Consider the following 57,671-nt stretch of genomic DNA (forward strand, 5'->3'; position numbering starts at 1 on the left):
GTGGCTTGCCCGCGATGGCGGTGGGTCAGGCAACTTTAATGCTGGATGTGCCGACGCCGTCGCGAGCAAGCCCGCTCCACAGGGGTTCTCACCGGTTTAGCGAGGGTTACTCGGTGATCTTCTCGAAGTTGCGATAGAACATGTCCCCTTCCCTGCTATCGGTCATTGAGTGCAATTGATAGCTGCGATTGAGCCTTGCGCCACCGTCACGAGTCAGTGGCGCCCACACCAGGTTGGCGCGACGCATGGTGGACATGCTCATCATTTCGTCGAACGGAATGGACAGGTAGATGCCTTTGTCGAAGCTACCTTCACCGTACTCGGCACTGCCGGCAGTGGTGATCGTCGCCCAGGCCCCAAAGCGTACGCCGTTGAAAAACTCACGCGAGATGTCCAGCGTGCCGCCCCAGTCTCCGGCCAGGTAACGGCCGACGCTGACGGCCGCCAGCGTGTCGTAAGGCAGGTCGGTGTAGCCCGTGATGTGCCCGGTCACTACCGAGTAGTCACGCAGCGCGAAACCCTGATCAAAATCGCGCTGACGCACGTAGTTGAGATCCGCTCCCACCGACCAACGCTCACCCGTCGGACGGAACAGTACTTCCCCGCCAACCCCGGCAAACATCGACTCCAGATACCCGCCGTAAACCATGCCGTACAGGTCTTTATCCAACTGTTCGGCATGGCTGACCTGGAACAACGGCATGGTCACTTCGGAGGTGGTCAGGTATTGACGTAAATCCGTGCGCACACGCGGCAAGCCGCTCGGCGCGTCGTAGGAGAACTTGTCAAAGTTGTTCGCCAGGTTGGCACTGAGCAGGCCGCTCCACCAAGTGTTGCGGTTGAAGCGGTATTCGGCGTCCGCATCGGCACTGAACTGATAGAGCAAACCATCGGGGCCGCCAACGTTCTGTTTGAAGCCCAATCCAACACCATAACTGAAGTGCTGCGGTGCTTCGGTGTAGAGAGTCTTCTCGTTGCGCGGCATCGCCGGGTTGATCTCGGTGGTACGGTGCAACGACTCCAGCGGCTCTTCGTTGTTGATCACTTCACGGAAGGTCTGGCGCGGTACGCTGGTTTCTTCCAGCGGCAGGTCGTAGCGTTTGTTGACCAGGGTGAACCAGTCGATGTCGTCGTTGACGCTGTTGTCGAGAACCCGGCTCGCACGGCCGACAGCCTTGGACGAATGGAAGTAGCGCTGTTGCTCGCCATACACGACCAACTCGCGATCCCGCTGGCTGATGCGTTCGACCTTATAGCCGGCATTCTGCTGCAGGCGTTGCGACACGTCGGCCCAATTGACCTGCTCCATCGACGTGGTCGGCATTTTTGCCGGCAACGGCTCTGGAGTTGGATCGTACGTTTTGGCCGGGGCTTTGCGGCTGACGAAATTGGTGTGGAACGTCACGCCAAACATCGCCGTATTACCACGCTCCCACGCCGCACTGAGGTCGATCGAATCGGTGACCTTGAACACCGCACCGAGGTTGATCGGCGAGTCCTGTTTGATCACGTTGTCCTTCGGTTCGCTTTTGTAGTCGTTGCCTTCGTATTCGAGTTTCAGGCTGAGGCGATCCCAGGGCGTCTGGTAGCTCACGCCGCCAAAAAGCGAGGGGCTGCCGCGAAAGTACGAACCGGCGTTGACGTCACCGGTACCTTCAGTTGCCGGGCGGGTTTTGAAACGGTCATCGGCGTAGCCCAAAGGGTTGTCGAAGTCGCCGCGATTGCCGATATAGCCCCACGTGATACCGGCGCTGAAATCGAAGTTGTCGTAGCGCTTGTTGGCGACGAAGAACTCACTGGAGAACAACCCCGTACCACCGATATCTCGGAAGCCCAGCGCCACTTCGGGCGCCCAATGACTCTCCTGCCACAGCCGGACTTTGGCGTCGACCGCCTTATCCTTATAGCTCTGGCTGCCACTCAGCGCCTCGGAGCCGTAAGGCCGGTTGGTGATTGCGGTGTAGCGAAAGGAACCTTCGAGCCAATCCAGCGGCTGCAACGAAACGCTGTAGCGGCTGTAAGGCTCGGTGCGGTTGGCGTTGACGCTCAACTCGCCGGCCGGCGCCATGCGCGCCGTCGGCGTTTGCAACAGCCCCGTGCCACCGAAGTCATTCTGGGTAATGCGCGGCTCGGCATGAACCAACCCGCACGGTAATAAAAACACAGCTGCAAACCGTAAATTCAACGAACCACCTCAACCAACTGCGTGGCAATCAATTCAGCCAACTGCTGATTCAGCTCAGGAACAGGCGGATCAAGATCATCATTTTTTACCGGTACAAGAATCTTGCTGCCGGCAACGGGAAGCTGGCCGCTTTCGCGATTCCAGTGGGCAATGCCAACGCGCCGCGAAGTCCCGTTGGGCTGGATCAGCCACAGATAGTCAGCCTCGGCATCGGCCAGAATCGTGCAGCCTTGCAGGTAGTCGCGAGCCTCCTGCAAGGGCTGATACGGCAAGTGGCAAGGCTCGGCGACTGCACCAAGCACTTCAACTTCGTCGACCCGCTTCGGGTAGATCAGCCGATCACCGTCGTCGAGACGAATGTTGCGCGCAAAGCCAACTTCCAATGCCACCGGATCGAGATCGGCGATCTGCCGGCCAGTGACCGGCATCTGCCGGACGTCCTCGATCAACCGCGCAGCCAGCGCTGCGCGACTCGGTCGATCGAAGAGCAAGGCCATACGCCGCAACACATCCAGATCAAACAGCACACCGGCCTTGAGCCGCGCCTGCTCTTGCAGCAGTGACTGACGCAGCAGCACACCCGCCAACCAATAACCCTCGGCATTGGGCACGGCCTCGTTGATCACATCGAGCAAGCGCCCATTCGCCGGCAACTCGACCGGCCCGGGATTGGCGACATCACCACTGACGGTGACGGCGGCGTGGCTCATTACGCTGGTCAACATCAGACTCGCCGATAACATACCGAGCCGCTTCACGGGATGTGCCTGCGGTCAGGCGTCAGTTGCACAATCTTCACGCGTAACTGCGAGGTCAGTTGTTGCTCGCTCTGCATAATGAAACCGTCACGCGGATCGACCCAATAACGATTGGTCGCCCGCAGGCCGATGGCCGGGGCGTCAATCTGCTCATCGACACGCAGCACGGTGTAGTCCTTATCAAGAATTCTGAGGGTTTGCGTGGATCGGAGGGAGAAGCGGCTGTTGACGATGACACCGACCTCCTGGCCTTTGTAGAGGTCGATCCAGCGCCGCGTGGTGTAGCCATCCGCAACCTGATGCAGGCCTTGTTTGAACGGCGAATCGTCGGACTGACGCGTGCCATCCAGATCGCCCTCCAGACCCAGGCCAACACTGCGCACGGCGAGGCCATTGCGCAGCAGCAACACCTGCTTGCCGGAGGCGACCCAGAACTGCAGATCCTCACGCTCGCGCACCAGCGCCAGCACCCCGGAGCCGGACGGCGTGGTCAGTTTGAGTTGCGGATAATTGACCCCGGCCACCTCATCCGGCGACACATTCACTTCATCCGGGCCGATTACCGCGGCTTTGAGGTTGTTCAACGAAGCGCTCATCAACGGGTTGCAGCCACACAACAACGTGGCCGCTATCAGGCAGACGCCCACTTTCAACGTGTTCACAGTCGGCGGCCTTATTTGGTGTTGCTACTGTATCCGCTCCAGTTCTTCGCAGCGGAAGCGCCCGTACCGACAATCGATGCCGATGGCACCAATTGGCTGATGAAGCGGTTCCAGCGAGTCACGTTGGCAGGCCCGACATAAACAACATCCTGAGGACGCACCTGGAAGTGCGAAGCGAGCGCCATGGCGGTCGGCGATTGGGCCTCCAACTGGTAGATCTTCGCCGGCTCGACATCGAGGTTTTCCACCCCGCGAATGACGTAAACCGCGTTGCCGTTGGAGGTGGTCTGACTCAAGCCACCGACCGAGCCGAGCACGTCGGAGAGGTTCATGGTCGCGGTCTTGAAGCTCAGTGCACGGGGCTGATTGACCTCACCCATGACGTAAATGCGCTTGTTGTCGTTGTACGGCAGATACAACTTATCGCCCCCTTTGAGGTAGACGTTCTGCAACTCGGAATCCGGCTGGTTGAGCGAGTCGAGATTGAGCGGATACGTTTGCCCATGGCGCGTCAGCAACAGGCCGGACAAGTCAGCGTTGTTGGTGTCGATGCCGGCGGAGCCGAGGGCCTCGACCACACTCAGTGGATTGGTGGAGATCGCTTGCGGGCCGGCCTTGGTCACCGCACCGGTCACCACGACTTTCTGGCTGGCGAAACGCAACACCGCGACATCCACTTGCGGCTCGGCGATGAAGGCCGACAGCCGCTGTTCGATGTCTGAGCGCAGTTGCTGAATCGTTCGCCCGGCAGCCTGGACTTCCTTGATGTAGGGGTAATAAAGCGTGCCATCGGAACGCACCAGACGGCCATTGGCGTCGATCTGTTGTTGCGCGCCGGACGGGGCCGTCAGCTCTGGGTGATCCCACACCGTGATGTACAGGACATCGTTGTTGCCGATGAGGTACTCGGCCGGCGCTGCCAACAGTGCCGCCGGCACCGGCTCACGCTTTTGCGTGGCACGGTTCATGGCAATCAGTTTGGGGGTGATCGGAATCAGCTCGACCCGGCTACTTTCACTGGCCCCTTGGCGGGTGATGTCACTGGTGCTCAGGTATTGGCCGGGGGAAAACATGCAACCTTGCAAAGCGAGACTTGCCAACATTAAAAGAGAAAAACTACGAGTCATAATGGCACTACGCTATTCAAGGGCGAATCCAAAAACAAAGTCACCCGACTTACGTCGGGCGACCTTGTACTGCACTAACAAATGTTCCTGTTAGTTGTGCGTGCCGGTGGTACCGGTGGTACCCGTCGTACCGGTGGTACCGCCGTTGGCACTGCCACCGCTGTTGGACGCCGCTACAGCACTGGCAACCATTGCAGTACTGGCTGCAGGCGCTTGAGAAGCCGCTACATTGCCACCTACATTGGTTACCGCTGTCAGCGGCGCTTCAGCGGCGGCTGCCCAGTTGCTCAACATCGTCAACAGGGCAATTGCCATTACTTTTTTCATATCAACTCCTTTCTAACATTCAACCTGATCGAAATCGGGTGTGTGCTAGAGGTGGTAGAGTTCAAGTCCGCAAAAAGCGCGAACAAGATCCGTTGTTCTTTCACAGTCTTACCCAACTGATAAAAGTCGAACGGCAGGTTTATATCTACGGACTTGCAATAAGCATTGCCAGTGTAATTTCCCGACGTTATCTAACAACCTGACTGAAAATAACATCGGGCTAAATGGCCATCATCGCAAGTAACCCTTGGGATGATTCGATTGCCAGCGCCAAGTATCAGTGACCATGTCCTGCAAGTTGCGCTTGGCTTTCCAGCCCAGTTCTCTCGCCGCCTTGGAGGCATCGGCCCAGCTCTCGGCAATATCGCCCGAGCGACGCGGCATGACCCGATACGGAACTGGCTGCCCGCTCGCCTTCTCGAAGGCGTGCAGCACTTGCAGCACGCTGTAACCGTCACCAGTGCCGAGGTTCCAGGTATGAATGCCGGTGCGCCCGGTGATGGACTGCAAGGCCTTCAAATGCCCGTCCGCCAGATCGACGACATGGATGTAGTCGCGCACGCCCGTGCCGTCGACGGTGGGGTAATCGTCGCCGAAGATCGACAACTCTTGCAGGCTACCGACCGCCACCTGGCTGATGTAGGGCAGCAAATTGTTCGGGATGCCGCTGGGATCCTCGCCCATATGGCCGCTGTCGTGGGCGCCGATCGGGTTGAAGTAACGCAACAGGGCGATGCTCCAGCGCGGCTCGGACTGACACAGGTCGCGCAGCACGTTCTCGACGATCAGCTTGGATTGGCCGTAGGGATTGGTCGGATTGCCGGTGGGGAAATCTTCGCGGATCGGCATTTGCTCAGGCTCGCCATACACCGTGGCCGATGAGCTGAACACCAGGTTAAACACCCCCCCCGCTGCCATCGCTTGACACAACGTGATGCTGCCGCTGACGTTGGTTTCGTAATACTCAAGCGGCTTGCGCACGCTCTCGCCCACGGCCTTGAGCCCGGCAAAATGCAGCACAGCCTCGATCGCGTGTTCGCGGAAAATCCGGTCGAGCAAGGCTCTGTCACAGACATCGCCCCGAATCATCCAGGCACTTTTGCCGCAGATGACTTCTATCGCATGCAACGCTGCCTCACTGCTGTTGCAAAGATTATCCAGCACGACAACTTCATAGCCCGCTTCAAGCAGCGCAAGTGTGGTGTGCGAGCCGATATAGCCGGCGCCACCCGTTACTAGAATTTTCATAGCGCGGTCCGTTATTGAATAAGTGCCAAGTAGTGTGTCAAGCCTCATTGTTGGATTTTGTGCGACACTCCACACAAATAAGGCGACAACAACCGAAAACAAAACTGGTTCAATGACTGGCAATAAATATCTTTGCAGGTCACACTCTATTGCCCGGTACTTATTAGCACTGCAAGTGCGCTTATCACTATCAACAGATACCGACTAAAAATAACTAATAACGCGCTGACCGACATCTCATAACATTGTCATGTTTTACCCCTCAATTCATTGCCATTAACAACCTGACTCAGGTATTAAAGTAGACCTTCAATCATCATTGAAACTTGCAGCCATTTGTTATGGCCTGCCATCGTCGCCTGTGTTCCATGACTGTCCAGGATACTTTTATGATTCGTAAATGTTTGTTCCCCGCTGCCGGCTATGGCACGCGTTTCTTGCCCGCCACTAAAGCGATGCCCAAGGAAATGCTGCCGATCGTCAACAAGCCGTTGATCGAGTACGCCGTTGAAGAAGCGCGGGACGCCGGTCTGCAACACATGGCCATCGTCACTGGCCGCGGCAAGCGTGCGCTGGAAGACCACTTCGACATCAGCTACGAACTCGAACACCAGATTCGCGGCACCGAGAAGGAAAAATTCCTCGCCGGCACCCGAGAGCTGATCGACACCTGCACCTTCTCCTACACCCGCCAAGTGGAAATGAAGGGCTTGGGCCACGCGATTCTCAGCGGCCGCCCACTGATCGGCGACGAACCGTTCGCCGTGGTACTGGCCGATGACCTGTGCCTGAACCTGGAAGGTGACGGCGTACTCAGCCAGATGATCCAGCTCTACAAAAAATTCCGCTGCTCGATCGTCGCTATCCAGGAAGTCCCGGCCGACCAGACGCACAAGTACGGCGTGATCGCCGGTGAGTTGATTTCCGATGGCATCTACCGGGTCAACAACATGGTGGAGAAACCTGCGCCGCAGGACGCCCCCTCGAATCTGGCGATCATCGGTCGCTACATTCTGACGCCGGACATCTTCGACCTGATCGCCGACACCCAGCCAGGCAAAGGTGGCGAGATCCAGATCACCGACGCGTTGATGAAACAGGCGCAGAACGGCTGCGTGCTGGCCTACAAATTCAAGGGTTTGCGCTTCGACTGCGGCGACGCCGAAGGGTATCTGCAGGCGACCAACTTCTGCTACGAAAACGTGTACCTCAAGGGCCGCTAAACCGGCCACATCCCCCGCCCACCCTCCACTTCAGGCAGACAACCATGAACATTGCACAACATTCGGCAGACATTGAACGAGAAGTGGGCAACCAAGGGGTGATGAGTTGGTTGTCACGTCATCAGCCATTGCCCAGCGCCAATGAGTCGTGGCTGGGCACGATTTTGCTGGTTGAGCGCATCGGCATGTTTCCTTCGTCCGGCGATATTCGCCGGTCGATGTCCGATCCCTATCCCCTGCTCGCGCATTTGAAAAACATCTATGGTGAGCAGGCGCTGGAGATGGATGACCGCGATGGCCTGAAAGTGATATTCAGCGACTGGCGCTTTCGTGTGCGTATCTGCTGCAACGATCCGGCGATCATCGTCAACGTGGAAACCCGTTGTGATACGCGGTTGATGCCGCAGAAAACCGCCGAACTGTTGAGTCAGTTGGATGCGTTCGAAAAAGCTTGAACACACAACGTTTCAAGCTGATCAAAGTGGGTCACAGGGCAGGTGTTTCGTTGCAGTTGCCTTCCCCGCCGCCCACGATCCAGCGGTAGAAATAGTCGGCAATCACCTTGCCGCCCGTGGCTGGCTGCGGATGGATCTTGTCCGGGCCGATCATCGTAGCGGCGTAACGTTTGACGTCGGCGCCGAACGCGCATTGCAGGTTGGCGTAACCCAGATGCTGCGCCCGCGCCCAAGGCGCTAAAACCTGCGCGTAAGCCGACATCGGATAGGCACTGGAGCGCGTGGTGTCCTGCCGCATGATCAGGTTGATGCTCGCCGCCGGTTGAATCTCGCGGATCATCCCCACCAGGCCCTGAACGTTCTGCAGATATTGCGCAGGCGTCACGCCAAAGCCCTGATCGTTGCCCCCGAGCATGATCAGGTAGATATCGGCAGGGATCTTCGACACCACGGCTTTCCACTGCGTCTGCCACTGTGGGTCGCGGTGATAGAAATCGGCGGACGCTGCGCCGGACGCCGCCAGTTTGGAGACGCGAATGCCGTTCTGATCGTTGCTCATCCACACGCCGAACAGCGTGGGCGCGCCTTTCACGACTTCCAGTTTGAATGCCCAATCAGCCGAGGCCGGTGTGCCCGGCAATGGCACCTCCTGAACCCCGACACCTGCGAGCTTCAACGGTTGCCAGTTCTGGGATGGCGTCCAGCGGTAGCGGATTTCACTGGATTCACCGTTGCCGAGGTAAAGCAACTTTGCCTGAGTGATCGCGGTGTCGATGGCCGGTGTCGGGCGGGCGTCTATTTGCAGCCATGAACCGGGCCGGCCAGTGAGGGTGCGGCTATCCGGGCTGGCCTGACCGAGGCCGGATACCCGCCAGTCACCGCCGAAGTACTTTTCACTGCTGCGCGTGTATTTGAAATGCGTGCCACCCAACGCTGCGCCGTGGTTGAATCCAACGTAGCCAGGCCCGGCGAAACCGACCTCCCCGGCCACCCGCTGCACCAGTTTGTTCAGATAAAAATCCTGCCCGGCGCTGTAGCTGTCGCCGATCACCGAGACCGACAACACTGTGCCGGCCTTGCCTTCTCGCCACTGAGCAAAGCGCTCGCGCGCATCACCCACCTCGATCACCGACGCCGAAACGGGTTGGACATCATCTACTGCAACCATGCATCAATTCCTTCAGTCTGAGATGCCCCGTTTGCGAGCAAGTCCGCTCCCACAGGGGATTTGTGAACACCACAGATTCAATGTGTACAAGCGGGCTTGCTCGCGAAGCTTTTAGCTATTGATCTGCGCAACCGGTGCGATGGTTGCCACCGGCTTCTTCGCCGCCGACCGCTCACCCAAAAACAGCACAGACGTGAAGTTGAATCGACTGAAAATCAGCGACAGCACCACTGGCCCCAGCAAGCCACACGCAACGCCACCGAGTACCAGAAGACTTTCATCCTTCACGCCCAAACGTCCCAGCACGAACCGCGACGTGGCGGCGAACAGCACATGGAAAAGGAAAATCGCATAGGAATAGCCGCCCAACCACGTCAGCCACTTCGAGCGCATGTCACTCGACAGCAGCGCGAAGCAAGAGACGCTGCCCACGGTCAACCCGATCAGGCTACGGCGGTCGACAATCAACTCCCGATCCACCGCCGCCACGTACAGCAACGTCAGCGAGATCACCACGAACACCAGCGGACCGATCACCTTGAATGTCTGCTTCAACTGGCTGACGTTTGCCTGACCAATCATCCCCGCCACAAAAAACGGTAGCAGGTAGATCGCACCGTTAATCCCGAACGCATCGAACCTGAACGGCGGCAACAGAAACAGCGCCGCCGCGAAGGCAAACAGCAGGTACAAGCGCGTCGCCGAACGCAGCAAGCCACGCCACTCCAGCAGGCCGACGAACATGAAAATGATGAACACCGCCTGCAGGAACCAGAAGTGGTTGATCGGCACCCAGAACGACAACAATGCGTCGATCACACCAACGTCCTTGTTGACCCCTGGCCCCACCGCTTGCAATACCGAGAACGGCACGCCCACGCAGAACAACGGCACGATCAGCCGCCGCACCTTACCGGCGAAGAACGCGGAAAAGTCATTGCCGCGAATTTTGTAGAGGGCGTAGATGTACCCGGAAATGAAGGTGAACAGCGGCATGCGCACATACACCATCGAGTCGGCGATCACTCGAAACGGCGAGCCGATGTCTATTTTCAAACCACCGCCCAACGGACCGATGACGTGATAGAGCACCAACAGCAGGCACGCCAGGCCGCGCAGGGTTTCGATCTCCAGGGACTTTTTCTTGCTCGACATAAAGCACCCGCCTCAATTCAGAATTCTTGATTCGACCTGCACGGGTTTGTTGGCCCGCAGCATCAATCCCAGACCGACAAACAGCACCGGCACCACCATGGAGAAGTGCCGGGCGAAGGAACCGAAGTCCGGCTCGAACAGGCCTTGCACCAGCAAAAACGCCAGCGGTATCGCGATCAGTTCCTTGGGTTTGGTCTGGATCGGCGCACCTTTGTAGTCGGTCGAAGTGATGACTTTGAACAGCAGCAGCGCGGTCATGATCATCAATGCGACGAAGATCACCTGCCCCGGTCCGGACAACAGGATCAACTCCACCGGGAACGAGAGCCGGAAGAAGATGATCATCGAGTCCAGCGCTTGCGAGACGAAGTCACTGCCGCTGAGCCAGGACACGATCAACGATTTCGATCCCTCCTCGCCCGCCGTGCGCAACTCGTTGTTGCTGGCGCGGATCGACGACACCGGAAACCCTAGCGCCACCTGAATGGCCATGGCGACCGCCAGGTAGAACAGGAACAGCATCAGGAAAAAGGTAAACCGCGAGACGTACTTCTTCATCACGCAGACGCCGATCCAGGACAGCGAAAACAGAATCCAGTAGGGCCGGATCAGTACGCCGTAGATCACCGCCGACAGAAAAAAACCGCCACGGTATTTGCGCGTCAACGAGCTGAGCAAAATGCTCAACACCGCCACCGACACGATGATTTCCTTGGTCAGGTTTTCCAGGAAAAACGAGCGAACGATGCCCCACAGGCACAGGGTGGCGAAAATCGTCAGCGGCATGCGGCGGAACACCACCACCGGAATCGCCGTGAGGAAAAAATTGCAGAACATCCCGTAGGCCCAGGCGTTGGTCAGGTTGATCCCGGTGGGCCGCAGCAGGAACGCCGAACACTCGTAGGACGAGCGATCAGGCGAGAACGGGTTCCAGAAATTGCAGTTGTCGGCACGGGCGTAGGACGACCACAACGTCATCGCATCCGGCCCCGGATCGCGGGGGATCAGCAGCGGCATGGCCACCGACAGAAACAACCCGGTGAACAAAATCAGGAACGAGATCGACGAATCGAGTTTCTTGCCACGAAACTCGATGCACGGCAGCTTCAGGCCCATGACAGCGCAGCCTTTTTCGCCCGGGTCACACGGGTCAACACGGCAATGACGCCGAGCTGAACGATGACCGCAAAGACGTTGCCCCACGCGGCGCCGTAGATCGAATAGTGCTTGATCAGCACGTAGCTGACCGGCACCGAAATCAACAGACAAATGGCCGCACTGAGCAGTGATACGCGGCTGTTTTTCGAAGCGATCAAACCACCCCAGACGATGTCGCCAATGGCGCGCAACGCAAAGGAAAAAATCAGTACGCCGAGGATCGCGTTGTCTGGACGCGGCACAGGGGTGGCGACGTAATCGAGCACCACGTTAAAGAACAGATAAATCGCCACCGCGACCGCCGCAGACACCAGCAGCGAGCGCATCACCCATTTGTTCACGAACAATTGCTTGACCGTGAACGGCTGTTGATCGGCCTGAAACCGCTTGGCCAGCACCGGAATGCCCACCACCGCCACCACCGCGTAAGACAAAGCCTGCAAGGTGTTGGCCGCCGACCACGCGTACACGTATTTACCGAGGCTGGCGTAGGGTTCCAGATCAATGATCAGAAAGCGTTCGACGTACTGACTCAACGCAATCAATCCGGTGCCGAGATAAAACGGCAACCCGGCCTTCCACACGGTGGCCGTGGCTAGCGTGCCGCTCGTCCGGCCTTTGTGAACGTTCACCACTATCAGGTAACCGGCGACGATCACCAGCACGTTGGCGGCAACCCACAGCCACAACACACTGACAATCCCCGAGATCCAGCCGAGCATCATCCCGCCCACCGCCAAAACCGCCCACAGCCCGGTTTTGATGAAAAACAGCAGCGCGCCCGCCGTGGCTTTCTGCGCGGAAAACACGAAGGAGTTGAGTTCAAACGACAGATGTTCAGTGAGCAACACCAGCGTCACGCAGAGGATCAGCGCGCTCGTCGCCTCGACCTGCTGGAACAGTGAATAAATCCCCACGGTCACCAGCGACAACACCAACCCCACCGCCAGATACAGCAGCAAGACCTTGTCGACGACCCGGCGCGAACTGCCGCTGACGCTGATCAACCGATTGATCTCGGAACTGAAACCGACGCTGTAGAACTTCGACGCGATCAACGAGGCCGCCATGACCACGCCGTAAAAACCCAACGCCTCATAGCCGAGGAAATGGGTGATGGCCAGCACCAGCAAAAACTTCGCGCCCAATGCTCCGCCGCGAAGCAGTAGCCGAAATATCATCGAACGACACCTTTGATGATGTCGTCCATGGCCACGGTTTTCGCCTCGATCTCGCGGCAGGTGTCGGTCAGGCGCTTGCCGAAATTCACCAGTGCGTTCGGCGCGTAGACCGTGTCGATGATGGTGTCGACATGGATGTCGCCACCGTTGATCACCCAGTCTTCCACGCCCATGTCCTGATAGGCACCAAAGCCTTTGCGCTCGTAGCTGATGTGATATGCAGGAACGCCGCTGAGCAGCGATTCGATGGCGCCATGCAAACGCACGGAGATCACCAGATCCGGCTGATATTTGGCCAGCGTCGCCTTCAAGGGCAGCAGGTCTTCGGTAATGCCCAGTTCGCGATAAAACGCGCCGTCATCGTTGCCGCGCACGGCGCTCTGGACGGCGCAGACGACTTTGCTTTTGCCCTTCAACCGCTGCAGCAACAACTTCAGGTTGGCCACGTAGGCGATTTTCTTTTCCTTGCTCCATTGCGGCGGCTTGCGCAGTACTACGCAGACGGTTGCCGGCGACGACGCGCAGCGAGTGAATTTCGGCTGCTGCAGGATTTTGCTGGCCAATGACTGCACCGCCAGATCGGGCGCGCGGTAGACGTTTGCACAGGCGTCGAACATCGCCGAGGAGCGGTTGTCGCGCACGAACACCGCATCGGCGCGGGCGTAGTGCTCGACGATCTTGCGGCTCTCGCCATGGAATGGCCCGATGCTTTGCGGCAGATAAATCGAAGGGACGTTACTGAGGATCGCGGTTTCCAGTTGCTTGGCGTGGCCCAGTTTCAACTTGATGTGCTCGAAGGCACTTTTGGAGCGCATGTAGCCGCCGCCGACGCCGACAATCAGATCGGTTTTCTTCAGCAGATCAGCAAGGCCTGCGTAAGACTGATTGAGGAACACCGCTTGCTTGACCCGCCCCAATCCCTTGGCCGCCATCACTGGCGCGTCAAAACGCGGGTGCGGCAGGTAGCTGAAGGATTCGGGATCGGAGGCCACGACACTGATCGCCGTGTCGTCGCCAAAATTGCGCTGCACCAGGGCAATCGCCAGATCCACGAGCAAGCCGTCACCGGAGTTGGACGCACTGTAGCCATGCAAAATCGTTACGTTCATAAGCTGAGTTCTACTTAATAAGTGGGGGCGCAATACACGTCGTAGGTCTGGCGGATCATCAACGCGGCGCTGAAGCGCTCGCGCACGATGTTGCGACCTTCGTTGCCGAGGTCGAGCAATCGGGGCTTCTGGATTTTCGCCAGCACGTCGGCCAGGGCCTGGTGATCACCGCTCGGGAAGACGTAACCGGACACCTCGTTGGTAACCAGTTCGGGCAGTGACGTGCAGTTGCTGGCAATCACTGGCAAGCCCATGGCCATGCCTTCCAGCGGCACCATGGCAAACCCTTCCCAGCGACTGGGCACAATCAGCGCATCGGCTTTCTGGTAGAGCGCCTGAACTTCGCTGGGCGTGACCCAAGGCAGGTAATCAACGGCGTCCATTGGTGGGCATTCGACCGAATCTTCGTTAACCGCACTGCCGACCACCGTCAGTTTCAAATCGCTGCGCTGCACCTTGGCGAAAGCCTTGAGCAACACGTCGAAGCCTTTTTGGTAGTCGAGACGGCCAACAAACAGCAGATGAATCGACTCCGCGCTATCGACTTTCGGCGCGTTATCGCGTTGATGAATGCCGTTGTAGATCAGCGTCATGCGCTTGCGCTCAATGCCAAATTTCGCGGCGCTATCCAGTTCGTACTGGCTGACGCAAATGATCACGTCGGTGACCTTCTGCAACACGCGCTCAATCCACGCATAGGCCTTCTGCTTGATTGGCGAACTTTCCATCAGGAACGAAAAGGCGTGCGGGCAGTAAACGATTTTCGGCTTGCGCCATGGCCTTAACAGCACGCACACGCAACGGCCGATCACCCCGGAAAAAGTGCTGTGCAAATGCACCACGTCGGGTTTTTCCTTGAGCATCACCTGGGCCAGACGCCAGGCGAATCGCAGCAGCGACGGCACATTGCGTCCGGTTCGGGCGAAGGTGCGGATCTGAGGCGCGGGAATGCCGTGCAATTCTTTTTCCTGATCCTGCGGGACCAGGTAAACCCGTTGGTAGTTCGCCGCGTCGCCTTCGGGCGATGCCGAGATCGTCCGAATGACGGTCGCAACGCCACCTTTGATCGTCTCTGCTACGTGCAGTATTTTCTTCACAACTCACCCACTTCAAACATGTAAGGACAACTCAGGATTTGTCGGACGCGTATTCGTAGTTGTAATAGCCGTAGCCGCCATTGCCGTAGTAACTGGCTGCGCGCTTCTCGACGCCGTTGAACACCGCGCCCTTCAACTCGATACCGTTCTGGGCAAAGCGGCGAATGGTCAACTCGATCTCTTTGGCCGGGTTCACGCCGAAGCGCGTGACGATCAGGCTGATGCCGGCTTCACGGCCGACAATCGCCGCGTCGGTCACGGCCAGTAGCGGCGGCGTATCGATGATCACCACGTCGTACATCTCGCTGAGTTGCGCCAGCAATTCGCGGAAGTTGACGTGCATCAACAGCTCCGAAGGATTGGGCGGCACCTGCCCGCGACTGATGAAGTGCAGGTTGTCGACTTCGATCTTATTGATCGCCTGCTCGATGCTGCAGCGCTTGACCAGCAGGTCCGACAGACCATTGCTGATCGGGGTGTTGAGGGTTTTGTGCAAATGCCCTTTGCGCATGTCGGCATCGATCAGCACCACGCGCTGACCGCTCTGGGCCATGACTGCCGCGAGGTTGGAGGAGACGAACGTCTTGCCGACTTGCGGGCTCGGCCCGGAAATCATGATGCGGTTGTTGGTCGAATCCAGCCCGGCGAAGTGCAGGCAGGTGCGCAGGCTGCGGATCGACTCGATAGACAAGTCCGTCGGGTTGCGCAGGGCCAACAGATACGCCGGTTTATCGACGCCATCACGAGCGCGACCTTTCTTACCGTCCTCCTCCTGCTGCAGCGTGCTGTAAGGGATCGACGCGTAGACCGGCAAACCGAGTTGCTCAATGGCTTCTGGCCCTTCCAGGCCGCGACTCAGCGACTTGCGCAGCAACACCAGCGCGACGCTGACAAAGGCGCCCAGGAAAGTGGCGATGAGCACAATCAGGGCTTTTTTCGGTTTGACCGGACTGGTCAGGTCGACGTCCGCCGTGTCGATCAAGCGCACGTTGCCTACCGCACCCGCGCGGACGATGTCCAGTTCCTGGGATTTGTTCAGCAGTTGCGTGTAGATCTGCGAGGCGACTTCAACATCGCGGGTGAGGTTCAACAACTCCTGCTGCGTGGCCGGCAGATCGCCGACTTTGCTCTCCAGCGACTTCTGTTGCTGGGTCAGTTCAGCGATCTGCGACATCAACGCACGGTAGGCCGGATGCTGTCGCGTGAACTTGCGATCCATCTCCGCCTGCTGCATTTTCAGTTCGGAGATACGCGTGTCCAACGCAACGGTCTGGCCCAGTACCGATTGGGTTTCCAGGGAGATGTTTACCGTTTTGCCGCGGGTCTGATAGGCGTTGAGCGCATCACTGGCCTTGGCCAGATCGCGCTTGACCTGAGGCAGTTGGCTCTGCAGGAAGGCCAGGCTCTGCGCCGCTTCCGCCGAGGTGCGCTGGACGTTCTGCTGCACATACAACGCCGCGATCTTGTTGAGGATCTTCACTGCCTCGGGCGCGTCGGAACTGGCCAGGGCCAGACGAATAATCCCCGACTCCTTGCCTTGCTCGGAAATATCCAACGCATCCTGATAACCCTGGATGGTCACGATTCGTGGGTTGCGCACCACTTCGAAGCGCGTGCCGGGGTTTGCCGAGAGCTGAGCGATCAGCCCCTCAACGCCATCTTCAACAAAGGCTTCGCCAGCCACGCCTTGCGCCAGCAGGTTGTCGTTATCATCGAACAACTGGAAACGCTGCTGTTCGCCGGCGATCAGCGTGAGCTTCTTGCCCAGCAACGCGTTCGGCAGCGTGAGCCGAGCGATCTCCACGCGTTCACCACCCCAGGCATAGCTGTTCAGGCCAAAACGCGGCGGCGCAACGCTGAACGCCGTCTCACCGCGATAACGGCGAGCGAGAAAAGCGCCAATCAGCGGGAAGGTCTTGGGGGTGACATCGATATCCAGACGCAGATCGTCGACGGTTTTGCCAATCACGGCGCGGGATTTGATGATGCCGATTTCGGTCACCGACGGCGATTGCCCACCGAGCATGCTGTTGAGATCGGCGAAGCCGAGCATGTCGTTCTTTTTCGGCTCGACCTGAACCAGCGCGTTCGCCAGGTACACGGGCGTGGCCAACACCGCGTAGGCAACGCCGGTGACCATGAAGGCGCCGGTCAGTGCGCCAATCAACCATTTCTGGTCAATCAGACTGCCGAATATGCCGAGCAGATCAATACTGTCTTGATCATTGTCTCGGGTGCCGATTACTGACGGTAACTGCATAAGTCTGTTCTTACCATTCATTGATCTGAAGAATATTCATCAACGCGCGAGACGTTGTGCCCATGAGCTGACAGCATCTTCAATCAATGCATGGGCATGAATAAAAGCGGCCTTGCCTTGACGGTACGGATCTTGTATTTCGCGCTCGCTTTGCCACTTACCGAGCAGAAACACTTTGCCCCTCGCGTGAGAGGCCATGTTCAATACTTGTTTTACATGCTCTTTTTCCATCACCAGAATCAGGTCTGATTCATTAACGATGTCCGAGGTCAGTTGCCGCGCCTTGAAACCCTCGGCGCTATGCCCATGGTCTTCCAGCACCTGACGAGCCGAAGCCTCTATGGATTCGCCAACCCGCGCGGCGAGGCCGGCGGAGGAAACCGTGATCGATGAGGGGGCCAGCGCGTTACGCAGCATGAGTTCTGCAGTCGGACTTCGGCATATATTGCCCACGCAGACGACAAGGATCTTTCTGAACAAGGTGTACTTTCCTGTGTAATATCAAACTGCCAACATCTAGAGCGGTTTAAATGAACCCACTAGATCTTCCTGCACTCAGAAATAGATTCGCCCTGTTAATACAGCGTATTAAGTACCACAGCCCTAAAAGCGCCCCAACCAGAATTACCGGACCAAAAATAACTGTGATTTTCAGATAATGAATTTCTGACAAAAAATAACATTCGCGCACTTAGCGCTCTTGTTAGTTTCAAAAAGAATGTCACGAGATAACTATTCGCCGTTGTCACTTCTCATTGGAGAGCAGACATGAAATCCGCCCATCTCATTCGATTCAGTGCCTCGGCGTTATTGGCGCTCAGTGCCGCCACTCACGTGCAGGCCAGTGAACTGTTTCCCAACCTCCCCGCCAGAACCATCGGTGTTCAGGTGAAGATCCAGAACTTTTCCGCCGACGATGCTGCACACATCAAAGCAGCAGGTTTCAGCTTTGTGCGTTTCGGTGTGTGGAGCGACAGCCTCAGCGCCAAGGCGTATCAGCAGCAGGTCAGCGATGCTTTTGCGGCGGCCGGTTCCGCTGGTTTGCCGGTCCTGTTGACCGTGCGCGCGATCAAACCGCTGACCGCGACGCCCGGCAACAATAGTCAGCTGAAGGCCGCCGGCGAATCGTTTGCCAATGTGTTGGCGGGCCTGGAAAACGCCTACAGCGCGCAACTGGTGGCCACTGAAATCTGGAATGAACCCGACCTCGAAACCTACTGGCCGACGCGCCATTTCGACACGACGTTTGTGCCGTTCATGAGCGCGGTGTGCAAGTCGCTGCAAGGCAAACCCCAATCCACGCCACGGGTCGGTTACGGCTTCGCCCGCGCGCCGACGGCGGGTTCGGCTTCGACCGTTGCGCTAAACCGAATCGTCAGTGAGTACCCCAAATGCCTGAACGCCATTTCCTATCACCCCTACGGCATGACGGCCGCGCAAATCAGCAACGCGCAGGCCTTTATTCAACAGAACTTCCATTTGCCGGGTGTCATCAGTGAGTGGGGTGTATCGGCACTCACCTCCAACGGTGGGAACGACGGACAAGCCAGCAAAATCAGTGCGTTCATCGCCGATGTAAAAAAGCTCAACATCCCGCTGACATCAATATACGAATGGAAGAACAGCGATTCGGGCAGCAACGATCGCGAGAAGAACTTCGGTTTTCTGACCTCGGGCGGTCAGCCGAAACCGGCAAAAACGGCCGCCGCAACGCTCTTGAATGCTCAGTAGACGTGGCGTAACTGATCTGTGCGCAGGTCGGTTGCTTTGAACCTGTGGGCGGTTTCGCTATCGAACTCATCAATACCGCGCCCTACCTTTCAAACAATCGTTTTCAGGTTGTTGCCGCAGGGGCCATCGATACACGCACCCGCCCTTGAGTGGCTGTCAGCGCTCGGGTAATGTCGTCAAACCCACAGGACAGAGCACACACATGACTTCCAAGCTGGAACAACTCAAACAAATCACCACCGTGGTTGCCGACACCGGCGACTTCGAAGCGATCGCCCGGGTTAAACCGGTCGATGCCACCACCAACCCATCCCTGTTGCTCAAAGCGGCAGCCATCCCCGCTTATGCCGAATTGCTGAACGCTTGCGTCAGCGACTGCAAGGGTGATGTCGGCCTGGCCAGCGACCGTTTCGGCGTCGCGGTGGGCCAGGAAATTCTCAAGGTTATCCCGGGCCGTATCTCCACAGAAGTGGATGCGCGCCTGTCGTTCGATCAGGAAGGCGTCCTCAAGCGTGCGCATCGCTTGATCGAGTTGTATGACAAGGCTGGCATTGGCCGCGATCGCGTGCTGATCAAGATCGCCTCGACCTGGGAAGGTATCCGCGCTGCCGAGGTCCTCGAAAAGGAAGGCATCCAGACAAACCTGACTTTGCTGTTCTCCTTCGCTCAAGCGGCGGCATGTGCCGATGCCGGCGTGTTCCTGATCTCGCCGTTCGTAGGCCGCATCTACGACTGGTACAAAAAGGCCAACGGCAACGACTACACCGGCGCCGACGATCCGGGCGTGCAGTCCGTGACGCGCATCTACAACTACTACAAGGCCAATGACTACAAGACCGTAGTCATGGGCGCGAGCTTCCGCAACCTGAACCAGATTGAGCAACTGGCCGGTTGCGACCGTTTGACCATCAGCCCGGACCTGATCGACAAGCTGGCGGCGGACACTGGCAAACTTGAGCGCAAACTGGCGCCAGGCAATGCCGGTGAAGCACGTCTGAGCCTGAACGAAGCGCAATTCCGCTGGTTGTCCAATGAGGACGCGATGGCGACCGAAAAACTGGCTGAAGGTATTCGTCAGTTTGCTCGCGACCAAGAGAAGCTTGAGGCGCTGTTGCAAGCTAAGTTGTGATCTGACTGAGTGAAATGCAAAAAGGGCGAACCCTCACAGGTTCGCCCTTTTTCATTGCGCCAGCACTGGCAAATGTATCGTCAGATTTGACGCTTTCGCGAGCAAACAAACTCCCGCAGGGGATCTTTTCTCGACACAGATCAAATGTGGGAGCGGGCTTGCTCGCGAAGGGGCCTGCCCAGGCAACCTGACGTCAGAGGATCAATGGCGTTCGAGGGCATTCACCAGATCATGGAAAGCTTCACGATTGGAATCGTTAAGCCCCATGAGGATCTTGTGCGCTTCAAGCACCTTGATCCGCACCACCTCTTCCGACTGGTCCTGATCAGGCAGGTCGTCCAGGCACTCCGGGCATGGCACCGGGTGATTGACGATGTTGAACACCTGCTCGAAGCCCATCGATTGCAGCAGTCGGGTGATGTCATCGTGGGTGGTGACGACGGTCGGCAGCAGGCCGACCTTCTGCCGCGACAGGATCGACAGTTTGGCCAACAGACCCAACGTGGTGCTGTCGATGCTGCGGGTTTCGGTCAAATCGATCACGATCGCGTTGAAATTCAGCGCGGTGAAGATTTTCTCAATAGTCGCATCCAACGCCGAACACAGGGTCAGGCGAACTTCACCGACGAACTTCAGGACGAAGGTGCCGTCCTGCTCGGCGAACTGGATTCTACCGGTACTCATTGAAGATTCCTGCTCAACACCAACAGGGCGATATCATCCGGCATCTCCCCTAGCGTGGCCAATCCAAACACTTGCCGCAGGCCATCCAGGCTGCCGCCCGCTGACTTCACCCGCTCAGGCAAAGCCGCTTCTTTTTCTTTGAGCGTAGGTTCTGGCAAAAGGTCCAGAATACCGTCAGACATCAGCGTCAGGCTGAACGTCGGCGGCAGCTCAAGTACGTGATCTTCGTAGGCGGCTTCATTGAAAAGCCCTACCGGCAGACCACGCCCTTCGAGGTAGCGAACACTGTCAGGCGTGTACAACACAGGCAAAGGCAGATGGCCGCCAATGCTATAGGTCAACAAACCGGTCTCCTCGTCGATGACTCCACCGACCATTGTGACGTGTTTACCCAGCTTACAACTGATCAGCCCCCGGTTGATATGACCAAGAACCTGCGAAGGCTTGAATTCCGGCAACGTGCCGTTGCGCTTGGACTCGAACAGCAAGCGCGTGGTCATGAACTTCAGCAGCACCGTCACAAACGCTGAAGAGGCGCCATGACCTGATACATCTGCCAAGTAAAACGCGACCCGGCGCTCGTCGACACGGAAATAGTCGACAAAATCACCGGACAGGTACAGCGACGGGATGATCTGGTGAGCAAACCTGAGCTCGTCAATGCTCCACGGGCTTTCCGGCAGCATGTTCATCTGCACCTGGCGACCGGCGTTCTGGTCTTCCTGGAGCAGACTCAGACTGGCCTCAAGCTCGCGATTGGCCTTTTCCAGCTTCTCGCGGTAGCGCTGATTTTCCAGCAGCAGACGCGCGCGATCCAGGGCCCGGCGCACGGAGTGCTCGAGCACGGCCAGATCTTCGAGAGGCTTGATCAGGTAATCCGCCGCACCGAGGCGCAGGGCCTCGACAGCGTCGTTCATCACGCCGGCACCGGACACCACGATCACCGGCGTTTGCGGCGATAGCTCGGTGACCTGACGGATAAGTTCGAGACCACCCATCTGCGGCATGCGCAGATCGCAGATGACCAGGTCGGGCGTGTCTTGCTCGAATACCTGAAGACCCTGTTGGCCGTTACTGGCCTGCAGGACGCTGAAACCACTGTCTTCCAAATAGGCCGCGAGACTCGCGCGCACTACTTCGTCATCATCGATTATCAGCAGCGTGGCACTGGTTTTTGGCATGTGGGCAAACGGCGCCAGAATTAGGTTGGCGTAGCGGGCGGGGCTACAGCCCTGCACTGACTACTGGATTCGCTTTCTAGCCTCTCTGCTGCACCGCTTTCGAGCGTTTGCTCTGCACACGGTTGCACCAGAGGTGCCCTTCTAAGGCGCAGACGGTACTCCCATCCGCGGGGTGTTTCAAGCATGTGCCGATGGTCGCTTGACGACTTTACTTGTCAAATCACAGAGAGTTATAAGAACAGCTCAAACCGTAACCCAATGGAAGGACGAAGCCATGAGTCAAACCGGTCGGGACTACAGCGAAAAGCGCGATTTTATCCGTATGCGGGTCGATGCCGATGTCGTGTTGATTCACGCAGGTGATCAGGTGTCAGCGGTATGCATCGACCTCTCCAGCAGCGGCATGCAGGTAGAGGCGCCGAGGCAATTTGCGGTCGGCGACCGATTGAGCGTGCGCATCGACTCCGAACATGCCGCGCTCAGCGGGCTTGAAGCCGAGACCGAAGTGGTCTGGGTCCGGGCACAGGATGGCGGTGGCCAAAAGCTCGGTTTGACTATTCTGCAGATGAAATAAGCGCAAACAAAAAAGGCGGCCCACAGGCCGCCCTCTTCATTTTATCGGTCGAGATTAAAAATCGTCGACGACCTTACCATCCTTCACCTTGAACTCGCGGTTCTGCAGGTAAGCGTTGCGAATGAAGGTGTACTTGTCGCCGCTGATCAGCTTCTCGCTCGACAGCAGGCTGGCACGGGTGTCGACGATGTTCAGGCCGAACACTGAATTACGCACCGGCACATCGTTGATGTAAGGGTAAGGACCGGTATAGCCGTCGACGTATTTCGCAGGCGCGTCACGCAGTGTGCTTGGACCGAGCAGCGGCAGCATCACGTACGGGCCACTGCCAACCCCCCAGTAGCCGAGCGTCTGGCCAAAATCTTCGTCGCTGCGGTTCAGCCCCATCTTGGTCCCGACATCGAAGAAGCCGAGCAACCCGAACGTGGTGTTGAAGATCAGGCGCGCAGTATCAACGCCCGCCGCTGCCGGTTTGCCCTGCAGAATGTTGTTCGCCAGGTTGGTCACGTCACCCACGTTGCGGAACATGTTGTGGATGCCATCTTCCAGAAATTGCGGCGTCACGAACTCATAGCCCTGCGCCAGAGGCTTCAGCGCGTAAGTATCGACGAAGTCGTTGAACTGGAAAATTGGACGGTTGACGCTTTCCCAAGGGTCTTCTTCCGTTGCAGCCTGAGTGGCGAACGGAGCCAGCAGCAGGCCGGCATATACACAAAGCTGAGCGAGCGGGTTGCTCCAGCGCATAGAAAAACTCCTTGGATTTATACTGGCGCGGGCTTCAAGGCCTAGGCGTTAAGAGCGCTAGTATAAGCGCAAAAGGTCTTTTGGGCAGTCTGCGAATGAAGTGACCTGTAGGACTATTCCTGCAACGGCTTTAACGCAGCTGTCATCCAACTGTCACCGGCAAGTCCTAGCCTTAACGCTATTTCAGGGACGTTGCCATGTCACATGCTGAAACCTTGCCCCTCACCGCACCCGGCCTGACCGCCGTGCTGTTCGGCCTCAGCGGATGCCTGGTGGATTTCGGTGCCCGTGCCCGCCGACAAGCGGCCATCCTGCCAGAGCACGCCGAGGCCACCCCTGGAGCACTCGATAGCCTGCACCATTTGCAGCGCCAGCAGATTCCATGCGCGTGGCTGGATGAGCTGTCCCCTGCCTTGGCGCAATCGCTGTCAGCCGCCTTACCGAACTGGATCAAACCCGCGCAACATTCAGCAACAATCAATCCATGGCCAGCGCCCAACGCCTGCTGGCAAGCGCTCATGGATTTGAACGTCCACAGTCTGGACGGATGCGTACTGGTCAGCGGCGAGCCACGACTGTTGCAGGCCGGCCTGAATGCCGGGCTATGGACAATCGGCCTCGCCTCCTGCGGCTCGTTGTGCGGCCTGGCGCCGGGGGAATGGCAAGCCTTGAGCCAAAAAGAACGAGAACAACGGCGCGGCAAAGCGACCGTGCAGTTATTCGGACTCGGCGTGCATTCAGTCATCGATCATCTGGGTGAGCTCGAAACCTGTCTGGCGGACATCAGCCTGCGCCGCCTCAAAGGCGAAAAGCCCTGATCGGGATCATGCAGGTTAGCCGAGAGTGGATTAATCTAAAGGCCAGCCATAGACCTTTGGCGCGCGGCTGCGGTCTATGCCAGTGCCTCTCGATAAAAGGAAACCAACATGCCCGCCCGCGAACTGCAAGAACAACTCAATACCCTGCGCGAGCAACTGGAGCAGAATCCACCGCTGTCTGAAGATGAGCGCGCTAACCTGCACGACCTTATGCAACAGATCGAAGCGGAACTTGAACTCGAAACCAAAACCCAGGATTCCAACATCGCCGACGGCGTGAATCTGGCGGTTGAACGCTTTGAACTCGAACACCCCGGGATCGCTGGCACGCTGCGCAACATCGTCAATGCGTTGGGCAGCATGGGGATCTGACGCCCCAAACGCAAAAAGCCCTGCCAGCAATGGCAGGGCTTTTTCGTTTTCGCGATTTGAAAGGCAGCCCGCTCTCACACTGGATCTTTATTGACGCACCAGCCGATGGTTCGGCAGTTGCACGCTTTCAGTGCTGCGATACGGGTTGATATCCAGCCCCCCGCGACGCACATACCGCGCAAATACCGTCAATTTCTCCGGTTTCAACAACCGCTGCAGATCGAGGAAGATCCGCTCCACGCATTGCTCATGGAAGTCCGAGTGCTGGCGGAAGCTGACGATGTATTCCAGCAGACTGGCATGATCCAGCGCCGAGCCACGGTACTCCACCACCACACTGCCCCAGTCTGGCTGACTGGTCACCGGGCAGTTGGATTTGAGCAGATGACTGTGCACGCTCTCTTCGACCATCCGCGATTCATCGCAACGCAGCAACTCCGGCCGCGGATGCTCGTAGTTGCTGACGCTGATATCCAGATCGTCGATGCACACACCCGGCAGCGCGACGACGCCTTCGGCTTCTACGTCTTTCAGGCTGCGAACCCGCACGCCCACCGGTTTGCCGGCAGCAGCGGACAGATCTTTGGCCAGCGTTGCTTCAAGCGTGGCCACATCAGCGAACGGCGTCTGGTTCAGCGAGTTCAGGTACAGCTTGAACGACTTGGACTCGATGATGTTTGGCGAATCTGCCGGGATACTGAACTCGCCGATCGCGACCACAGGCTTGCCCGACGGCAGCAGCCACGACAATTCGAAGCAATTCCAGAAATCCACACCTTTATAAGGCAGGGTATCGGCGGTCAGGCCCAGTTCGGCCCATTTCGCGGTGCGCGGAATCGGGAACAGCAAGGACGGCGTGTAAGTGGCGATATATTCGCTGGATTTGCCCAGTGGCGAGTGTTCGGCTGCGGGATGCATGGCGGAAACCTGACTGAAGAATCAGCGGATTCTACCAGCCTTTGCTTGCGCCTTTGAGTGCTTACTGACTGACAGTCAGTTTGCCGACCATCCCCGCCTGATAATGGCCGGGGATATTGCAGGCAAATTCCAGGCGGGTGGCTTTGCTGAAGGTCCAGGTCAACTCAGCGGTTTTGCCCGGTTCGACCAACACACTGTTCGGGTCATCATGCTTCATGCCATGGCTCATCGCACCGTGATCCATGCCCGCCATGTCGTGGGACATTTCTTTCATGCCGGTAGGCGTCAGCATGCCGCTTTGTTGCATCTGCAACATTTCCTGCTGGTGTTTGGCATGCATCGCCGCGTCGCCCAGGTTGAATTCGTGCAGCAACTGGCCTTTATTCACCAGCACAAAGCGAACGGTCTCACCGGCCTTGACCTGGATCGTCTTCGGGTCGAACGACAGGTCGGCCATCACCACTTCGATGCTGCGCGTGGCTTTGGCGGCAGGCGCGGGTTCGCCGAAGGCATAGGTGTGTGCCGACGCGGCCCACACTGGCGAGCTCAACGCCAGCAGACATGCGGCCAAAGCCAGGGGTTTGCGCAAAAACATGGTCGTACTCCAACAAGATAGGGTTCAGCCTGTGGGAAACTTTAGCCGGCCTGCGCTGGCATCTACCTGACAGGCAGATTACAACTTTGTCAGGTTAGCGCTTACCGAGATGTCCCACGGTATAAAGCTTTCGTTCCTACACACCGAATCAACCCGAGTCGCCCATGAAACTGTTGATCGTCGAAGACCAAGTAAAAACCGGCCAATACCTGCGCCAGGGCCTGACCGAGGCAGGGTTCAACACCGAACTGGTGGCCGACGGCAACAGCGGCCAGCAACTGGCCTTGAGCGGCGACTATGCGTTGCTGATCCTCGATGTCATGCTCCCGGGGCGTAACGGCTGGCAAATCCTGCAAGCGGTGCGCAGTGCGGGTCTCGACACGCCGGTGCTTTTTCTGACGGCCAAAGACGCCGTAGAAGACAGGGTTCACGGCCTCGAACTGGGGGCCGATGATTACCTGGTCAAGCCTTTCGCCTTTTCCGAGTTGCTGGCGAGAGTGCGCAGCCTGTTACGTCGCGGCAGCGCCACCGCACAGGAGACCAGCCTGCAACTGGCGGATCTGCGCCTGGACCTGATCCGCCGCCGGGTAGAGCGCAGCGGCCAACGCATTGACCTGACTGCCAAGGAATTCGCCCTGTTGGAAATGCTCCTGCGCCGTCAGGGCGAAGTGCTGCCAAAATCGTTGATCGCCTCGCAGGTCTGGGACATGAATTTCGACAGCGACACCAATGTCATCGAAGTCGCGATTCGCCGCCTACGCCTCAAGATCGACGACGAGTTCCCCAATAAACTGATCCACACCGTGCGCGGCATGGGCTACGTGCTTGAAGAGCGCTCAGCCTGATGCGCCGGTTGTCCTTGAGCTCACGTCTGGCCTTGCTGTTTGCTGCTTGTACCGCCGTGGTGTCGCTGTGTGCCGGGGTGCTGTTCAACCACGCCAGCGAGGCGCATTTCGTCGAACTCGATCAGCAATTGCTGGACGGCAAACTCATCGGCCTGCGCCGCGCCCTGCAAGATGTTCAACCCGGCCAACGCGAAGCGCGCCTGGCCGATGAACTGAGCCGCCAAGCCGATCTGTCCCTGCGCATCAATGGCAGTGACGGCCAACGCTGGTACGACAGTTCGACACAGATCCCCAAGCAATTACCGTCACACCTCGGGCTGTCGACGATCCGCAATAACGGCACTGACTATCGCGTACTCAACGCCCCGCTCTACCCGGACAAAACCGATTCACCGCAACTGACCCTGTTGCTGGACATCACTCATCACCAGCACTTCCTGCAACGCATGCAGCATTTGATCTGGCTGACCGTCGGACTCTCGGCGCTGGCCACTGCGCTACTGGGCGCCTGGGCCGCGCGCAGCGGCTTGCGCCCACTGCGGTACATGAGTGCGGTGGCCCGTGGGATATCGGCGCAATCGCTCAATGCCCGACTGCCGGAAGCGCAAATGCCGCCAGAGCTTGCGGAAATGGCCCACAGCTTCAACGCCATGCTCGGACGCCTCGACGACTCGTTTCAACGGCTCTCGGCGTTTTCCGCCGACATTGCCCATGAACTGCGCACGCCGCTTTCCAACCTGCTGACCCACACCCAGGTCACCCTCACCCGCCCACGGCCGATCGATGATTATCGCGAAGCGCTGCACAGCAACCTCGAAGAATTGCAATGGATGGCGCAACTGGTCAACGACATGCTGTATCTGGCCAAGGCTGACCACGGCTTGCTGGTGCCCAAGCGTCAACCGCTGGAACTGGCGGAAGAAGCGGATGCATTGTTGGAGTTTTTTGCACCACTGGCAGAAGACGCCGGAGTGCAATTGAGCCGTGACGGGGATGCGCGAATCGAGGGTGACCGCAGCATGTTGCGCCGGGCGCTGTCGAATCTGCTGGATAACGCGCTGCGGTTTACGCCGGCCCAAGGCCATGTACGTCTGACCATACTTGATCAGACGAATGTTGTACGCGTGTCCGTCGAGAACAGTGGTGAAGGGGTTTCGGCAGAGCTGTTGCCACGCTTATTCGACCGGTTTTATCGGGCGGATCCGGCGCGGCAGGAAGGTAGCAGTGAGCATGCAGGGCTGGGGCTGGCGATTACTCAATCGATTGTCCGGGCGCATGGTGGGCAGATTCATTGCGAATCGGATCAGGGCTGGACGCGGTTTGTGATTGAGTTGCCGAAGTAGAGTTGAGGCCGATTGTTACGGCCCCTTCGCGAGCAAGCCCGCGCACACTGGATATGCGTCGTACACAAATCCTCTGTGGGAGCGGGCTTGCGCGCGAAGGCGCTATAACAGCTTACGAATATCTCAGCGCATGAGCCGGCTCGATCTTCGCTGCCCGCCACGCCGGATACACCGTCGCCAGGAAGCTCAGGATGAACCCGGCGGAACAGATCAACAGCACATCCCCCGCCTGCAATTGCGACGGCAGATTGCTGACGAAATACACATCGGAACTGAAGATGTGCTGCCCAGTCACCCGCTCGACCCAGCCGACCATCTCACTGACGTTCAGCGCCGCGATAACGCCCAGCACGCCCCCCATCAAGGTGCCGACAATCCCGATCACCGTGCCCTGCACCATGAAGATTGCCATGATCTGCCGGGGCGTAGCGCCGATAGTACGCAGGATCGCGATGTCCGCGCCCTTGTCGTTCACCACCATGATCAGGGTTGCGATGATGTTGAACGCCGCCACCGCGACGATCATCAGCAACAGCAGGCCGATCATGGTTTTTTCCATTTTCATGGCGCTGAACAGACTGCCTTGGGTGTGGGTCCAGTCGTCAGCCTTGAAATCGGCGCCCAGGTCTGCGGCGATGTCCGCAGAGACCTTCGGCGCCGCGTACAAGTCTTTGACCGCCAGACGCACGCTCTGCACCTGATTCGGCTCCCAATGCTGCATGGTCGCCGCATCGGCGACATGGATCAGCCCCATGGAACCGTCCAGTTCAGCGCCAACCTTGAACACGCCAACCACGTTCAGGCGCTGCATGCGCGGAGTGATCCCCCCCGGTGCGGTGCTGACTTCCGGCACGATCAGGGTGATCTTGTCGCCAACATTCAAACGGAAACGGCGGGCGGTGATTTCGCCGATCACCACGCCAAACTCACCGGGTTTCAAGGCATCGAGGCGGCCCTGGACGATGTGCTGGGCAACAATCGACACCTTGCCTTCCTGAGCAGGATCGACGCCGCTGATCTGGATCGGCTGCATCAAGCCCTTGTAGGAGAGCATGCCTTCCATTTCCGTGAACGGCACGGCGGCGGTCACTTCAGGATTTTTCATCGCGGCGGCGGCTACGGGCCGCCAGTCGTCAATCGGCTTGACGCCAACGATGGTCGCGTGCGGCACCATACCGAGGATGCGCGAGCTCATTTCACGCTGAAAGCCGTTCATCACCGACAGCACAACGATCATCGCCAGCACGCCAAGGGCGAGGCCGATCATCGAGGTCATCGAAATGAACGAAACAAAGCGATTGCGGCGCTTGGCTCGGGTATAGCGTGCGCCGATAAAGATCGATAACGGTCTGAACATTCGCTGGGGCACCGTATAAAAATAAAAGACCCGACGCCTTTCAGACGTCGGGTTTGGGCCGAATCAGATGGGCGTCAGGCAACCTTCCTGCAAATGCAGGACGCGATCCATCTGGCGAGCCAGGTTCATGTCGTGAGTCACCACCAGAAACGCCGTGCGCATCGAAGTGCTGAGCTCCAGCATCAAATCCTGAATGCCTTGGGCGGTGTGGGAATCGAGGTTACCGGTCGGCTCATCGAGCATCACCAGGCCGGGATTGTTGACCAGGGCGCGGGCGATGGCCACACGCTGACGTTCACCACCGGACAGTTCGGCCGGCTTGTGCTCAAGACGATGACCGAGGCCGACGCGCTCCAGCAATGCCGTAGCGCGCTGACGGGCTTCCGGAATCGGCGTCTTGCCAATCAACAGCGGCATGCAGACGTTTTCCAGTGCGGTGAATTCCGGCAGCAGGTGGTGAAACTGGTAAACGAAACCCAGCGCACGGTTACGCAGCAGGCCGCGCTTCTTCTCGCTCAGCGCCGAGAGTTCTTCGCCATCGAGCCAGACGCTGCCCTGGGTTGGCGTGTCGAGGCCGCCCAACAGGTTGAGCAAAGTACTTTTGCCCGAACCCGAGGTGCCGACAATTGCGACACGCTCGCCCGGATGCAACTCCAGTTGCAGACCGGCCAGCACTTCTACCGACTCCGGGCCTTCCTCGTAGGATTTGCCCAGGTTGCGGCAGCTCAAGATTGCTTGTTCACTCATGCCCGACTCACTCATAACGTAGCGCCTCCGCCGGCTGGGTGCGCGCGGCACGCCAGGCTGGATACAGGGTGGCGAGGAAACTCAGGACCAACGCAGCGGCGCAGACCATGACCACATCCTGGCTCTGCACCTGCGACGGAAGATAATCAATGAAATACACGTCAGCATTAAGGAATTTGTGGCCGATCAGGCCTTCAAGGGCCGAAATCGCAGCACTGACGTTAAGCGCGGCCAGGATTCCGACCACCGCGCCAATGGCGGTGCCGACCACGCCGATCACCGTGCCTTGCACCATGAACGTGCGCATGATGGTGCCCGGTGTCGCGCCAAGAGTACGCAGAATGGCGATGTCGCCCTTCTTGTCGTTGACCACCATCACCAGCGTGGAAATGATGTTGAACGCCGCAACAGCGACAATCAGCAGCAACAGCAGCCCGATCATGGCCTTTTCCATACGGATCGCCTGATACAGATTGCCGTGGGTGCGCGTCCAGTCGCGAGCGTAGTAATGGTCTTCGCCAAGTTGCTGGGCGATGTTCCATGCCACGCGCGGCGCCTGGAACAGGTCGTCGAACTTCAGACGGATACCCTGCACCTGATCAGTCTTCCAGCGACGCATTTTCGCCAGATCCTGCAGGTTGGTGACGCCCAGAAAGCCGTCCAGCTCACCGGCGCCGACATGGAAAATGCCCACCACGGTGAAGCGCTTCATGCGCGGGAACATCCCGGCCGGGGTCACGCTGACCTCAGGCGCAACAAAGGTGACCTTGTCACCGATGCCCACACCAAGCTTGGTCGCGGCCTTGTCGCCGATAACGATGCCAAAGCTGCCCGGCGTCAGGTCGTCGAGTTTGCCCTGCTTCATGAAGTTGTCGATGATCGACACGTTGCGCTCAAGCGCAGGGTCGATGGCGTTGAGCAACACCTTGGACACCTGACCATTGTTGGTCAGCAGACCCTGCATTTGCGTGAACGGCGCTACCGCCGTCACCTGCGGGTTCTGCTTGACCTGGGTGGCCAGGCTTTGCCAATCGTTGATCGGCTCGGTGGACTCGATGGTCGCGTGGGGCACCATGCCCAGCACGCGGGTGCGCATCTCATGATCGAAGCCATTCATCACCGAGAGCACGACGATCATCACGACCACGCCTAGGGCGAGCCCGATCATCGAAGTCAGGGAAATGAATGACACAAAATGATTGCGACGCTTTGCACGGGTATAACGCGTGCCGATAAATACGAAGAGAGGTCTGAACATGTCGGGGCTTGTTCGGAGGGAAAAGGAACGTCCTTGTGGCGGGGGTCGATAACCAGCTTTACACTCAGACCACCGCCGCTACCATGGGTTCGCCATGTCGACATTAGATGAAGAAGATCGCCGCGAATACTACCGTATCGAGGACACGATCGCACTGGAAATTAGGCCCCTGTCTGCTCCCGAAGCCGCAGGCCAGGAAGTGTTGCAGGATGCTTCCCCACTCTTCAACCTGCTCAGCGAACTGCACCTGAGTGAATTCGAGTCGCAGCACCTGTTGCGCCAGATCAGCGAACGCGACCGGGCCATCGCTGCGTTCCTGAAATCGCAGAACAAGCGCATCGACCTGCTTAGCCAGGTGGTCGCCCTGACCGTGCTCGGCCACATCGGCGAGCCGCAACCGGTGATCATCTCCGAAGGCGGGATCGACTTTCAGTACCCGACGCCGATTGCGGTCGGTGCGCACCTGTCGGTGAAACTGGTGCTGATGCCTCAGGCGCTGGGCCTGCTGCTGCGCGCCCGCGTTACCCATTGCGACCGCAAGGGTGAAGGCCATGACGTCGGCACCGAGTTCGAGCACCTGACCGATGCCCAGCGGCAGTTGCTCGCCCGCTATATCTTGCAGAAGCAGGCTCAGGAACGACGTCTGGCCCGCGAACAGAACGAATCTGGCATTTAAATTAAGGAAGCACCGTGACCCTCATCTACGGCCACCGCGGCGCCAAGGGCGAAGCACCGGAAAACACCCTGACCAGCTTTCAGGAATGTCTCAAGCACGGCGTACGCCGTTGCGAACTGGATCTGCATCTGTCCAAGGACGGCGAGTTGATGGTCATCCATGACCCGACGCTCAAGCGCACCACCGAGCGGCGCGGCAAAGTGGTCGAACACACTGCCGCCGAACTGGTGACCTACGACGCGCGCAAGGGCGGCCCGGGCTGGATCAAGCCGTGCCCGATTCCGACGCTGGAAGAGTTGTTCGAGAAGTGCGATTTCGAGCACTGGCAGCTTGAAGTCAAAAGCGCTTCACGCACCCGAGCCGCGACCACGGTACTGGCGATTCGAGAAATGGCTCAGCGCCATGGCCTGCTGGACAAGGTAACGATCACGTCGAGTTCGCGGGAAGTATTGAAAGCGGCGCTGGATCTGGTGCCGGACGTGTCGCGCGGCCTAGTAGCCGAGTACGCCTGGCTCGATCCGTTGAAGGTCGCGGCAAGCTATGGTTGCGAGATTCTGGCGCTGAACTGGACACTGTGTACGCCAGAACGCCTGCAGAAGGCGCAGCGTCAGGGGCTGCATGTGTCGGTATGGACCGTCAACGAGCCTGCGCTGATGCGCAGACTCGCCGACTTCGGCGTTGACAGCCTGATTACAGACTTTCCCGGTTTGGCCACTGCCACCCTCGAGAATTGCTGAAATCGGTCTCCCCGGCCGGCTCAGGCCACCGGCCGGAGCCCGTCAAAAAAGCCGGTTGAGGCCGTCGTATGCAGCTACTCGATAGGCTTCGGCCATGGTCGGGTAGTTGAACGTGGTGTTGACGAAGTACTTCAGGGTATTCAACTCGCCCGGCTGGTTCATGATCGCCTGACCGATGTGAACGATCTCCGACGCCTGATAACCGAAGCAGTGAACGCCCAGCACTTCCAGGGTTTCACGGTGGAACAGGATCTTCAGCATGCCTTGCGGCTCGCCGGCAATCTGCGCCCGCGCCATGCTCTTGAAGAACGCCTTGCCGACTTCATACGGGACTTTGGCCTGGGTCAGTTCCTGCTCGTTCTTGCCGATCGAGCTGATCTCCGGAATGGTATAGATGCCGGTCGGCACGTCATTCACGAAACGCCAGCTACCGTTATCAACGATGCTGCCAGCGGCCGAACGACCCTGGTCGTGGGCGGCACTGGCCAGGCTCGGCCAACCGATCACGTCGCCAGCACCGTAGATGTTCGGCACGCAGGTGCGGTAGTTCTCGTCGACTTCGATCTGGCCACGGCTGTTGACCTTGACGCCGATGTTTTCCAGACCCAACTGGTCGGTGTTGCCGGTACGGCCGTTACACCAGAGCAAGGCGTCGGCCTTGATCTTCTTGCCGGACTTGAGGTGCAGGATCACGCCGTTGTCCACGCCTTCAACGCGGTCGTAGTCTTCGTTGTGTCGCACGGTGATGTTGTTGTTGCTGAAGTGGTAGCTCAACGCCTGGGAGATTTCCGAGTCGAGGAAGCTCAGCAACTGACCACGGTTATCGACCAGCTCAACCAGTACACCCAGACCGCTGAAGATCGAGGCATATTCGCAACCAATCACGCCAGCGCCATAAACGATCAGTTTGCGCGGGGTGTGGCCGAGGCTGAGGATGGTGTCGCTATCGTAGATACGCGGGTGATGAAAATCGATGTCAGCCGGGCGATACGGGCGCGAGCCGGTGGCGATGATGATGTGCTTGGCCACCAGTTTCTCGACCACACCGTTGGCGCAGACCACTTCGATGGTTTGCTCGTCGGCGAAGCTGCCAGTGCCGAAAAACACGTCGACGCGGTTACGGGCGTAGTAGCCGGTACGCGAGGCAACTTGTTTGGCAATGACTTTTTCGGCGCTTTTCAACACGTCCGGGAAGGAGAACCAGCGCGGCTCGCCAATCGCCCGAAACATAGGGTTGGTGTTGAACTGCATGATCTGCCGCACCGAGTGACGCAGTGCCTTGGACGGGATGGTGCCGAGGTGGGTGCAGTTGCCGCCGACCTGGCGACGGCTGTCGACCATCGCGACCTTGCGCCCTGCTTTAGCGGCGTTCATTGCCGCGCCTTCTCCCGCTGGGCCAGAACCCAGTACCACCACGTCGTAGTTGTAGACAGCCATGCGTACTCCTCAGAACAGGCCGAGGTGCCAGCAGCACCTGCGGCTAAATCACGCCGAATGGCGGCGCGAAGGAACAATTGGGGGCCAATAATGAACCCGGACACAGTCTATAGAAGCGTCAACGCCGCGCACATTAACCCTTGGTCGCGTCGTAGGCTACTTTTGCCTGCACTACAACGCCAGCTTTCGTACTGTCTTCAGTCAGTTTTTGTGCCACTGAGCCGCTCGAAAGCCTGAGTGGTGCGTATGACGAAACCTGTATCGGCACGAATCACAAAGAATGCACCAATGTCATGTTTTTCGGCATAGGCCCACGCCCTTTCAGGGCCGAGAATCAGCAACAGTGTCGATAGTCCATCGGCCATCAACGCTTGAGGATGAATCACCGTGACTGACGCGAGGTTGTGTAGGACCGGCGCACCGCTACGGGCATCGAAGGTGTGGGAATAGCTCCTGCCATTGTGCAGAAAATAGTTGCGGTAGTCGCCGGAGGTAGAAACGCCGTAGCCATTGACGTTGATGATGCGCTGGGCGACTAGTTGATCATCGCGAGGCTCTTCCAGTGCGATGCGCCATGGTGAGCCGTCGAGTTTTTTACCCTTTGCCTTCAGCTCGCCCGTGGCCTCGGCGAGGTAATCGTGGATGCCCATGGCATCCAGTCTGGCAGCGATTGTGTCGACGGCGTAACCGGCAGCGATGCTGTTGAAGTCGACTTCAACAGCGGCGTCCTTGCACAACTGATCGCCCTCAATGCGCAGATGCTGATAGCCGACACGCAGCATCACTTCAGCCAATGCCGCAGTGTCGGGGATTTTTTCTTCGCGACCTTGCGGGCCGAAACCCCAGAGATTCATCAGCGGTTCGACGGTGAGGTCGTAGGTGCCTTCACTTTGCTCTGCCAGTTGTTCGCCAACCCGGATCAATTCGAGCACCGACGCGGGCACGGCTTGGCAACTGTTAGCGGGCAACGCGTTGAAACGCTCGATGTCCGAGTCGCTACGGTAAGTGGACAGTTGCCGATCAACTTCGCCGAGGATGCCTTCCACTTCGCTGCGAACTTTCGCCGGATCGGCAAGACCGGCATGGCGCACATACTTGACCGACCACGTGCTACCCATGGCAGGGCCGCCGAAGCTTTCCATGGCGTCGCCGTTGCCGCAGCCGGACAAAATGCCAGCCAGCACCACGAGCCACCCCCAGCGTCCAATTAACAATTCTTCATCTCCCTGCAAAACCGCGCCAGCCATTATGGGCTACAGACCCCGCTAGCTCCCAAACGAACGCAACGACTTCATAAAAATTCAATAGTGAGTACCTGCACATGTCCTCTACAACGGGCAAAGGCAAAGCGATTTTTCGCGTTGTCAGTGGCAACTTCCTCGAAATGTTCGACTTTATGGTCTACGGCTTCTACGCCACGGCCATCGCCAAGACCTTCTTCCCGAACGACAGCGCCTTCGCCTCCCTGATGCTTTCGCTCGCCACCTTTGGCGCCGGCTTCCTGATGCGGCCACTGGGCGCGATCTTTCTGGGCGCTTACATCGACCGCCATGGTCGCCGCAAAGGCCTGATCATTACCCTGGCGATGATGGCCGCCGGCACCGTGCTGATTGCCTGCGTACCGGGATACGCAACGCTCGGCGTCGCCGCACCGTTACTGGTGTTGTTCGGACGCCTGCTGCAGGGCTTCTCGGCGGGTGTAGAACTGGGCGGTGTCTCGGTTTATCTGGCGGAAATTTCCACCCCGGGGCGCAAGGGCTTTTTCGTCAGTTGGCAATCCGCCAGCCAACAAGCGGCCGTGGTATTTGCCGGCCTGCTTGGCGTCGGCCTCAACCACTGGCTGAGTCCGGAGCAAATGGGCGAATGGGGCTGGCGCGTGCCGTTCCTGATCGGCTGCATGATCGTTCCGATAATCTTCGTCATTCGCCGCTCGCTGGAGGAGACCCCGGAATTCCAAGCGCGCAAACATCGCCCGACCTTGCGGGAAATCGTCCGCTCGATCGGTCAGAACTTTGGCATCGTCCTCGCCGGCATGGCGCTGGTGGTGATGACCACGGTTTCGTTCTACCTCATCACCGCCTACACCCCGACCTTCGGCAAGGCTGAACTCCATCTGTCGGATCTGGATGCGTTGCTGGTCACGGTGTGCATCGGCCTGTCGAACTTCTTCTGGCTGCCGGTGATGGGCTCTGTATCCGACAAGATCGGCCGCAAACCCCTATTGCTGGCGGCGACGACTCTGGCGATTCTGACGGCTTATCCGGCGCTGTCGTGGCTGGTGGCAAACCCAAGCTTCAGTCATTTGCTGATCGTGGAGTTGTGGCTGTCGTTCCTGTACGGCTCGTACAACGGCGCGATGGTGGTGGCACTGACCGAGATCATGCCGGTAGAGGTTCGTACGACCGGGTTCTCGTTGGCCTACAGCCTGGCGACGGCTACCTTCGGCGGCTTCACTCCAGCGGCGTGTACTTACCTGATCCATATATTGGGCAACAAGGCTGCGCCGGGGATCTGGCTCAGCGGTGCGGCGGTACTGGGGTTGATTGCGACGCTGGTGCTGTTTCGTGGCAATAAGCATGAACTGCGCACGGCGCAAGCCTCGGTAGTCGGCGGCGCCTGACAGGACGCCTTCAACAGCCGCACAAACAAAAACGCCCCGACCAAAGTCGGGGCGTTTTCATGTGCAGCTAAGGCTTAGCGCGGGAATGCTGGCGGGTTTACACCGGCCATGTCTTCCATCACGCGAACAACCTGGCAGCTGTAACCGAACTCGTTGTCGTACCAGACGTAAAGAACAACGCGGTTGTCTTGAACGATGGTTGCTTCAGCGTCGACAACACCGGCGTGGCGCGAGCCAACGAAGTCGGTGGATACCACTTCCTGCGAGTTGACGAAGTCGATTTGCTTGTGCAGATCGGAGTGCAGCGCCATGTAGCGCAGGTACTCGTTCATCTCTTCACGGGTGGCGGCTTTCTCAAGGTTCAGGTTGAGAATGGCCATCGACACGTTTGGCGTCGGAACACGGATCGCGTTACCGGTCAGCTTGCCGGCCAACTCAGGCAGGGCCTTGGCAGCAGCGGTAGCAGCACCGGTCTCGGTGATTACCATGTTCAGCGCAGCGGAACGACCACGGCGATCGCCTTTGTGGAAGTTGTCGATCAGGTTCTGGTCGTTGGTGTACGAGTGAACAGTTTCGACGTGACCGTTGATGATGCCGAACTTGTCATTCACAGCTTTGAGCACCGGCACGATGGCGTTGGTGGTGCAGGAAGCGGCAGACACGATCTTGTCGTCAGCGGTGATTTCACCGTGGTTGATGCCGTGAACGATGTTCTTCAGCTTGCCTTTGCCAGGCGCAGTCAGAACAACGCGATCGATACCCGGGCACGCCAAGTGCTGACCCAGGCCATCGGCGTCACGCCATACACCGGTGTTGTCCACCAGCAGCGCGTCTTTGATGCCGTACTGGGTGTAATCCACCTCGGTCGGGTTCTTCGCGTAGATCACCTGGATCAGGTTACCGTTGGCGGTGATGGTGCTGTTTTCTTCATCGATGGTGATGGTGCCGTTGAACGAACCATGGACCGAGTCGCGACGCAGCAGGCTGGCGCGCTTGGTCAGGTCGTTATCGGCGCCTTTGCGCACCACGATAGCGCGCAGTCGCAGACCGTCGCCACCACCGGTTTTCTCGATCAGGATGCGTGCCAGCAGACGACCGATACGACCGAAGCCGTACAGTACAACGTCGGTGCCTTTACGGGCCGAAGCGTTTTGCTGGCCAACCACGTCAGCCATCTCTTCACGAACGAACTGCTCGGCGGTGCGGCCATTGCCTTCGTTACGGAATTTGAACGCCAACTTGCCCAGGTCTACCGAAGCCGCGCCGAGCCTGAGCTCGCTCATGGCTTTAAGCAGAGGGAATGTTTCGTGGACGGAGAGTTCGCTGTCGTCGGAGGAACGGTGGCGCGCAAAGCGGTGAGCTTTGAGAATCGCGATGACAGACTGGTTGATCAGGCTGCGGCCATAGATCGAGCTCACCACGTTGTTATTGCGGTAGAGCTGACCGATAAGCGGAATCATCGCTTCTGCGAGCGCTTCACGGTCGATCCATTCACCAAGACACTGGTCGGGCTTCTGAGTCACGGTAACCTTCCACATGTAGGGGCAGAAAAAAGGGGCTACATTATGCCGCCGGGAGCCTCTTGTAGCAATGCGCGCTTGTCGCGCAATCGGTAACAAAATCCCGTTCAAAAAAATCACGCCCTTCTCGAGCCCAGTAAAACCGGGGCCTGCAGCGCAGTCAATTTTTCGACGACTGTTAGACGATGTCCGTAACCCTCCGTAACACCACCCACTTTCGGCACTACATAATCGCTAAAAAAGCGCTCGTTTTTATGGTTACCACTACATTTTGCGCAATCAGCGAAGATAGACACAGTCAGCAACTGACAGGCAGCACCTGACGCCGCTACAATTACCGACTTTGTCGCAACGCCTGGAGCTCAACCTTCCGTGCCTGTTCTGCGTCTACCGCTTCTCCCTGCCGAGGCAGGCAAACAGCATTGGGGCAACTTGCCCGGTGCCGCCCTGAGCATGGCGATTGCCGAGGCTGCCAGCGCTGCCAAGCGCTTCACCCTGCTACTGACCGCCGACAGCCAGAGTGCTGAACGACTGGAACAGGAGCTGAGTTTCTTCGCCCCGGATTTGCCCGTTCTGCATTTCCCCGACTGGGAAACCCTGCCCTACGATCTGTTCTCGCCGCACCAGGACATCATTTCCCAGCGCATCGCCAGCCTATATAGGCTGCCGGAACTGGCGCACGGTGTGCTGGTGGTGCCGATCACCACGGCCCTGCATCGTCTGGCGCCGACCAAATTCCTGCTCGGCAGTAGCCTGGTGCTGGACGTCGGCCAGAAACTTGATGTTGAACAGATGCGCTCGCGGCTCGAAGCCAGCGGCTATCGCTACGTCGACACGGTTTACGAACATGGCGAGTTCACCGTGCGCGGCGCGCTGATCGACCTGTTCCCGATGGGCAGCAAACTGCCGTATCGCATCGATCTGTTCGACGACGAAATCGAAACCCTGCGCACTTTCGACCCGGAAAACCAGCGCTCCATCGACAAGGTCGATTCGGTCAAGCTGCTGCCGGCCCGGGAATTCCCGCTGCAAAAAGATGCGGTGACCCGTTTCAAGGCGCGTTTCCGCGAGCGTTTCGATGTCGACTTCCGTCGCTGCCCGATCTTTCAGGACCTGAGCAGTGGCATCACACCGGCCGGTATCGAGTATTACCTGCCGCTGTTCTTTGATGAAACCTCGACCCTGTTCGATTACCTGCCACAGGACACGCAAGTGTTCTCGCTGCCGGGCATCGAGCAAGCGGCAGAGAACTTCTGGAACGACGTGCGCAACCGCTATGAAGAACGCCGCGTCGATCCATCGCGTCCTTTATTGCCACCAGCGGAATTGTTCCTGCCGGTGGAAGACTGCTTCGCCCGCCTCAAGAACTGGCCGCGGGTGGTTGCCAGTCAGCAGGACGTGGACACTGGCGCTGGTCGCGAACGCTTCCCCGCTCAAGCGCTGCCGAATCTGGCCATCGAAGCCAAAGCCACCCAACCGCTGGCGGCGCTTGCAGCGTTCCTCGATGAGTTCCCTGGCCGCGTGCTGTTCACCGCCGAATCGGCGGGCCGTCGCGAAGTGTTGCTGGAACTGCTGGAACGCTTGAAGGTGCGGCCGAAAACCGTCGACAGTTGGCCGGACTTTGTCGCGAGCAAGGATCGCCTGGCGATTACTATTGCCCCGCTCGACGAAGGCCTGATGCTCGACACGCCTTCGCTGGCACTGGTGGCGGAGAGCCCGCTGTTCGGCCAGCGGGTGATGCAGCGTCGCCGTCGCGAAAAGCGTACCGACGCCAACAACGACGCGGTGATCAAAAACCTCACCGAGCTGCGCGAAGGCGCACCGGTGGTGCATATCGACCATGGCGTCGGCCGTTACCTGGGCCTGACGATTCTGGAAATCGACAATCAGGCTGCCGAATTCCTAACCCTGGAATACGCCGAAAACGCCAAGCTTTACGTGCCCGTCGCCAACTTGCACCTGATCGCTCGCTACACCGGCAGCGACGATGCGCTGGCCCCACTGCACCGCCTCGGCTCCGAGACCTGGCAGAAAGCCAAACGCAAAGCCGCCGAACAGGTGCGTGATGTGGCTGCCGAACTGCTCGATATCTACGCCCGCCGTGCCGCTCGTGAAGGCTACGCATTTGCCGACCCGAAAGCCGACTACGCGACGTTCAGTGCCGGTTTCCCGTTCGAAGAAACGCCGGATCAGCAATCGACCATCGAAGCCGTGCGCGAAGACATGCTCGCGCCGAAACCGATGGATCGACTGGTCTGCGGCGACGTGGGTTTCGGCAAGACCGAAGTGGCCATGCGCGCGGCGTTCATTGCCGTGCACGGCGGCCGCCAGGTGGCGATTCTGGTGCCGACCACCCTGCTCGCCCAGCAACACTACAACAGCTTTCGCGATCGCTTCGCCGATTGGCCGGTGACCGTGGAAGTGATGAGCCGCTTCAAATCGGCCAAGGAAGTCAACGCTGCGATTGCCGATCTGGCCGAAGGCAAGATCGACATCGTCATCGGCACCCACAAGCTGCTTTCCGACGATGTGAAGATCAAAAACCTGGGGCTGGTGATCATCGACGAAGAACACCGCTTTGGTGTGCGTCAAAAAGAACAGCTCAAAGCCCTGCGCAGCGAAGTCGACATCCTGACGCTGACCGCGACGCCGATTCCGCGCACGCTGAACATGGCGGTTTCGGGCATGCGTGACCTGTCGATCATCGCCACGCCGCCGGCACGGCGCCTGTCGGTGCGCACCTTCGTCATGGAGCAGAACAAGAGCACGGTCAAAGAAGCCTTGCTGCGTGAACTGCTGCGCGGCGGCCAGGTTTATTACCTGCACAACGATGTGAAAACCATCGAGAAATGCGCCGCCGATCTGGCCGAACTGGTGCCGGAAGCGCGGATCGGCATCGGCCACGGGCAGATGCGCGAACGTGACCTCGAACAGGTGATGAGCGACTTCTACCACAAGCGTTTCAACGTGCTGATCGCCTCGACCATTATCGAGACCGGCATCGACGTACCAAGCGCCAACACCATCATCATCGAACGCGCCGACAAGTTCGGTCTGGCGCAGTTGCACCAGTTGCGCGGTCGCGTCGGTCGCAGTCACCACCAGGCTTACGCTTACCTGCTGACACCGCCACGCCAGCAAATCACTTCGGACGCAGAAAAGCGTCTGGAGGCGATCGCCAATACCCAGGACCTTGGCGCCGGTTTCGTCCTGGCGACCAACGACCTGGAAATCCGCGGCGCAGGCGAATTGCTCGGCGATGGCCAGAGCGGTCAGATTCAAGCCGTGGGCTTCACGCTGTACATGGAAATGCTTGAGCGCGCGGTGAAATCGATCCGCAAGGGCGAGCAACCGAACCTCGATCAACCGCTCGGCGGTGGCCCGGAGGTCAACCTGCGAGTGCCGGCGCTGATTCCGGAAGATTATCTACCGGATGTTCATGCCCGACTGATCCTGTACAAGCGCATTGCCTCGGCGACTGACGAGGAAGGCTTGAAGGACTTGCAAGTCGAGATGATCGACCGCTTCGGCCTGCTGCCGGAGCCGACCAAAAATCTGGTGCGCATCACTGCGCTGAAATTGCAGGCCGAACAACTGGGCATCAAGAAGGTCGATGGCGGGCCGCAAGGTGGCCGTATCGAATTCGCCGCGCAGACGCCGGTTGACCCGATGACGTTGATCAAACTGATCCAGAGCCAGCCCAAACGCTACAAATTCGAAGGCGCCACGATGTTCAAGTTCCAGGTGCCGATGGAGCGCCCGGAAGAGCGCTTTAATACTGTAGAGGCGCTGTTCGAGCGCCTCATTCCGAAAACTGCTTGAAGGACGCCGCATGCGCCTGTTTCGCTCACTGACCTTGCTACTGACTTTGGTAGCGCCCGCGGCATTTGCCGATGACACCTATCAAGTTGAAATGATTCTGGTACGTCAGAATGCCGTACCCGCCATCGTCAGCCGCGCAGCGCCGGAAGACTGGGCCGCCGGCGCCCAGCGCCTGGGCGATGACAGCAACCGCACTCCCGCGCTCGGCGACGTTGCCAGCAAACTCACCGCCAGCGGCGATTACAGTGTGTTGATGCACAAAGCCTGGCAGCAGACCCTCGGCGAGGCGCCGACCAAAGTCGCTGTCAGCGACGGCAAAGAACAGTTCGGCCAGTTCCCGATCGAAGGCACGCTTGAGATGAAACTCGGGCGCTTCACCGACGTGACGGCCGACTTCTGGGTCAATCAGATTGATGCCAATGGCCTGGTCACCTCAAGCGAACGCCTGCGACAGGACAGTCACACCAAAAACGGTCAACTCAACTTTCTCGACAACGGCCACCTGGCCCTGCTGATCAAGATCACTTCCCTGACGGCTCCAGCCCCACGGCAAGCGCCTGAAGCCATTGCGGACTGACCGAAGTCCTTATGTCCGCCCCCTTAAGTAAACCGTTGGCACCCTCCTGGGTCAGCCGATTCAAGGAACAGAGCCTGGAGCGTGGCCGCCGCTACGCCCTGGAAAACCGGGTACGCATCGCCCAGGTCGGCGATGCGACCATCACCGCCAGTTGCGAAGGCTCTGGCGGTAACGTCTACCGTCAGACCATTCACCTGCGCGAGTCAGCCAAAGGTACCTTGCTGTTGGTGGACGCCGGGTGTACCTGCCCGGTTCGCATCAACTGCAAACACTGCGCAGCGGTGCTGCTGCACATCCAGGAAACCCTCGACTTCCCCGCCGCCGCCAAAGACGCCGAACTGCTGGAAAAACTTCAAGCCGTACTGGAGAACCGCAGCCCCAAAGCCCCGCCGCAAGTGCTGATCGACAACGTGCAACCGCTGCCACGCCTGTGGCTTGCCAGTGTCGAGTTCAGCGCTTTCGAACCGCGTAACGGCAAGATGCAGCGCTATATTCAGCATCGTGCGGCACTGTCTTTCAGTTATCTGGACGAATACGTCAGCGGGCAGAAAAACAGCGACATCCTGATTCGCCAGGAAACCCAAACGCTGCGGATAAAACGCCACCCGGAAGTCGAACAGTCCTACCGCGAACAGTTACGAATCCTCGGCTTCCGTATCGCCACGCGACAAAGCAAAGCCTTGCCGGAAAGTGCTGGCGAACTCTATGAGATGGTCAACGACAGCGCCTGGCTGACCTTCACCCTCAATGATCTGCCGAAGCTGCGCACACACGGCTGGGAATTACAGATCGACGAAGAGTTCGGCTTCGACCTGACCGCCGTGGACGACTGGTACGCCACCGTAGAGCAGGCGCCAGAGCGCGACTGGTTTGATCTGGAACTGGGGATCATCGTCAACGGCGAACGCCTGAGCCTGTTGCCGATCCTGCTCAATCTGATGCGCTCCCATGCTGAAATCCTCAATCCGGAGCGCCTTGCACGCCGCCGCGATGACGAGCTGATTCTGGTCAATGTCCCGCAACGCAACAGCGAACACGGGCCGCTGCAAGTAGCGCTGCCACTGGGTCGATTGAAACCGGTACTCGCGACACTGGGCGAGTTCTATTTGCAGGAACCAGGGGAAACCACCCTGCGCCTGAGCAAGGCCGACGCCACACGCTTGAATTCGCTGGAAGGCATTCCGCTGCTTTGGGAAGGCGCAGAACAGATCCGCACCTTTGCCCAACGCCTACGTGACATCCGCGATTTCAGTGCACAAGCACCAGAGGGATTGAACGCGACGTTGCGCCCCTACCAGCTCGAAGGCTTGAGCTGGATGCAATCGCTGCGGCAACTGGAGGTCGGCGGGATTCTTGCGGACGACATGGGATTGGGTAAAACCCTGCAGACACTGGCGCATATTCTCAGCGAGAAAAATGCCGGACGCCTGAACCGCCCGTGCATGGTGGTGATGCCCACCAGCCTGATCCCGAACTGGCTCGATGAGGCAGCACACTTCACACCGCAACTGAAAGTGGTGGCCCTGTACGGAGCCAGCCGCAAAAAGCTTTTCGATCATTTGGCCGACTATGACCTGATCCTCACCACCTACGCGCTGCTGCCCAAGGACATCGAGCGTCTGGCGCAACAGCCTTTGCACGTATTGGTGCTGGACGAAGCGCAGTACATCAAGAACCCAAACAGCAAAGCGGCTCAAGCAGCGCGCGAACTGAACGCTCGCCAGCGCCTGTGCTTGAGCGGTACGCCGCTGGAAAACCACCTCGGCGAGCTGTGGTCGCTGTTCCATTTCCTGCTGCCCGGCTGGCTCGGCGACGTCAAAAGCTTCAACGCCGATTACCGTGTACCGATCGAAAAGCGCGGGAGTGAAGTCAGACTTCAGCACCTCAACGGTCGGATAAAACCGTTTTTGCTGCGCCGCACCAAGGAGCAGGTTGCAACTGAACTGCCACCCAAGACTGAAATCATCCACTGGGTCGATCTCAACGAAGCCCAGCGCGATGTGTACGAAACCATGCGCTTGGCCATGGACAAAAAAGTTCGCGACGAAATCACCCGCAAAGGCGTGGCACGCAGCCAGATCATCATTCTTGAAGCATTACTCAAGCTGCGTCAGGTCTGCTGCGATTTGCGCCTGGTCAACGATGCCACCCTACCCGCCCGCGGCAGTACCTCAGGCAAGCTCGACAGCTTGATGGAAATGCTGGAAGAGCTGTTCGAGGAAGGTCGACGGATACTGCTGTTTTCGCAGTTCACTTCGATGTTGTCATTGATTGAAGACGAGCTGAAAAAACGCAATATCTCTTACGCTTTGCTGACCGGGCAGACCCGGGATCGACGTACGCCGGTGAAGGAATTTCAGAGCGGCAAGCGTCAGATTTTTCTGATAAGCCTGAAGGCCGGTGGTGTTGGTTTGAACCTGACGGAAGCGGACACAGTGATTCACTACGATCCATGGTGGAACCCGGCGACCGAGAATCAGGCGACTGACCGTGCGTACCGGATCGGCCAGGAGAAGCCGGTATTCGTCTACAAGATGATCGCCCGAGGCACGGTGGAAGAGAAGATTCAGCACCTGCAGAAAGAAAAATCTGACCTGGCGGCGGGCGTGCTGGATGGGCGCAAGGCGGGGGACTGGAAATTGCAGAGCGATGATATTGAAGCGCTGTTTGCGCCGTTGCCGGATAAGCTCGAGAAACGCTAAGACTGTCGGCGTCAGTCGGGCAGTTTATGCTCCCACACGGGATCTGTAGTGCTCACAAATCCAGGTTGGGAACAGCGGGGCAATACTGCAAGGTTCAGCTATCAACTCCTGGGGGCAGGCAGCGGCGCAAAAAGTGCCTCAATATCGCTTTGCTCCAGCTTCCAGCCGCCAGTGGTACCGCCTTCAAGCACCGCACCGGCCAACGCCGCTTTCTCCTGCTGCATCGCCTGTATTTTTTCTTCCACCGTGCCTCGGGCAATCATCTTGTAGACGAACACCGGGTTGTTTTGCCCAATCCGGTAGGCACGGTCTGTCGCCTGATTTTCTACCGCAGGGTTCCACCACGGGTCGAAATGGATGACTGTGTCCGCCGCTGTCAGGTTCAAACCTGTGCCGCCGGCTTTCAAACTGATCAGAAACAGCGGCACTTTACCGCCCTGAAAGTCTTTCACCGGTGTACGCCGATCCGTCGTTTCGCCGGTCAGCAGCGAATAGCCAAGACTACGCTGCTGCAACTCCTGCTCGATCAGGGCGAGCATCGAAGTGAATTGTGAAAAGAGCAGAATTCTGCGGCCTTCACCGAGCAGCTCTTCGAGCATCTCCATCAGACTGGACAGTTTTCCACTGCCGGAGCGAAGGGTCTTCGGCGTCAGCGGCATTTTGATCAACCGCAGATCGCAACAGACCTGGCGCAGCTTGAGCAAAGCGTCAAGGATAATGATTTGACTGCCGCCTACTCCGCTGCGGGCAATTTCCTCACGCACCTTCTTGTCCATGGCCACGCGAACCGTTTCATAAACGTCTCGTTGACCATCGCTCAGATCAACCCAATGCACAATTTCTGTTTTTGGCGGCAACTCGGTCGCCACCTGGTCTTTCTTTCGACGCAACAGAAACGGCTTTATCCTGGCCGTCAAATGTTGCATACGCTGGGCATTGCCGTGTTTTTCGATGGGCGTACGGTAGTCGCGATTGAACGATTTGCTATCACCAAGCCAGCCGGGCAATAGAAAGTGAAACTGAGACCACAGCTCGCCCAGGTGGTTTTCCAGTGGGGTACCACTCAGGCACAACCGCTGGCGAGCCTGCAGATCACGGGCCGCCTGAGCAGCCTTGCTGACTGGATTCTTGATGTTCTGCGCCTCATCGAGAATCAGCACACTCCACATCTGCGGTTGCAGAACGTCAAGGTCTCGCGACAGCAGCGCGTAGGTCGTCAGTACCAAATCGTAATCGGCAAGGCAGGCAAAATCCTTTTGACGCGTCGCGCCATGCAGCACCAACACCTTCAATTGCGGAGTAAAACGCTGTGACTCATCCAGCCAGTTGGGTATCAGGCTTGTGGGCATCACGACGAGCGCCGGATGATCGAGCCGTCCCGCCTGCTTTTCCGTGAGTAGATGCGCCAGGGTTTGCAGGGTTTTCCCCAATCCCATGTCATCGCCAAGAATACCGCCAACCTCCAGCTCGCGCAGGGTTTGCATCCAGTTCAGACCTTCGAGCTGGTAGGGACGCAACTGCGCCTTGAGACCGGCGGGTGCAGCGACGTGAGCATGCGTCGACTCACGCAATCGCTTTGCAAAAGCGCGCAATCGATCACCCCCTTGCCAGTCGAGCGACACGCCCTCCAGCAAACTCAGACGCGCAGCATCGGGAGCACTCAAGCGCAACGCATCGCCCTGATGATTGCCCAGATACAACTCAGCAAGCGTGGCCATCAGCGGCTTGACCCTGCCATAGGGTAGCGCGACTTTTGTAGTTGCACGGGAAGCGAGGCGACCACCTCCCAGCTCGATCAAGAGTTGCTCATCATCGCTGCGCTGACCCAGGCTGGAGGGCTCGAGCAACTGTGGCTGGCTGCGTAACAAATGCAACAGGATCGGCAACAGGCTGTACCGCTCGCCGTTGACGACAATACCTAGCTGCAGATCAAACCACTGATGCCCGGACTCCTCCTCGACTTCTGCATACCACTGCTCCACAGGCTGCAAATTGAAATGAAAGCCAGGGCTGATATCGATTTGCCAGTTAGCCTCGCGCAACACCGCGAGTCCATCCTGCATAAATAATAGCCAGGCCGAATCATCGGGCAGGGCGAACATCTCGCCCGGACGGTCAATACTGCTTTTACGCGTGGCCTTTTTAAAACCTTGCTTCGTCAAGAGCTGGCGCAAGGCTTTCTCGGCGGCGGGTTGGCGTTGAATACGCTGAGTTTCAGTACCACTGAGGACCAACACTTCCGGATTTCTGTCCGTTGCTGGATGTCCGTTGTAGGTAAACGCCAATGCCGCCCGATGCTCCGGCTCATATTGCCAGCGCGCATAACGCTTGCCACTGGCGAGAGTGAGATGAGCCTTGGGCAGAACGTTGTCGATAACACGATCAGTGAGGGCGTGCGGCGGAGCAACCTGGGTCACAGCGCCCATGCGATGGCTAAACTGCATCGACTGACGAGCCGGAATTTCCGGAGCCAGCGTCAAATGACAAGCCAGTTTCTCATCCAGGTCGCTAAACAGAGGGCCGATCTGATGCCGCTCGCGGTCAAGATAGTAAAGAGGCTCCACAGCCAGTGGCGACTCCACCGCGGCTTCGTCACTGCTCCACTGAGAACGGAAACTGCCGTTTGGCTGCTCGGCCCAAGCAAAACGCCCCACTCTCCTCACGCCTTTGGTTAGAGGATGCAACACTTCAAAATCCAGAAAGAGTCGTGAGGTATTCAACAACATCTCAAGCAATTCAGCGCCACTGCTACCCTCCAGAGGATAGCCGCTGTAATACGCATGATGGGAGTGCATGGCAACCAACAGCCTGGCAATGCGCAAGTCCAGTTCGGATAAGTAACCAGGTTGGCGGATCAGCAAGTCCGACAGCGAATACAGCGACTTGATATCGCGCAACTCGCCACTCTTTAGCTGATAACCCTTGAAAATCTGTACCAGCCACTTCCCTGTAGCAGGGGTTGCCTTGAGTTTGTAAAACAGCCGCGTACTCGCCGCTTGCGCCAGTTCCCCGCCAGGCTTTGTCGCCGCGGGTATATCGGCGAGCCAACGCTCCAACTCACGATTGAGTTGAACCGGAGCGCGACTGTCGGATGGATTAACGGGCACTTCCTCCTTCAGGTGGTAAATAGCCGCAGCGCAGTGCTTGCAATAAAGCATGACGGGGCAAGAGCAAGAGCATTCGAGCCGCCAATGCCCCCCCGCTTTGACAAGCTCAATGACTTGCTCATACACCTCAATCCCAGAGCCGACACACGAAGCGACGACCCTTGAGTCGTCGATCTGAAGGATCGTTAGCCGATCCTCGTCCGCATACTTCAGAGCCCTGTCCAAAGTGCGCTGGCTGAACACATCTTCCCAAGGCAGAGCATCCAGTCGCTCAACTATAGTAGCCACGCCGTCAACCCGCCAAAACGCGTGACAGGATCGACTTCACCGCCCCCATCCCGTCCTGTAACGCCTGCTCGATCTGGGCCATGGTGATGACTTCAGTGGTCTTGCCCGCCGCCGGGTTCACCACCAGTGCCAGACAGGCGTAGTCCAGATCCAGCTCACGAGCCAGCGCCGCTTCCGGCATACCGGTCATGCCGACGATGTCGCAGCCATCACGCTCCAGACGGACGATTTCTGCGGCAGTCTCCAGGCGTGGGCCTTGCGTGCAGGCGTAAACGCCCTGATCGCTGTATCCGCAGCCTTCGGCGGTTAACGCAGCAATCAATTGCTGACGCAGAGGCTCGCTGTAAGGAAAGCTGAAGTCGATGTGGGTAACCTGCTCCAGATCATCAGCGAAAAAGGTGTGCTCGCGGCCGCTGGTGTAGTCGACGATCTGATGCGGCACGCAGAAATACCCGGTGCCCATCGCAGGATGAATCCCGCCCACCGCATTAACCGCGATGATCGCCTCAGCACCGGCCTGCTTCAGCGCCCAGAGGTTCGCGCGGTAGTTGACCTTGTGCGGCGGGAGGCGGTGCGGATGGCCGTGACGGGCGAGAAACAATACTTCCTTGCCAGCGTATTCGCCAACCTGTAGTGGTCAACTAATCCCGGACACGACGTTAAGTTTTTTCTCGGCCTGAGCCGGCGTTAGCCCGCCATTAAATTGATGAGGCCGTATCCAGTTGTAGCGATGCATCAAATAATGACTGATGTCTCGTTGTGCCTGCTGAACCGACATATAACCCACTGAAGGTATCCACTCGGTTTTCAAGCTGCGAAATACTCGCTCCATCGGCGAGTTGTCGTAACAATTGCCCCGGCGACTCATGCTCTGGCTGATGCGGTACCGCCACAGACGCTGACGGAAGTGGCGACTTCCATATTGCGATCCCTGATCCGAATGAAACAGCAGCCCTTGAGGCTTCCCGCGTTGCTCATAGGCCATATCCAGTGCTTTGGTGACCAAGTCAGCATCCGGGTTTCCTGATAACGCCCAGCCCACTATCCGGCGAGCATAGAGATCCATAACCACGGCCAGGTAGTGCCATTTCCCTTGCGCCCAGATGTAGGTGATGTCACCGCACCAAACCTTGTTTGGCTCGGGAACATCGAATTTACGATTCAGTGTATTTGGAATGTCAGGCCGCTCGACCGTTGCTTTTTTGTAGGCATGCGAGCCAGGCTGCTTGCTGATCAACCCCAGTTCCCGCATCAAGCCTCGCACCTTGAAACGCCCGATCTGCTCGCCATCATCCTGCATCATCGACACGATACTTCGGCTGCCAGCAGCGTTTCGGCTCTGGGTGAACAGTTCGTTGACTCGACTGCGTAATCGAATTCTCTCAACGCCCGGAGAACGCCGCCTGAGGTGATGGGTGTAGTAAGTCGAACGGGTGATTTCGAACACCTCGCACAAGCAGTCAACAGGTTCATGGGCGCTTAGCTGATGGATCAGTGCGAACGCTCGAGATCTTCCGACATCAAGAGCGCGGTAGCCTTTTTTAATATCGATTTCTCTCGTTCAAGACGGGCGATTCGGGCTTCCAGTTCCTGGATCTTTTGCTGCTCTGGGGTGAGCGCCTTGCTCTGCGGGGTGACGCCTGTGCGTTCCTGCAGAAGCTGACTGACCCAACGGCGCAGGGCCGACTCGCCAATGCCGAGTGAACGACTGGCTTCGATGCAGCTGTAATTTTGTTTGAGTACGAGGTCAGCAGCCTCGCGTTTGAATTCAGCGGAAAAGACACGACGTTGCTTGGTCATCTGACACCTCGATATGGCGAGCATTCTCGCCTAAATGAGTGTCCGGTTTCATTAGACCACTACAACCTGCACGTCCGCCGATGGCGCGCCGTAAGGCGTGTCCACCGCCAGCGACTGACGAATGCTCAAGCCTTCTAGCTGGGTCAGGCCGGTGCCACCGATGATTGCGTAAACCGTCATAACGGAAAAACCCTTAATCAATCAGTTGAGCATCTTTCAGCGCGCCGATAGCCGTGAGCCAGCGCGGATCCTGACGATAATCGGTGCTGGCGAACGCCTTGCCGCGCATCCGCGCAATACGGGCGGACGGCTTGACCTTCATGCGTTGTGCAGCGCTCAGCGCCAACTCGGCCGCAGCGCGGTCGTTGCAGACCAGGCCCATGTCGCAACCGGCACTGAGTGCGGCCTCAATGCGGCTGGCGGCATCGCCGACCACATGGGCGCCGGCCATCGACAGGTCGTCGCTGAAGATCACACCGTCGAACTGCAACTCGCCGCGCAGAATTTCCTGCAACCAGCGTCGGGAGAAGCCAGCAGGCTGTGAGTCGACTTGCGGGTAGATAACGTGGGCGGGCATGACCGCGGCCAATTGTTTGCTGAGTCTTGCAAATGGCACAAGGTCGTTGGCGCGGATCTCGTCGAGGCTACGCTCGTCGTTCGGGATCGCCACATGCGAATCGGCTTCCGCCCAGCCATGACCGGGAAAGTGTTTACCGGTGGCCGCCATACCGGCGCTGTTCATGCCGCGAATGAAGGCACCGGCCAGTAATGCGGCACGCTCGGGATCGCCTTCGAACGAGCGCGTGCCGACAACGGCACTGCGCTGATAATCCAGATCAAGTACCGGGGCAAAGCTCAAATCGAGTCCGACCGCCAGCACTTCCGTGGCCATGATCCAGCCACACTGCTCGGCCAGATATTCGGCATTCGGGTTGTCAGCAATGGCGCGCATGGCCGGTAGACGGACAAAGCCCTGACGCAGACGCTGGACGCGACCGCCCTCCTGATCCACGGCCAGCAGCAGGTCGGGACGTATGGCGCGAATCGACGCGCTCAGCTCGCGCACTTGACGTGGATGCTCGATGTTGCGGGCAAAAATGATAAGGCCACCTACTTCAGGCTGACGCAACAATTGGCGATCTTCAGGCGTCAGCCAGGTACCGGCGACATCCACCATCAACGAGCCTTGCAGGCCAGCAGTCATAGAGATTCCTTGAAAACAAAAAAACCGATCCACATGAAATCGCCACCGAGGGCGGTGCCCGGCAGGTCGGCGATATCTTTGGAGAACGGGTTCAGAACGAGAGTTGGCATGGGCGGCTAGCTTAGCGGATACAAGCTGCCGCGCCCACCCGTGCGCGGTTAAACCTTGGCGGCTACCGGCGTTGATTTACTGCGCGGACGCAGTTGCGCGGTGGCCATGGCCGCGTCCGTGACGCCGGTTTCGGCGCGCATGCCCGCTGCGAGGAACGGCACCATCAGGCGCATGACCTGCTCAATTGAAGTGTTGACGCCGAAATCGGTTTCGGCAATCGCACGCAAGGCCTTGATGCCGGACATACTGAACGCGGCAGCACCAAGCATGAAGTGCACGCGCCAGAACAGCTCAATCGGAGGAATGCGCGGCGCTGCCTCGTTGACCAGCAGCATATAGCGGCGGAATACCTTGCCGTACATGTCTTCAAGATAACGACGCAGGTGACCCTGGCTCTGGCTGAACGCGAGGCCGAGCAGACGCATGAAGATCGACAGGTCGTTGCCGCTGCGTGGCTGAACCACCAGCGCCTGCTCGACGAGGATTTCCAGCAACTCTTCAAGGGTTGGTTTGTTTTCAGGCTTGGCCTGACGCCGCTCCAGCTCTTTATCAAGGCTCGTGCAAAACGGTCCGAGGAAGCGCGAGAAGACCGCTTGAATCAGCGCTTTCTTCGAGCCGAAATGGTAATTCACCGCTGCCAGATTGACGCCGGCCTTGCTAGTGATCAAACGCAATGAGGTTTCAGCGAAACCTTTCTCCGCGAACAACTGCTCGGCAGCATCAAGAATGCGTTCAACGGTTTCCGACTGGGCCATGGCTACTCCGCCTGACAAACACTTGTTTGAAACATACGTTTCAGCCTGTGCCTTGTCAAGCCTGCCAGTTCGTTTTGGGAATGGTCGGTCAGCTATTTAACCACACAAGACCGATGCATTAATAAGCAGGCCTGCCGACCGTCCGGCGCCCTGCAAAAAAACGAGCATTGCCAAGACCGCTTCACTGTATATAATCCCAGTCACTGTATAAAAAGACAGAGCGATCAATATGCTAAAGCTGACGCCACGCCAAGCCGAGATTCTGGCCTTTATCAAACGCTGCCTTGAAGACAACGGCTACCCGCCGACCCGCGCGGAAATCGCTCAGGAACTGGGTTTCAAGTCGCCCAACGCAGCGGAAGAACATCTCAAAGCGCTGGCTCGCAAGGGTGCCATCGAGATGACCCCTGGTGCATCCCGTGGCATTCGCATCCCCGGTTTCGAAGCCAAAGCCGACGACTCGACCCTGCCAATCATTGGCCGAGTCGCTGCCGGCGCACCGATCCTCGCCCAGCAGCACATCGAAGAATCCTGCAACATCAATCCTGCATTCTTCCACCCTCGCGCCGACTATCTTCTGCGCGTGCACGGCATGAGCATGAAGGACATCGGAATTTTCGATGGCGACCTTCTGGCCGTTCACACCACCCGTGAAGCGCGTAATGGCCAGGTTGTCGTCGCCCGCATTGGTGATGAAGTAACCGTCAAACGCTTCAAGCGGGAAGGCAGCAAAGTCTGGCTGATTGCAGAAAACCCTGAGTTCGCCCCCATCGAAGTCGACCTGAAAGATCAGGAACTGGTTATCGAAGGCTTGAGTGTCGGCGTAATCCGCCGTTAAAGGAGGCTTTATGCAGTTCCCACATACCCCTCAACAGACTCAACTGCCGTTATTCGAAGCGTTTCTGACGCAACCGATGGCGCCGATCCTAAACGAAGTGGTCGAGCGCCCATGGAATGCCGAACCGGAAGTATTCAGTGAGCTGTCACTGCGCGGTGCCACCGGGAACTGCCTGAACCTGCTGGCTCCGATCCTTCGCGAACTGAGCGATGATCAAGACGCACGCTGGCTAACGCTGATTGCACCACCTGCCAGCCTGACCCAATCTTGGTTGCGAGATGCAGGACTGAACCGCGAGCGCATTCTATTGCTGCAACCGAGGGGCACTCAAAGTACTCAGCAACTGGCGTGCGAAGCCTTGCGCCTGGGGCGAAGCCACACCGTCGTCACCTGGCTCAATCCACTGAACACGGGTTCACGACAACAACTGATCAGTGCTGCACGCAAGGGCGACGCCCAGAGCCTGAATATTCGATTGGGTTAACTGGCTGGTTGCGCGCGCTGTTTGAAGCGCCGGGCTTCTCCAAGGATAGAGAAGCCGATCTGAAGCGGTAGGATAAACAGGAAAGCAGACGGGGATCAATGAAGAACCCGCGGCCCCTCTTCCTTGTCAAAATCACCCTCAATCATCCGACCCGCCATCTGCACGCCGACGCTCAGCATCGCCTTGGCGATTTCTACATGCTGGCCCTGCAGGAATGTCTTGGCATCCTCGGAGAAATCCAGAGTCACCAGAGAACCCTCGTCCTCAGCCCTGCGCAGTTCGATTCGGCCGTCGGGTAACTCGACAATTTCTAGAAAGGACGTTGGCATATAGGTCTGTTCTCCACGAAAGGCAGGGATTATATAGACATCATTCAGGCTTCGCTCGGGATCTTGACCAGCAGCATGTTTCAGATTGCCGCCGCATCAATCTCCCTCAGCACTCATTCAAGCCTTCGCGAAAACGAATCGCCAGACCTTTCAGGTTCTGCCGCCAGCCCTCCAACTCATCTCGACTCAACTCATCTGGTGCCTCTTCTTCATCCAGATTAACCGCCTGGATCAGCGGCCGTGTCACATCTCCCTTGGGTTTGCGCGGTACCCTCGGCGGCTGGAACAACGCCGAATGCGCTGCTAGCAGTTTGGCCAGCCAGGTTTGCGAATTGCCCGCCAACTCAACCATTTCAGCCAGTTCGGGGATAGCAATCGACTCTAGCACTTCGCGCGTCAGCAGCATCTCCGCCCGCGGCGCATTAGCCTGCGGCAGACGGTAGAAACCGGCGATTTCATGGCAAAGCCCCAACAAGGCACCGTAGAGGTGAAACAACGCCGATTCACGTCCGGCCTGAATCAGCGCCAGAGAATTCATCGCCCGCCCCTCTTCAGCTCGAGCCAGAGTTTCCAGCGACAGGCCGGCAAAATAGATCTTCTGATTGGTACGGGTATAGAGTTCGTGGGCCATGACGGCAGCCTCCACAGCGAAATAATTGCTTCACAAAGGCCGAACAGTGTCGTGGATCAGCCGATCCCACCGCAAGCACAAAACAAAAAGGCCGCATGAAAACCCGTGGGTTCTCATGCGGCCTTTTCAGTGTGTGGCTAACGCCTACTCAGCCTTGGCTTTTGCGCTGCGCTTGTCTTCAACCGCCCACTTGCCACCGTCGTAGTAAGCCTTCCAACCGGTAGGTTTGCCGTCGACCTCGGTCTGCACGTATTGCTCCTTGGTCTTGCGGCTGTAGCGGATCACCGCTGGCAGACCATCAGGATCCTTCTGCGGCGCTTCACACAGGAAGTGATACTTCGGATCAATCTCGCTCTTGTGCGGCAGAATCTCGATCACCAATGGAGCACGAGTCTCACGGTTTTTCGGGAACTGACTGGCCGCCAGGAACAGACCGGACGCACCGTCGCGCAGGATGTAGGTGTCGTTGACCTTTTCGCACTTCAGCTCAGGCATCTTCACCGGATCCATCTTCGGCGGCGCCGCGTCACCGCTTTTGAGCAGTTTGCGCGTGTTTTTACAGGTCGGGTTGGTGCAGCCGAAGAACTTGCCGAAACGGCCGGTCTTGAGTTGCATCTCGCTGCCACACTTGTCGCACTCAAGGCTTGGACCTTCATAGCCCTTGATGCGATAGCTGCCTTCTTCGATTTCGTATCCGGCGCAATCCGGGTTGTTACCGCAGATGTGCAGTTTGCGTTTCTCATCGAGCAGATAAGCGTCCATCGCAGTGCTGCAAATCGGGCAGCGATGCTTGCCACGCAGTACCAGCGACTCCGACTCACCCTCGTCGTCCGCAGCGATTTCATCGCCCGGCACCAGGTTGACAGTAGCCTTGCAGCGTTCTTTTGGCGGCAGGCTGTAACCCGAGCAACCAAGGAACACACCGGTCGAAGCCGTACGAATTTGCATCGGACGGCCGCAAGTCGTGCACGGGATGTCGGTCATGACCGGCTGATTGGCACGCATTCCGCTTTCAGGATTCTCAGCTACTTCGAGTTTCTTCTTGAAGTCGCCGTAGAACTCGTCCAGCACGCTCTTCCAGTCACGCTCGCCCTGAGCCACGTCATCAAGGTTCTCTTCCATGCCGGCGGTAAAGCCGTAGTCCATGAGATTGGAGAAGCTCTCCGACAGTCGCTCGGTAACGATGTCGCCCATTTTTTCCGAATAGAAACGACGGTTGTGCAGCGTCACATAACCGCGATCCTGAATAGTCGAAATAATCGCCGCATAAGTTGAAGGACGACCGATGCCGCGCTTTTCCATTTCCTTCACAAGGCTGGCCTCCGAGTAACGGGCCGGCGGCTTGGTGAAGTGCTGGGAAGGATCGAGCTTGATGAGCTTCATCACATCGCCCTGCGCCATGTCAGGCAGAACGTCGTCATCGCCAGGCTTGGCAATTTGCGGCATAACGCGGGTGTAACCGTCGAACTTGAGGATGCGGCCCTTGGCACGCAACTCGAAATCACCCGCCCCAACGCTGACGGTAGTCGACAGATATTGCGCCGGCAGCATCTGGCAGGCCAGAAACTGGCGCCAGATGAGCTCGTAGAGGCGCTCCGCGTCACGCTCCATGCCTGCAAGCTTGCTCGGCGTGGTGTTGGCGTCGGACGGACGAATGGCTTCGTGAGCCTCTTGTGCGCCTTCCTTGCTGCTATAGACGTTTGGCGTTTCCGGCAGGTACTTCTTGCCGAACTCGTCTTCGATGTAAGTACGCGCCATCGTCACGGCATCAACCGAGAGGTTGGTCGAGTCAGTACGCATATAAGTGATGTAGCCCGCTTCATACAGACGCTGAGCCATCATCATGGTCTTCTTCACACCGAAGCCCAGACGATTACTCGCAGCCTGCTGCAGGGTGGACGTGATGAATGGAGCAGAAGGCTTGCTGCTGGTCGGCTTGTCCTCGCGCTTGACGATGCTGTAGCTGGAAGACTTGAGCTTCTCCAGCGCCGCCATGGCCTGGGCTTCGTTCAGCGGCTTGAAGGCCTCGCCCTTCTCACGCGCAACGTCAAAACGCACGGTCGAACCTTTGGTAGTGCCTAAATCGGCGTGCACTTCCCAGTATTCCTCAGGGTTGAAGGCACGGATTTCGCGCTCGCGCTCGACCACCAGCTTCACCGCAACCGATTGCACACGACCGGCAGACAGGCCACGGGCGATCTTGGCCCACAGCAGCGGCGAAACCATGTAACCAACCACGCGATCGAGAAAACGACGCGCCTGCTGGGCATTTACACGATCAATATCCAGTTCGCCGGGCGCCGAGAAAGCTTCCTGAATCGCTTTCTTGGTGATTTCGTTGAACACCACTCGCTTGTAGCGGCTGTCGTCACCACCGATGGCTTCGCGCAGGTGCCATGCAATGGCTTCCCCCTCGCGATCCAAGTCGGTTGCGAGATAGATGGTGTCAGCATCTTTGGCAAGCCGGCGCAGCTCTTCGATCACCTTCTCTTTACCTGGGAGGATCTCGTACTTGGCTTTCCAGCCATGATCGGGATCGACACCCATACGCGAGACGAGCTGCTTGCGCGCTTTCTCTTTCGGTGTGAGCACCGGACCTTCGCCTGCGGCAGCCTTGCCGCGCT

49 protein-coding genes and 2 pseudogenes (1 of these 51 running past the window's edge) are annotated in these 57,671 nt (G+C 58.2%); 17 read left to right on the forward strand and 34 right to left on the reverse strand.

Translation table 11 applies throughout. The features are described from left to right. Nucleotides 1–106 precede the first annotated feature (106 nt). From K5E40_RS25465 to galE, 6 genes are all read right to left on the reverse strand, one after another. Nucleotides 107–2,185, reverse strand: coding sequence for a YjbH domain-containing protein (locus tag K5E40_RS25465; protein ID WP_221733188.1), 2,079 nt, complete (start codon nt 2,183–2,185; stop codon nt 107–109). Next, nucleotides 2,182–2,910: a capsule biosynthesis GfcC family protein gene (locus tag K5E40_RS25470; protein WP_260456036.1), complete on the reverse strand. Its 729-nt coding sequence runs from the start codon at nt 2,908–2,910 to the stop codon at nt 2,182–2,184. The genes K5E40_RS25465 and K5E40_RS25470 overlap by 4 nt, the downstream gene beginning before the upstream one ends. Nucleotides 2,911–2,939: 29 nt before the next feature. Continuing rightward, the gene (locus K5E40_RS25475) at nt 2,940–3,605 is read right to left on the reverse strand and encodes a YjbF family lipoprotein (protein WP_221733189.1); all 666 of its coding nucleotides are present in this window, start codon (nt 3,603–3,605) and stop codon (nt 2,940–2,942) included. An 11-nt stretch (nt 3,606–3,616) separates the two neighbouring features. Then, complete coding sequence (locus K5E40_RS25480; protein WP_260456037.1) at nt 3,617–4,678, reverse strand: polysaccharide biosynthesis/export family protein; 1,062 nt, start codon at nt 4,676–4,678, stop codon at nt 3,617–3,619. Between the two features lie 144 nt (nt 4,679–4,822). Then, on the reverse strand, nt 4,823–5,059 hold the full coding sequence (locus K5E40_RS25485) for a hypothetical protein (protein ID WP_129394762.1): 237 nt from the start codon (nt 5,057–5,059) through the stop codon (nt 4,823–4,825). Between the two features lie 231 nt (nt 5,060–5,290). Continuing rightward, nucleotides 5,291–6,307 (reverse strand): UDP-glucose 4-epimerase GalE, encoded by a 1,017-nt coding sequence (gene galE, locus K5E40_RS25490; RefSeq protein ID WP_221733191.1) that lies wholly within the window; start codon nt 6,305–6,307, stop codon nt 5,291–5,293. A gap of 389 nt (nt 6,308–6,696) precedes the next feature. On the opposite strand from galE, the gene galU reads away from it, so the two are divergent. Further along, nucleotides 6,697–7,530 carry a UTP--glucose-1-phosphate uridylyltransferase GalU gene (galU, locus tag K5E40_RS25495; RefSeq protein WP_126364920.1) on the forward strand — a complete coding sequence of 278 codons (834 nt, stop codon included), beginning with the start codon at nt 6,697–6,699 and terminating at the stop codon, nt 7,528–7,530. 44 nt (nt 7,531–7,574) lie between these two features. Continuing rightward, on the forward strand, nt 7,575–7,985 hold the full coding sequence (locus K5E40_RS25500; RefSeq protein WP_221733192.1) for a mannose-1-phosphate guanylyltransferase: 411 nt from the start codon (nt 7,575–7,577) through the stop codon (nt 7,983–7,985). 31 nt (nt 7,986–8,016) lie between these two features. Here K5E40_RS25500 and K5E40_RS25505 read toward each other — a convergent pair whose 3' ends face one another. The 8 genes from K5E40_RS25505 to K5E40_RS25540 all read right to left on the reverse strand — a co-directional run bounded on the left by K5E40_RS25505 (nt 8,017) and on the right by K5E40_RS25540 (nt 17,593). Beyond that, nucleotides 8,017–9,153 (reverse strand): SGNH/GDSL hydrolase family protein, encoded by a 1,137-nt coding sequence (locus K5E40_RS25505; RefSeq protein ID WP_221733193.1) that lies wholly within the window; start codon nt 9,151–9,153, stop codon nt 8,017–8,019. A 111-nt stretch (nt 9,154–9,264) separates the two neighbouring features. Next, nucleotides 9,265–10,308: an acyltransferase family protein gene (locus K5E40_RS25510; RefSeq protein ID WP_221733194.1), complete on the reverse strand. Its 1,044-nt coding sequence runs from the start codon at nt 10,306–10,308 to the stop codon at nt 9,265–9,267. Between the two features lie 12 nt (nt 10,309–10,320). After that, nucleotides 10,321–11,424 (reverse strand): hypothetical protein, encoded by a 1,104-nt coding sequence (locus tag K5E40_RS25515; protein ID WP_221733195.1) that lies wholly within the window; start codon nt 11,422–11,424, stop codon nt 10,321–10,323. Beyond that, entirely contained in the window at nt 11,415–12,647 is a 1,233-nt protein-coding gene (locus tag K5E40_RS25520) for a polysaccharide biosynthesis C-terminal domain-containing protein (RefSeq protein ID WP_221733196.1), read from the reverse strand. Before K5E40_RS25520 ends, K5E40_RS25515 begins: the two co-directional genes overlap by 10 nt. Continuing rightward, complete coding sequence (locus K5E40_RS25525) at nt 12,644–13,756, reverse strand: polysaccharide pyruvyl transferase family protein (protein ID WP_221733197.1); 1,113 nt, start codon at nt 13,754–13,756, stop codon at nt 12,644–12,646. The genes K5E40_RS25520 and K5E40_RS25525 overlap by 4 nt, the downstream gene beginning before the upstream one ends. A 14-nt stretch (nt 13,757–13,770) precedes the next feature. Next, nucleotides 13,771–14,853 (reverse strand): glycosyltransferase, encoded by a 1,083-nt coding sequence (locus K5E40_RS25530; RefSeq protein ID WP_221733198.1) that lies wholly within the window; start codon nt 14,851–14,853, stop codon nt 13,771–13,773. Nucleotides 14,854–14,884: 31 nt separating this feature from the next. Beyond that, on the reverse strand, nt 14,885–17,113 hold the full coding sequence (locus K5E40_RS25535; RefSeq protein WP_221733199.1) for a polysaccharide biosynthesis tyrosine autokinase: 2,229 nt from the start codon (nt 17,111–17,113) through the stop codon (nt 14,885–14,887). A 39-nt stretch (nt 17,114–17,152) separates the two neighbouring features. Then, nucleotides 17,153–17,593, reverse strand: a complete 441-nt coding sequence (locus K5E40_RS25540) for a low molecular weight protein-tyrosine-phosphatase (RefSeq protein WP_221733200.1) — start codon at nt 17,591–17,593, stop codon at nt 17,153–17,155. A 288-nt stretch (nt 17,594–17,881) separates the two neighbouring features. On the opposite strand from K5E40_RS25540, the gene K5E40_RS25545 reads away from it, so the two are divergent. Continuing rightward, complete coding sequence (locus K5E40_RS25545; RefSeq protein WP_221733201.1) at nt 17,882–18,844, forward strand: glycosyl hydrolase family 5; 963 nt, start codon at nt 17,882–17,884, stop codon at nt 18,842–18,844. A gap of 202 nt (nt 18,845–19,046) precedes the next feature. Next, on the forward strand, nt 19,047–19,973 hold the full coding sequence (tal, locus tag K5E40_RS25550) for a transaldolase (RefSeq protein ID WP_221733202.1): 927 nt from the start codon (nt 19,047–19,049) through the stop codon (nt 19,971–19,973). A 201-nt stretch (nt 19,974–20,174) separates the two neighbouring features. Here tal and rssC read toward each other — a convergent pair whose 3' ends face one another. Together rssC and rssB are read right to left on the reverse strand one after the other, a co-directional pair. Next, entirely contained in the window at nt 20,175–20,657 is a 483-nt protein-coding gene (gene rssC, locus K5E40_RS25555) for an anti-sigma factor antagonist RssC (protein WP_042560140.1), read from the reverse strand. Further along, on the reverse strand, nt 20,654–21,838 hold the full coding sequence (gene rssB / locus K5E40_RS25560) for a two-component system response regulator RssB (RefSeq protein WP_221733203.1): 1,185 nt from the start codon (nt 21,836–21,838) through the stop codon (nt 20,654–20,656). Before rssB ends, rssC begins: the two co-directional genes overlap by 4 nt. Before the next feature lie 274 nt (nt 21,839–22,112). Between rssB and K5E40_RS25565 the strand changes: the two genes are divergently transcribed. Continuing rightward, nucleotides 22,113–22,412 carry a PilZ domain-containing protein gene (locus tag K5E40_RS25565; protein WP_221733204.1) on the forward strand — a complete coding sequence of 100 codons (300 nt, stop codon included), beginning with the start codon at nt 22,113–22,115 and terminating at the stop codon, nt 22,410–22,412. 54 nt (nt 22,413–22,466) lie between these two features. Here the strand turns inward: K5E40_RS25565 and K5E40_RS25570 are convergent, their stop codons facing one another. Continuing rightward, on the reverse strand, nt 22,467–23,156 hold the full coding sequence (locus tag K5E40_RS25570) for a VacJ family lipoprotein (protein WP_221733205.1): 690 nt from the start codon (nt 23,154–23,156) through the stop codon (nt 22,467–22,469). Nucleotides 23,157–23,353: 197 nt separating this feature from the next. Here K5E40_RS25570 and K5E40_RS25575 point away from each other — a divergent pair, with 197 nt between their 5' ends. After that, complete coding sequence (locus K5E40_RS25575; protein WP_221733206.1) at nt 23,354–23,974, forward strand: HAD family phosphatase; 621 nt, start codon at nt 23,354–23,356, stop codon at nt 23,972–23,974. 108 nt (nt 23,975–24,082) lie between these two features. Further along, complete coding sequence (locus K5E40_RS25580) at nt 24,083–24,346, forward strand: DUF4404 family protein (protein WP_221733207.1); 264 nt, start codon at nt 24,083–24,085, stop codon at nt 24,344–24,346. Nucleotides 24,347–24,433: 87 nt separating this feature from the next. Here the strand turns inward: K5E40_RS25580 and queF are convergent, their stop codons facing one another. After that, nucleotides 24,434–25,264: an NADPH-dependent 7-cyano-7-deazaguanine reductase QueF gene (queF, locus tag K5E40_RS25585; RefSeq protein ID WP_221733208.1), complete on the reverse strand. Its 831-nt coding sequence runs from the start codon at nt 25,262–25,264 to the stop codon at nt 24,434–24,436. A 61-nt stretch (nt 25,265–25,325) separates the two neighbouring features. Further along, on the reverse strand, nt 25,326–25,859 hold the full coding sequence (locus K5E40_RS25590; RefSeq protein WP_221733209.1) for a plastocyanin/azurin family copper-binding protein: 534 nt from the start codon (nt 25,857–25,859) through the stop codon (nt 25,326–25,328). Between the two features lie 164 nt (nt 25,860–26,023). Between K5E40_RS25590 and K5E40_RS25595 the strand changes: the two genes are divergently transcribed. Then, a complete protein-coding gene (locus K5E40_RS25595) occupies nt 26,024–26,704 on the forward strand; it encodes a heavy metal response regulator transcription factor (protein WP_221733210.1) in 681 nt (226 codons plus the stop codon). Then, nucleotides 26,704–28,047, forward strand: coding sequence for a heavy metal sensor histidine kinase (locus K5E40_RS25600; protein ID WP_221733211.1), 1,344 nt, complete (start codon nt 26,704–26,706; stop codon nt 28,045–28,047). Before K5E40_RS25595 ends, K5E40_RS25600 begins: the two co-directional genes overlap by 1 nt. Before the next feature lie 112 nt (nt 28,048–28,159). On the opposite strand, the gene K5E40_RS25605 is transcribed toward K5E40_RS25600, so the two are convergent. The 3 genes from K5E40_RS25605 to K5E40_RS25615 all read right to left on the reverse strand — a co-directional run bounded on the left by K5E40_RS25605 (nt 28,160) and on the right by K5E40_RS25615 (nt 31,409). After that, entirely contained in the window at nt 28,160–29,404 is a 1,245-nt protein-coding gene (locus tag K5E40_RS25605) for a lipoprotein-releasing ABC transporter permease subunit (protein WP_221733212.1), read from the reverse strand. A 63-nt stretch (nt 29,405–29,467) separates the two neighbouring features. Next, nucleotides 29,468–30,166 carry a lipoprotein-releasing ABC transporter ATP-binding protein LolD gene (gene lolD, locus K5E40_RS25610; protein WP_401139738.1) on the reverse strand — a complete coding sequence of 233 codons (699 nt, stop codon included), beginning with the start codon at nt 30,164–30,166 and terminating at the stop codon, nt 29,468–29,470. Then, nucleotides 30,159–31,409, reverse strand: a complete 1,251-nt coding sequence (locus K5E40_RS25615) for a lipoprotein-releasing ABC transporter permease subunit (protein WP_221733214.1) — start codon at nt 31,407–31,409, stop codon at nt 30,159–30,161. The genes lolD and K5E40_RS25615 overlap by 8 nt, the downstream gene beginning before the upstream one ends. A 94-nt stretch (nt 31,410–31,503) precedes the next feature. On the opposite strand from K5E40_RS25615, the gene K5E40_RS25620 reads away from it, so the two are divergent. Together K5E40_RS25620 and K5E40_RS25625 are read left to right on the forward strand one after the other, a co-directional pair. Then, on the forward strand, nt 31,504–32,085 hold the full coding sequence (locus tag K5E40_RS25620; RefSeq protein ID WP_221733215.1) for a PilZ domain-containing protein: 582 nt from the start codon (nt 31,504–31,506) through the stop codon (nt 32,083–32,085). A 14-nt stretch (nt 32,086–32,099) separates the two neighbouring features. Further along, nucleotides 32,100–32,822: a glycerophosphodiester phosphodiesterase gene (locus tag K5E40_RS25625; RefSeq protein WP_221733216.1), complete on the forward strand. Its 723-nt coding sequence runs from the start codon at nt 32,100–32,102 to the stop codon at nt 32,820–32,822. A gap of 42 nt (nt 32,823–32,864) precedes the next feature. Here K5E40_RS25625 and sthA read toward each other — a convergent pair whose 3' ends face one another. Both sthA and K5E40_RS25635 read right to left on the reverse strand, forming a co-directional pair. Further along, nucleotides 32,865–34,259: a Si-specific NAD(P)(+) transhydrogenase gene (gene sthA / locus K5E40_RS25630; RefSeq protein WP_221733217.1), complete on the reverse strand. Its 1,395-nt coding sequence runs from the start codon at nt 34,257–34,259 to the stop codon at nt 32,865–32,867. 197 nt (nt 34,260–34,456) lie between these two features. After that, entirely contained in the window at nt 34,457–35,506 is a 1,050-nt protein-coding gene (locus K5E40_RS25635) for an FAD:protein FMN transferase (protein ID WP_221733218.1), read from the reverse strand. A 74-nt stretch (nt 35,507–35,580) separates the two neighbouring features. Between K5E40_RS25635 and K5E40_RS25640 the strand changes: the two genes are divergently transcribed. Further along, nucleotides 35,581–36,879 carry an MFS transporter gene (locus K5E40_RS25640; protein WP_221733219.1) on the forward strand — a complete coding sequence of 433 codons (1,299 nt, stop codon included), beginning with the start codon at nt 35,581–35,583 and terminating at the stop codon, nt 36,877–36,879. A gap of 74 nt (nt 36,880–36,953) precedes the next feature. Here the strand turns inward: K5E40_RS25640 and K5E40_RS25645 are convergent, their stop codons facing one another. Continuing rightward, nucleotides 36,954–38,417, reverse strand: coding sequence for a glyceraldehyde-3-phosphate dehydrogenase (locus K5E40_RS25645; protein WP_221733220.1), 1,464 nt, complete (start codon nt 38,415–38,417; stop codon nt 36,954–36,956). Nucleotides 38,418–38,771: 354 nt separating this feature from the next. Between K5E40_RS25645 and mfd the strand changes: the two genes are divergently transcribed. The 3 genes from mfd to K5E40_RS25660 are packed head-to-tail and all read left to right on the forward strand — an operon-like array spanning nt 38,772 to nt 45,500. Further along, nucleotides 38,772–42,221 (forward strand): transcription-repair coupling factor, encoded by a 3,450-nt coding sequence (gene mfd / locus K5E40_RS25650; RefSeq protein WP_221733221.1) that lies wholly within the window; start codon nt 38,772–38,774, stop codon nt 42,219–42,221. A gap of 10 nt (nt 42,222–42,231) precedes the next feature. Then, nucleotides 42,232–42,798 carry a CsiV family protein gene (locus tag K5E40_RS25655; RefSeq protein ID WP_221733222.1) on the forward strand — a complete coding sequence of 189 codons (567 nt, stop codon included), beginning with the start codon at nt 42,232–42,234 and terminating at the stop codon, nt 42,796–42,798. An 11-nt stretch (nt 42,799–42,809) separates the two neighbouring features. Beyond that, nucleotides 42,810–45,500: a DEAD/DEAH box helicase gene (locus K5E40_RS25660; RefSeq protein WP_221733223.1), complete on the forward strand. Its 2,691-nt coding sequence runs from the start codon at nt 42,810–42,812 to the stop codon at nt 45,498–45,500. A gap of 101 nt (nt 45,501–45,601) precedes the next feature. Here K5E40_RS25660 and K5E40_RS25665 read toward each other — a convergent pair whose 3' ends face one another. From K5E40_RS25665 to K5E40_RS25690, 6 genes and pseudogenes are all read right to left on the reverse strand, one after another. After that, nucleotides 45,602–47,944, reverse strand: a complete 2,343-nt coding sequence (locus tag K5E40_RS25665; protein WP_409339149.1) for a DEAD/DEAH box helicase — start codon at nt 47,942–47,944, stop codon at nt 45,602–45,604. 955 nt (nt 47,945–48,899) lie between these two features. Then, nucleotides 48,900–49,532: pseudogene (locus tag K5E40_RS25670) on the reverse strand (S-methyl-5'-thioinosine phosphorylase); the annotation flags it as partial. Further along, a protein-coding gene (locus K5E40_RS25675; RefSeq protein ID WP_221733225.1) for an IS3 family transposase occupies nt 49,533–50,695 on the reverse strand; the annotation gives its coding sequence in 2 pieces (ribosomal slippage) (nt 49,533–50,440 and nt 50,440–50,695; 1,164 coding nt in all). A 63-nt stretch (nt 50,696–50,758) separates the two neighbouring features. Continuing rightward, nucleotides 50,759–50,875: pseudogene (locus K5E40_RS25680) on the reverse strand (S-methyl-5'-thioadenosine phosphorylase); the annotation flags it as partial. A 13-nt stretch (nt 50,876–50,888) separates the two neighbouring features. Continuing rightward, the gene (nagZ, locus tag K5E40_RS25685) at nt 50,889–51,887 is read right to left on the reverse strand and encodes a beta-N-acetylhexosaminidase (RefSeq protein WP_221733250.1); all 999 of its coding nucleotides are present in this window, start codon (nt 51,885–51,887) and stop codon (nt 50,889–50,891) included. Between the two features lie 170 nt (nt 51,888–52,057). Continuing rightward, the gene (locus tag K5E40_RS25690; RefSeq protein WP_100847815.1) at nt 52,058–52,765 is read right to left on the reverse strand and encodes a TetR/AcrR family transcriptional regulator; all 708 of its coding nucleotides are present in this window, start codon (nt 52,763–52,765) and stop codon (nt 52,058–52,060) included. Nucleotides 52,766–52,994: 229 nt separating this feature from the next. On the opposite strand from K5E40_RS25690, the gene lexA reads away from it, so the two are divergent. After that, nucleotides 52,995–53,603 (forward strand): transcriptional repressor LexA, encoded by a 609-nt coding sequence (lexA, locus tag K5E40_RS25695; protein WP_003226590.1) that lies wholly within the window; start codon nt 52,995–52,997, stop codon nt 53,601–53,603. A gap of 10 nt (nt 53,604–53,613) precedes the next feature. Then, the gene (gene sulA / locus K5E40_RS25700) at nt 53,614–54,087 is read left to right on the forward strand and encodes an SOS-induced cell division inhibitor SulA (protein ID WP_221733226.1); all 474 of its coding nucleotides are present in this window, start codon (nt 53,614–53,616) and stop codon (nt 54,085–54,087) included. 95 nt (nt 54,088–54,182) lie between these two features. Here sulA and K5E40_RS25705 read toward each other — a convergent pair whose 3' ends face one another. From K5E40_RS25705 to topA, 3 genes are all read right to left on the reverse strand, one after another. Beyond that, complete coding sequence (locus K5E40_RS25705; RefSeq protein ID WP_221733227.1) at nt 54,183–54,416, reverse strand: hypothetical protein; 234 nt, start codon at nt 54,414–54,416, stop codon at nt 54,183–54,185. 106 nt (nt 54,417–54,522) lie between these two features. Next, the gene (locus K5E40_RS25710) at nt 54,523–55,047 is read right to left on the reverse strand and encodes a DUF6586 family protein (protein ID WP_221733228.1); all 525 of its coding nucleotides are present in this window, start codon (nt 55,045–55,047) and stop codon (nt 54,523–54,525) included. 144 nt (nt 55,048–55,191) lie between these two features. Beyond that, nucleotides 55,192–57,671, reverse strand: partial view of a type I DNA topoisomerase gene (gene topA / locus K5E40_RS25715; RefSeq protein ID WP_221733229.1) — the 3' portion only. The gene runs 154 nt beyond the window's last position; only the last 2,480 of its 2,634 coding nucleotides appear in the window; its start codon lies beyond the right edge, outside the window — the gene reads right to left on this strand; the stop codon is at nt 55,192–55,194.

Source organism: Pseudomonas baetica (assembly GCF_019733355.1).
Taxonomy (GTDB): Bacteria; Pseudomonadota; Gammaproteobacteria; order Pseudomonadales; family Pseudomonadaceae; genus Aquipseudomonas; species Aquipseudomonas baetica_A.

What these genes read in the sequence shown, in the direction of transcription:
- K5E40_RS25470 (WP_260456036.1), bottom strand. Translation starts at nt 2,910, where the DNA reads ATGTTGACCAGCGTAATGAGCCACGCCGCCGTCACCGTCAGTGGTGAT.
- K5E40_RS25480 (WP_260456037.1), bottom strand. Translation starts at nt 4,678, where the DNA reads ATGTTTTCCCCCGGCCAATACCTGAGCACCAGTGACATCACCCGCCAA.
- K5E40_RS25485 (WP_129394762.1), bottom strand. Translation starts at nt 5,059, where the DNA reads ATGAAAAAAGTAATGGCAATTGCCCTGTTGACGATGTTGAGCAACTGG.
- galE (WP_221733191.1), bottom strand. Translation starts at nt 6,307, where the DNA reads ATGAAAATTCTAGTAACGGGTGGCGCCGGCTATATCGGCTCGCACACC.
- galU (WP_126364920.1), top strand. Translation starts at nt 6,697, where the DNA reads ATGATTCGTAAATGTTTGTTCCCCGCTGCCGGCTATGGCACGCGTTTC.
- K5E40_RS25500 (WP_221733192.1), top strand. Translation starts at nt 7,575, where the DNA reads ATGAACATTGCACAACATTCGGCAGACATTGAACGAGAAGTGGGCAAC.
- K5E40_RS25505 (WP_221733193.1), bottom strand. Translation starts at nt 9,153, where the DNA reads ATGGTTGCAGTAGATGATGTCCAACCCGTTTCGGCGTCGGTGATCGAG.
- K5E40_RS25510 (WP_221733194.1), bottom strand. Translation starts at nt 10,308, where the DNA reads ATGTCGAGCAAGAAAAAGTCCCTGGAGATCGAAACCCTGCGCGGCCTG.
- K5E40_RS25515 (WP_221733195.1), bottom strand. Translation starts at nt 11,424, where the DNA reads ATGGGCCTGAAGCTGCCGTGCATCGAGTTTCGTGGCAAGAAACTCGAT.
- K5E40_RS25520 (WP_221733196.1), bottom strand. Translation starts at nt 12,647, where the DNA reads ATGATATTTCGGCTACTGCTTCGCGGCGGAGCATTGGGCGCGAAGTTT.
- K5E40_RS25525 (WP_221733197.1), bottom strand. Translation starts at nt 13,756, where the DNA reads ATGAACGTAACGATTTTGCATGGCTACAGTGCGTCCAACTCCGGTGAC.
- K5E40_RS25535 (WP_221733199.1), bottom strand. Translation starts at nt 17,113, where the DNA reads ATGCAGTTACCGTCAGTAATCGGCACCCGAGACAATGATCAAGACAGT.
- K5E40_RS25545 (WP_221733201.1), top strand. Translation starts at nt 17,882, where the DNA reads ATGAAATCCGCCCATCTCATTCGATTCAGTGCCTCGGCGTTATTGGCG.
- tal (WP_221733202.1), top strand. Translation starts at nt 19,047, where the DNA reads ATGACTTCCAAGCTGGAACAACTCAAACAAATCACCACCGTGGTTGCC.
- rssC (WP_042560140.1), bottom strand. Translation starts at nt 20,657, where the DNA reads ATGAGTACCGGTAGAATCCAGTTCGCCGAGCAGGACGGCACCTTCGTC.
- rssB (WP_221733203.1), bottom strand. Translation starts at nt 21,838, where the DNA reads ATGCCAAAAACCAGTGCCACGCTGCTGATAATCGATGATGACGAAGTA.
- K5E40_RS25565 (WP_221733204.1), top strand. Translation starts at nt 22,113, where the DNA reads ATGAGTCAAACCGGTCGGGACTACAGCGAAAAGCGCGATTTTATCCGT.
- K5E40_RS25570 (WP_221733205.1), bottom strand. Translation starts at nt 23,156, where the DNA reads ATGCGCTGGAGCAACCCGCTCGCTCAGCTTTGTGTATATGCCGGCCTG.
- K5E40_RS25575 (WP_221733206.1), top strand. Translation starts at nt 23,354, where the DNA reads ATGTCACATGCTGAAACCTTGCCCCTCACCGCACCCGGCCTGACCGCC.
- K5E40_RS25580 (WP_221733207.1), top strand. Translation starts at nt 24,083, where the DNA reads ATGCCCGCCCGCGAACTGCAAGAACAACTCAATACCCTGCGCGAGCAA.
- queF (WP_221733208.1), bottom strand. Translation starts at nt 25,264, where the DNA reads ATGCATCCCGCAGCCGAACACTCGCCACTGGGCAAATCCAGCGAATAT.
- K5E40_RS25590 (WP_221733209.1), bottom strand. Translation starts at nt 25,859, where the DNA reads ATGTTTTTGCGCAAACCCCTGGCTTTGGCCGCATGTCTGCTGGCGTTG.
- K5E40_RS25595 (WP_221733210.1), top strand. Translation starts at nt 26,024, where the DNA reads ATGAAACTGTTGATCGTCGAAGACCAAGTAAAAACCGGCCAATACCTG.
- K5E40_RS25600 (WP_221733211.1), top strand. Translation starts at nt 26,704, where the DNA reads ATGCGCCGGTTGTCCTTGAGCTCACGTCTGGCCTTGCTGTTTGCTGCT.
- K5E40_RS25605 (WP_221733212.1), bottom strand. Translation starts at nt 29,404, where the DNA reads ATGTTCAGACCGTTATCGATCTTTATCGGCGCACGCTATACCCGAGCC.
- lolD (WP_401139738.1), bottom strand. Translation starts at nt 30,166, where the DNA reads ATGAGTGAGTCGGGCATGAGTGAACAAGCAATCTTGAGCTGCCGCAAC.
- K5E40_RS25615 (WP_221733214.1), bottom strand. Translation starts at nt 31,409, where the DNA reads ATGTTCAGACCTCTCTTCGTATTTATCGGCACGCGTTATACCCGTGCA.
- K5E40_RS25620 (WP_221733215.1), top strand. Translation starts at nt 31,504, where the DNA reads ATGTCGACATTAGATGAAGAAGATCGCCGCGAATACTACCGTATCGAG.
- sthA (WP_221733217.1), bottom strand. Translation starts at nt 34,259, where the DNA reads ATGGCTGTCTACAACTACGACGTGGTGGTACTGGGTTCTGGCCCAGCG.
- K5E40_RS25635 (WP_221733218.1), bottom strand. Translation starts at nt 35,506, where the DNA reads ATGGCTGGCGCGGTTTTGCAGGGAGATGAAGAATTGTTAATTGGACGC.
- K5E40_RS25640 (WP_221733219.1), top strand. Translation starts at nt 35,581, where the DNA reads ATGTCCTCTACAACGGGCAAAGGCAAAGCGATTTTTCGCGTTGTCAGT.
- K5E40_RS25645 (WP_221733220.1), bottom strand. Translation starts at nt 38,417, where the DNA reads ATGTGGAAGGTTACCGTGACTCAGAAGCCCGACCAGTGTCTTGGTGAA.
- K5E40_RS25655 (WP_221733222.1), top strand. Translation starts at nt 42,232, where the DNA reads ATGCGCCTGTTTCGCTCACTGACCTTGCTACTGACTTTGGTAGCGCCC.
- K5E40_RS25660 (WP_221733223.1), top strand. Translation starts at nt 42,810, where the DNA reads ATGTCCGCCCCCTTAAGTAAACCGTTGGCACCCTCCTGGGTCAGCCGA.
- K5E40_RS25665 (WP_409339149.1), bottom strand. Translation starts at nt 47,944, where the DNA reads ATGCAGTTTAGCCATCGCATGGGCGCTGTGACCCAGGTTGCTCCGCCG.
- K5E40_RS25690 (WP_100847815.1), bottom strand. Translation starts at nt 52,765, where the DNA reads ATGGCCCAGTCGGAAACCGTTGAACGCATTCTTGATGCTGCCGAGCAG.
- lexA (WP_003226590.1), top strand. Translation starts at nt 52,995, where the DNA reads ATGCTAAAGCTGACGCCACGCCAAGCCGAGATTCTGGCCTTTATCAAA.
- sulA (WP_221733226.1), top strand. Translation starts at nt 53,614, where the DNA reads ATGCAGTTCCCACATACCCCTCAACAGACTCAACTGCCGTTATTCGAA.
- K5E40_RS25705 (WP_221733227.1), bottom strand. Translation starts at nt 54,416, where the DNA reads ATGCCAACGTCCTTTCTAGAAATTGTCGAGTTACCCGACGGCCGAATC.
- K5E40_RS25710 (WP_221733228.1), bottom strand. Translation starts at nt 55,047, where the DNA reads ATGGCCCACGAACTCTATACCCGTACCAATCAGAAGATCTATTTTGCC.